The 57,671-nt window shown below is 58.8% G+C and carries 47 protein-coding genes and 1 pseudogene (2 of these 48 running past the window's edge); 20 read left to right on the top strand and 28 right to left on the bottom strand.

The genetic code is table 11. The annotated features are described in order from the left end of the window. The 3 genes in view from GSQ80_RS08655 to GSQ80_RS08645 are tightly spaced (at most 20 nt apart) and all read left to right on the top strand, a layout consistent with a single transcriptional unit that may run on beyond the window. A protein-coding gene (locus GSQ80_RS08655; protein WP_158787232.1) for an asparagine synthase-related protein crosses the window boundary here: on the top strand, positions 1 to 613 show its 3' end. It extends 722 nt beyond the left edge of the window; only the last 613 of its 1,335 coding nucleotides appear in the window; the start codon falls outside the window, past its left edge; the stop codon is at positions 611 to 613. Next, on the top strand, positions 610 to 1,584 hold the full coding sequence (locus GSQ80_RS08650; RefSeq protein WP_216850210.1) for a radical SAM protein: 975 nt from the start codon (positions 610 to 612) through the stop codon (positions 1,582 to 1,584). Before GSQ80_RS08655 ends, GSQ80_RS08650 begins: the two co-directional genes overlap by 4 nt. A 20-nt stretch (positions 1,585 to 1,604) precedes the next feature. Beyond that, a complete protein-coding gene (locus GSQ80_RS08645) occupies positions 1,605 to 3,149 on the top strand; it encodes an NAD(P)/FAD-dependent oxidoreductase (RefSeq protein WP_158787231.1) in 1,545 nt (514 codons plus the stop codon). Here GSQ80_RS08645 and GSQ80_RS08640 read toward each other — a convergent pair. From GSQ80_RS08640 to GSQ80_RS08595, 10 genes are all read right to left on the bottom strand, one after another. Next, positions 3,146 to 4,972, bottom strand: coding sequence for a CRTAC1 family protein (locus tag GSQ80_RS08640; protein ID WP_158787230.1), 1,827 nt, complete (start codon positions 4,970 to 4,972; stop codon positions 3,146 to 3,148). The two genes, GSQ80_RS08645 and GSQ80_RS08640, sit on opposite strands and share 4 nt — an antisense overlap. Positions 4,973 to 4,977: 5 nt before the next feature. Next, on the bottom strand, positions 4,978 to 5,904 hold the full coding sequence (locus GSQ80_RS08635) for a hypothetical protein (RefSeq protein WP_158787229.1): 927 nt from the start codon (positions 5,902 to 5,904) through the stop codon (positions 4,978 to 4,980). After that, entirely contained in the window at positions 5,901 to 7,670 is a 1,770-nt protein-coding gene (locus GSQ80_RS08630; protein WP_216850205.1) for a CRTAC1 family protein, read from the bottom strand. Before GSQ80_RS08630 ends, GSQ80_RS08635 begins: the two co-directional genes overlap by 4 nt. Before the next feature lie 26 nt (positions 7,671 to 7,696). Continuing rightward, a complete protein-coding gene (locus tag GSQ80_RS08625; protein WP_158787227.1) occupies positions 7,697 to 11,098 on the bottom strand; it encodes a CRTAC1 family protein in 3,402 nt (1,133 codons plus the stop codon). 281 nt (positions 11,099 to 11,379) lie between these two features. Further along, positions 11,380 to 12,144, bottom strand: coding sequence for a DUF169 domain-containing protein (locus GSQ80_RS08620; RefSeq protein WP_158787226.1), 765 nt, complete (start codon positions 12,142 to 12,144; stop codon positions 11,380 to 11,382). 41 nt (positions 12,145 to 12,185) lie between these two features. After that, on the bottom strand, positions 12,186 to 12,497 hold the full coding sequence (locus GSQ80_RS08615; protein WP_158787225.1) for a heavy-metal-associated domain-containing protein: 312 nt from the start codon (positions 12,495 to 12,497) through the stop codon (positions 12,186 to 12,188). Between the two features lie 43 nt (positions 12,498 to 12,540). After that, positions 12,541 to 13,599 (bottom strand): ABC transporter substrate-binding protein, encoded by a 1,059-nt coding sequence (locus GSQ80_RS08610; protein ID WP_158787224.1) that lies wholly within the window; start codon positions 13,597 to 13,599, stop codon positions 12,541 to 12,543. After that, positions 13,589 to 14,131: an ABC transporter permease gene (locus tag GSQ80_RS23000; RefSeq protein ID WP_256369885.1), complete on the bottom strand. Its 543-nt coding sequence runs from the start codon at positions 14,129 to 14,131 to the stop codon at positions 13,589 to 13,591. The genes GSQ80_RS08610 and GSQ80_RS23000 overlap by 11 nt, the downstream gene beginning before the upstream one ends. 104 nt (positions 14,132 to 14,235) lie before the next feature. Then, entirely contained in the window at positions 14,236 to 15,123 is an 888-nt protein-coding gene (locus GSQ80_RS08600) for an ABC transporter ATP-binding protein (protein WP_158787223.1), read from the bottom strand. Continuing rightward, entirely contained in the window at positions 15,123 to 15,881 is a 759-nt protein-coding gene (locus tag GSQ80_RS08595) for an ABC transporter permease (RefSeq protein ID WP_216850201.1), read from the bottom strand. The genes GSQ80_RS08600 and GSQ80_RS08595 overlap by 1 nt, the downstream gene beginning before the upstream one ends. A gap of 179 nt (positions 15,882 to 16,060) precedes the next feature. On the opposite strand from GSQ80_RS08595, the gene GSQ80_RS08590 reads away from it, so the two are divergent. The 3 genes from GSQ80_RS08590 to GSQ80_RS08580 all read left to right on the top strand — a co-directional run bounded on the left by GSQ80_RS08590 (position 16,061) and on the right by GSQ80_RS08580 (position 19,676). Next, a complete protein-coding gene (locus GSQ80_RS08590; protein ID WP_158787222.1) occupies positions 16,061 to 17,368 on the top strand; it encodes an NAD(P)/FAD-dependent oxidoreductase in 1,308 nt (435 codons plus the stop codon). A 19-nt stretch (positions 17,369 to 17,387) separates the two neighbouring features. After that, a complete protein-coding gene (locus GSQ80_RS08585; protein WP_158787221.1) occupies positions 17,388 to 18,206 on the top strand; it encodes an alpha/beta fold hydrolase in 819 nt (272 codons plus the stop codon). Positions 18,207 to 18,440: 234 nt separating this feature from the next. Then, positions 18,441 to 19,676 (top strand): cation:proton antiporter, encoded by a 1,236-nt coding sequence (locus GSQ80_RS08580; protein ID WP_158787220.1) that lies wholly within the window; start codon positions 18,441 to 18,443, stop codon positions 19,674 to 19,676. A 310-nt stretch (positions 19,677 to 19,986) separates the two neighbouring features. Here GSQ80_RS08580 and GSQ80_RS08575 read toward each other — a convergent pair whose 3' ends face one another. After that, the gene (locus tag GSQ80_RS08575) at positions 19,987 to 20,727 is read right to left on the bottom strand and encodes a hypothetical protein (RefSeq protein ID WP_158787219.1); all 741 of its coding nucleotides are present in this window, start codon (positions 20,725 to 20,727) and stop codon (positions 19,987 to 19,989) included. A gap of 70 nt (positions 20,728 to 20,797) precedes the next feature. Here GSQ80_RS08575 and GSQ80_RS08570 point away from each other — a divergent pair, with 70 nt between their 5' ends. Then, a complete protein-coding gene (locus tag GSQ80_RS08570; RefSeq protein ID WP_158787218.1) occupies positions 20,798 to 21,508 on the top strand; it encodes an Ig-like domain-containing protein in 711 nt (236 codons plus the stop codon). 347 nt (positions 21,509 to 21,855) lie between these two features. Here the strand turns inward: GSQ80_RS08570 and GSQ80_RS08565 are convergent, their stop codons facing one another. The 5 genes and pseudogenes from GSQ80_RS08565 to GSQ80_RS23860 all read right to left on the bottom strand — a co-directional run. Next, positions 21,856 to 22,686 (bottom strand): DeoR/GlpR family DNA-binding transcription regulator, encoded by an 831-nt coding sequence (locus tag GSQ80_RS08565; RefSeq protein WP_158787217.1) that lies wholly within the window; start codon positions 22,684 to 22,686, stop codon positions 21,856 to 21,858. Between the two features lie 49 nt (positions 22,687 to 22,735). Beyond that, positions 22,736 to 24,946 (bottom strand): hypothetical protein, encoded by a 2,211-nt coding sequence (locus GSQ80_RS08560; protein ID WP_158787216.1) that lies wholly within the window; start codon positions 24,944 to 24,946, stop codon positions 22,736 to 22,738. Between the two features lie 10 nt (positions 24,947 to 24,956). Further along, positions 24,957 to 25,850 carry an alpha/beta hydrolase family protein gene (locus GSQ80_RS08555; RefSeq protein ID WP_158787215.1) on the bottom strand — a complete coding sequence of 298 codons (894 nt, stop codon included), beginning with the start codon at positions 25,848 to 25,850 and terminating at the stop codon, positions 24,957 to 24,959. Positions 25,851 to 25,858: 8 nt separating this feature from the next. Further along, positions 25,859 to 26,869 carry an L-rhamnose/proton symporter RhaT gene (locus GSQ80_RS08550; protein WP_158787214.1) on the bottom strand — a complete coding sequence of 337 codons (1,011 nt, stop codon included), beginning with the start codon at positions 26,867 to 26,869 and terminating at the stop codon, positions 25,859 to 25,861. Between the two features lie 1,272 nt (positions 26,870 to 28,141). Then, positions 28,142 to 30,049 (bottom strand): annotated as a pseudogene (locus GSQ80_RS23860) (TonB-dependent receptor domain-containing protein); the annotation flags it as partial. Between the two features lie 50 nt (positions 30,050 to 30,099). On the opposite strand from GSQ80_RS23860, the gene GSQ80_RS08540 reads away from it, so the two are divergent. The 4 genes from GSQ80_RS08540 to GSQ80_RS08525 are packed head-to-tail and all read left to right on the top strand — an operon-like array spanning position 30,100 to position 34,181. After that, entirely contained in the window at positions 30,100 to 30,387 is a 288-nt protein-coding gene (locus GSQ80_RS08540) for a hypothetical protein (RefSeq protein ID WP_158787212.1), read from the top strand. Next, the gene (locus GSQ80_RS08535) at positions 30,384 to 31,313 is read left to right on the top strand and encodes an ROK family protein (protein ID WP_158787211.1); all 930 of its coding nucleotides are present in this window, start codon (positions 30,384 to 30,386) and stop codon (positions 31,311 to 31,313) included. The genes GSQ80_RS08540 and GSQ80_RS08535 overlap by 4 nt, the downstream gene beginning before the upstream one ends. A gap of 2 nt (positions 31,314 to 31,315) precedes the next feature. After that, positions 31,316 to 33,055 carry a class I mannose-6-phosphate isomerase gene (locus GSQ80_RS08530; RefSeq protein ID WP_158787210.1) on the top strand — a complete coding sequence of 580 codons (1,740 nt, stop codon included), beginning with the start codon at positions 31,316 to 31,318 and terminating at the stop codon, positions 33,053 to 33,055. Then, the gene (locus tag GSQ80_RS08525) at positions 33,042 to 34,181 is read left to right on the top strand and encodes a DUF4185 domain-containing protein (RefSeq protein ID WP_158787209.1); all 1,140 of its coding nucleotides are present in this window, start codon (positions 33,042 to 33,044) and stop codon (positions 34,179 to 34,181) included. The genes GSQ80_RS08530 and GSQ80_RS08525 overlap by 14 nt, the downstream gene beginning before the upstream one ends. A gap of 66 nt (positions 34,182 to 34,247) precedes the next feature. On the opposite strand, the gene GSQ80_RS08520 is transcribed toward GSQ80_RS08525, so the two are convergent. The 4 genes from GSQ80_RS08520 to GSQ80_RS08505 form a co-directional block, all read right to left on the bottom strand. Next, complete coding sequence (locus GSQ80_RS08520; RefSeq protein ID WP_158787208.1) at positions 34,248 to 36,098, bottom strand: gamma-glutamyltransferase family protein; 1,851 nt, start codon at positions 36,096 to 36,098, stop codon at positions 34,248 to 34,250. Between the two features lie 68 nt (positions 36,099 to 36,166). Continuing rightward, on the bottom strand, positions 36,167 to 36,862 hold the full coding sequence (locus GSQ80_RS08515) for a GntR family transcriptional regulator (protein WP_158787207.1): 696 nt from the start codon (positions 36,860 to 36,862) through the stop codon (positions 36,167 to 36,169). A gap of 119 nt (positions 36,863 to 36,981) precedes the next feature. Further along, complete coding sequence (locus tag GSQ80_RS08510) at positions 36,982 to 40,206, bottom strand: TonB-dependent receptor (protein ID WP_158787206.1); 3,225 nt, start codon at positions 40,204 to 40,206, stop codon at positions 36,982 to 36,984. A gap of 344 nt (positions 40,207 to 40,550) precedes the next feature. Next, on the bottom strand, positions 40,551 to 43,079 hold the full coding sequence (locus GSQ80_RS08505; RefSeq protein ID WP_158787205.1) for a glycoside hydrolase family 3 protein: 2,529 nt from the start codon (positions 43,077 to 43,079) through the stop codon (positions 40,551 to 40,553). A gap of 240 nt (positions 43,080 to 43,319) precedes the next feature. On the opposite strand from GSQ80_RS08505, the gene GSQ80_RS08500 reads away from it, so the two are divergent. After that, positions 43,320 to 43,967 (top strand): phosphoribosyltransferase, encoded by a 648-nt coding sequence (locus GSQ80_RS08500; protein ID WP_216850199.1) that lies wholly within the window; start codon positions 43,320 to 43,322, stop codon positions 43,965 to 43,967. A 60-nt stretch (positions 43,968 to 44,027) separates the two neighbouring features. On the opposite strand, the gene GSQ80_RS08495 is transcribed toward GSQ80_RS08500, so the two are convergent. From GSQ80_RS08495 to GSQ80_RS08480, 4 genes are all read right to left on the bottom strand, one after another. After that, positions 44,028 to 44,801, bottom strand: a complete 774-nt coding sequence (locus GSQ80_RS08495; RefSeq protein WP_158787203.1) for a hypothetical protein — start codon at positions 44,799 to 44,801, stop codon at positions 44,028 to 44,030. 105 nt (positions 44,802 to 44,906) lie between these two features. Further along, positions 44,907 to 45,221: a helix-hairpin-helix domain-containing protein gene (locus GSQ80_RS08490; RefSeq protein WP_158787202.1), complete on the bottom strand. Its 315-nt coding sequence runs from the start codon at positions 45,219 to 45,221 to the stop codon at positions 44,907 to 44,909. Between the two features lie 120 nt (positions 45,222 to 45,341). Then, positions 45,342 to 45,584 carry a hypothetical protein gene (locus GSQ80_RS08485; RefSeq protein WP_158787201.1) on the bottom strand — a complete coding sequence of 81 codons (243 nt, stop codon included), beginning with the start codon at positions 45,582 to 45,584 and terminating at the stop codon, positions 45,342 to 45,344. 307 nt (positions 45,585 to 45,891) lie between these two features. Further along, the gene (locus GSQ80_RS08480; RefSeq protein ID WP_158787200.1) at positions 45,892 to 47,430 is read right to left on the bottom strand and encodes a PLP-dependent aminotransferase family protein; all 1,539 of its coding nucleotides are present in this window, start codon (positions 47,428 to 47,430) and stop codon (positions 45,892 to 45,894) included. 199 nt (positions 47,431 to 47,629) lie between these two features. Between GSQ80_RS08480 and GSQ80_RS08475 the strand changes: the two genes are divergently transcribed. From GSQ80_RS08475 to GSQ80_RS08445, 7 genes are all read left to right on the top strand, one after another. Further along, complete coding sequence (locus GSQ80_RS08475) at positions 47,630 to 48,418, top strand: tetratricopeptide repeat protein (RefSeq protein ID WP_158787199.1); 789 nt, start codon at positions 47,630 to 47,632, stop codon at positions 48,416 to 48,418. Positions 48,419 to 48,596: 178 nt separating this feature from the next. Beyond that, complete coding sequence (locus GSQ80_RS08470) at positions 48,597 to 49,412, top strand: gamma-glutamyl-gamma-aminobutyrate hydrolase family protein (protein ID WP_158787198.1); 816 nt, start codon at positions 48,597 to 48,599, stop codon at positions 49,410 to 49,412. A gap of 5 nt (positions 49,413 to 49,417) precedes the next feature. After that, positions 49,418 to 50,035, top strand: coding sequence for a 16S rRNA (guanine(527)-N(7))-methyltransferase RsmG (gene rsmG, locus GSQ80_RS08465; RefSeq protein ID WP_254059525.1), 618 nt, complete (start codon positions 49,418 to 49,420; stop codon positions 50,033 to 50,035). 129 nt (positions 50,036 to 50,164) lie between these two features. Further along, the gene (locus GSQ80_RS08460) at positions 50,165 to 51,073 is read left to right on the top strand and encodes a ParA family protein (protein WP_158787197.1); all 909 of its coding nucleotides are present in this window, start codon (positions 50,165 to 50,167) and stop codon (positions 51,071 to 51,073) included. Positions 51,074 to 51,157: 84 nt separating this feature from the next. Then, entirely contained in the window at positions 51,158 to 52,108 is a 951-nt protein-coding gene (locus GSQ80_RS08455; protein WP_158787196.1) for a ParB/RepB/Spo0J family partition protein, read from the top strand. Between the two features lie 80 nt (positions 52,109 to 52,188). Next, positions 52,189 to 53,562 (top strand): amidohydrolase family protein, encoded by a 1,374-nt coding sequence (locus GSQ80_RS08450; protein WP_158787195.1) that lies wholly within the window; start codon positions 52,189 to 52,191, stop codon positions 53,560 to 53,562. Next, complete coding sequence (locus GSQ80_RS08445) at positions 53,562 to 54,329, top strand: isoprenylcysteine carboxylmethyltransferase family protein (protein ID WP_254059524.1); 768 nt, start codon at positions 53,562 to 53,564, stop codon at positions 54,327 to 54,329. Before GSQ80_RS08450 ends, GSQ80_RS08445 begins: the two co-directional genes overlap by 1 nt. Positions 54,330 to 54,451: 122 nt before the next feature. Here GSQ80_RS08445 and GSQ80_RS08440 read toward each other — a convergent pair whose 3' ends face one another. The 3 genes from GSQ80_RS08440 to GSQ80_RS08430 all read right to left on the bottom strand — a co-directional run bounded on the left by GSQ80_RS08440 (position 54,452) and on the right by GSQ80_RS08430 (position 56,489). Further along, positions 54,452 to 54,748: an HU family DNA-binding protein gene (locus tag GSQ80_RS08440; protein ID WP_158787194.1), complete on the bottom strand. Its 297-nt coding sequence runs from the start codon at positions 54,746 to 54,748 to the stop codon at positions 54,452 to 54,454. A 305-nt stretch (positions 54,749 to 55,053) separates the two neighbouring features. Beyond that, entirely contained in the window at positions 55,054 to 55,785 is a 732-nt protein-coding gene (locus GSQ80_RS08435; RefSeq protein ID WP_158787193.1) for a DUF2461 domain-containing protein, read from the bottom strand. Between the two features lie 56 nt (positions 55,786 to 55,841). Then, on the bottom strand, positions 55,842 to 56,489 hold the full coding sequence (locus GSQ80_RS08430; protein ID WP_158787192.1) for a trimeric intracellular cation channel family protein: 648 nt from the start codon (positions 56,487 to 56,489) through the stop codon (positions 55,842 to 55,844). A gap of 124 nt (positions 56,490 to 56,613) precedes the next feature. Between GSQ80_RS08430 and GSQ80_RS08425 the strand changes: the two genes are divergently transcribed. After that, positions 56,614 to 56,952 (top strand): GIY-YIG nuclease family protein, encoded by a 339-nt coding sequence (locus GSQ80_RS08425; RefSeq protein ID WP_158787191.1) that lies wholly within the window; start codon positions 56,614 to 56,616, stop codon positions 56,950 to 56,952. A 119-nt stretch (positions 56,953 to 57,071) separates the two neighbouring features. On the opposite strand, the gene GSQ80_RS08420 is transcribed toward GSQ80_RS08425, so the two are convergent. Further along, positions 57,072 to 57,671, bottom strand: partial view of a M20/M25/M40 family metallo-hydrolase gene (locus tag GSQ80_RS08420; protein WP_158787190.1) — the final stretch only. It continues 1,182 nt past the right edge of the window; only the last 600 of its 1,782 coding nucleotides appear in the window; its start codon lies beyond the right edge, outside the window; its stop codon occupies positions 57,072 to 57,074.

The raw sequence follows: 57,671 nt of genomic DNA, 5'->3' as shown, positions 1-57,671 counted from the left end.
CGCGAACGCATCTGAGATCGATCATCGCGAAACCATTGGTGTGATCGAGGACTATAAAGCGCTGGATGTTCAATCGGCCAGTATGGCTCTGGCGCTTTGTAAAGGGATACGCGAGCGATACCCGGAATGGCGCTATCTGATCGATGGCGATGGTGGTGACGAGAATCTCAAAGATTATCCAATCGAGGAGAATCCGGAGTTGACCATTCGCAGCGTGGTCAACAACCAGATGCTGTATCAAGAGGGGTGGGGAGTCGGCAAGATCAAGCACTCGCTCACGTATAGCGGCGGTCTTAGCAGATCGTATACACGCACGTATGCGCCCGCCCATCGCTACGGCTTTCGTGGATTTAGTCCCTTCACTCGCCCTGATGTCATTGCGGTCGCGGAGGCAATTCCCTTCATTCAATTGACTGACTATAACGTGGAGCGGCTGTATCAACTTAAGGGAGAGATTGTCTCCCGCGGTGTTGCGACGGTCACGAATATCAGGATGAAGGTTTTCGATAAGAGGCGTTTTCAACATGGTGCGCTTCCTGTGGAGTCGATGCACCAAAGGCTGCCTCTCAAAGAAGCTGACTACCGCAAATATTTTCTGGCTCAATATCTGTGACAACTCTCCGCTCGACGGCTTACCCTCAGACTTCTGCCGAACGTGATCGCTGGATCATCGAGCGCAGGGGACCGCGCGAGCCGGTAGAGACAGATAAGCCCTACGCTTTCCTTGTCGAAGACGAACGCTTCGAGAACGGGGAGATGGGTGGCGTTGCGACGATCTTCCTTACCAACCGTGAATGCCCGTGGCGCTGTGCGATGTGCGATCTTTGGCGCAACACGGTGACGGAAACCGTGCCGCTCGGAGCGATTCCTGCACAGATCATGTATGCCCTCGATCGCCTTCCTAGCACGCGTCAAATCAAGCTGTATAACAGCGGCAGCTTCTTCGATCGGGGCGCCATCCCTCGGGAAGACTATGGGGCGATTGCTTCCGCTATATCGACGTTTGAGCGCGTGATTGTCGAGTGTCATCCTTCTTTGATTGGAGATAGCTACGACCAGTTTCGAAGTCTTTGCATCCCTCCGCTCGAGGTTGCGATGGGACTGGAGACCGCTCATCCCGATGTGCTCGCAAAACTGAATAAGCGAATGACGCTGGACCAGTATGCGGGGGCGGCGCATCGGCTTAAGAGCGACGGCGTGGGCCTGCGTTCTTTCGTGCTTGTTCAACCACCCTTCATGCGAGAAGAAGAGTCGCTGGAATGGGCTTGTACATCCATTGACTTTGCCTTTGACTGCAGTGCGACTGTAGTCAGCTTACTGCCCACGCGTGCGGGCAATGGAGCGGTCGATGCTTTCGCGACGATGGGACTTTTTGCGCCGCCTCATCTTCGCGTCGTTGAAGCTGCTCTCGACTACGGTGTTGCACTCGGAAGAGGACGCGTTTTTGTAGACCTGTGGGATATCGATCGCGTGGCCTGCTGCCGCGATTGTCGACCGGCGCGTCTCGAACGATTGCGCCGAATGAACTTCTCACAAAGAGTGCTTGAGTACGCGCCTTGCGAAACTTGCGGTGGACGATCTTGACCGCGACGTACGACATCGCCGTGGTTGGCTCCGGCTTCGCTGGATCGCTAGTGGCGATGATCGCCAGGAAACTGGGTCATTCCGTCGTTCTGTTAGAAAAGGGCAGGCACCCACGATTCGCGATCGGCGAGTCGTCAACGCCACTTTCGAATCTGCTGCTTGAAACGATCTCCGAACGTTACGATCTCCCACTACTGAAACCGCTTAGCAAATGGGGAACCTGGCAACGAACTTACCCTAACATTGCTTGCGGAGTGAAACGTGGTTTTTCTTTTTTTCACCATGAGCTCGGCTCGCCATTTCGGGCATTCGATGCCGACCGTCAACTGCATGTTGCGGCGAGCCCTAACGACCTTATCGCGGACACCCATTGGTATCGCGCCGAGTTCGACCAGCTACTCGTGCAGCAGGCGCAGTCAGTCGGCGTGGACTACTTTGAGAACGTCGACATTCGCGGGGCCGGAAGCGTCGACGGGGTCTGGCATTTGGAGACAACGCAAGCAGCGCACGAACGAACCTTCCACGTACGCTTTCTCATCGACGCAACAGGGCCGCGAGGATTTCTTCACAAGTTTCTGGGCCTGAGCGAGACGCCGCTGCCGGACTTCCCCCTGACCTCCGCGTTGTACAACCACTTTTCCGGGGTCGGCGAATTAGCGACGTCTCGCTCTCTGCATGCAATGGAGACGCCGTATCCAGTCGATGCATCGGCGGTCCATCATGTTTTCGACGGTGGCTGGATTTGGGTGCTTCGATTTAACAATGGAATAACCAGCGCGGGAGTTGCGGCCACCCATCAAGCCGCAGAACGTCTCTGCTTAGAGCGGAAGGAGAATGCATGGAATGAACTCCTTGATTCCCTTCCGCTGGTGAAGAATCAATTTGCGAACGCTCAAGTTGAGAGGCCTTTCGCGTTTGCACGGCAGCTTTCATTTCGGAGCTCAGCAATCGCAGGATCAAACTGGGCGCTGCTGCCATCTGCCGCGGGTTTCGTGGATCCGATACTCTCCACTGGATTTCCTTTGACGCTGCTCGGGATAAGTCGATTGGGAGCAATCCTTGATCAGCATTGGGGCTCGCCGCAGATGGAGACTAGCCTTCAGGAGTACGCACAACAAACCGATGACGAGCTGCGCGCGACGGCAAGGCTGATCGGCGCCCTTTATCGCAACATGGACGACTTCCCGACATTCCGCTCTCTTTCGGTGCTTTACTTTGCGGCCGCGAGTTATTCGGAAGTCGCGCGGCGACTTAATAAACCCGAGCTGGCAAGTTCATTTCTGCTACAGGACCATCCTGTATTCGGACCGGAATCCCGGCGTCTGCTCACGCTCGCGCAGGGGCCGATGAGTGCAACAGAGAAGAGCCGACTCACGGACAACGTCTACACGCTGATCCGCGACTTCGACGTTGCTGGCCTGGGAAGGCGTCCTGCAAATCATAGCTATCCTGTCGAGGCCGCAGACCTTTTTGCAGCGGCGCCGAAGCTGGGCAGTAGCGCGGGGGAGATAGAGGCGCTGCTGCAAAGAACTGGATTCTATTCCGCAGCACATCAACAGTCCTAATGCGGCAGGGATTGGCTGGTGCCTGAGAAAACGATCGGAACTGCCGAGATTAGGCCTTTGCCCTCGAGGACTTTGATCGATTGATTTGCGGCGATTGCCGGGATCGATTCTCTGCGACCGCTGGGCCAGACGATTTCGATGTCGACAACCTTGCCGGGTTTCGGAGCACCTAAGCCGAACGTGAGCGGCAGTTCGCTTTGCGAGAGATAGCTTGAGCCAGTCTTCACTATTTGAACGAGGCGTTTTCCGTCGGGCAATTTCACGGCGACTTTCGCGCCTATGCCATCGCGGTTTGAGCGTGTGCCGATTGTTTGCACTCGCAGCATGTCGTCGGCGTTGCCGTTGTCGTTGCGCAAAAGCCTGGCAGGCCCATTCGATGTCGTAAGCAATATGTCCAGGTCGCCATCATTGTCGTAGTCCAGATAGGCAGCGCCACGACCCACGACCGGAGTATGGAAAGCAGCGCCGACCTTGTCTGAAACATCCGTGAACTTCCCGTGGCCCGCATTACGAAAGAGGAGCGGCGGCTCGGCGTAATGGAGGCTCGGCTGAAGCTGGCTGATATCGTCCGCAACGTGGCCGTTGAGGGCGAAAATGTCAGGCAAGCCATCAAGATCATAGTCGAAAAAGAATGTACTGAACGTAAGCGAATTGGCTGACGGCGCCGCAATTCCGGAGCCGATAGCCTGGTCGGTGAAAAGGCCTCCGCCGTCGTTGTGGTAGAGCGACATACTTTCATTGGTGAAGTTGCCAATCACCAGACTTTGTTGTCCGTTGAGGTCGTAATCGGCTGCATCTGCGCCCATGCCAGCGCGAGGCTTACCTGCGTCGCTGAACGCTACGCCAGCCGCGAATGCGCTTTCGGTGAAGGTGCCGTTGTGATTATTGCGGTAGAGCTTGTTGGGTTGGGTGTCATTCGTGACCAGGAAGTCAGGCCAACCATCGTCATCATAGTCGAGCAAGACGGCGCCTAGAGATTTGCTAGTGGCATCGAGAAGCCCGGCATTTTTGGTGACGTCCTCAAACACCCCTTGACCTTTATTGCGGTACAGGGTGATGCTCTGCCCCTTGTAGAGTTCTGGCGTGCAATACGATTTGTGTTTGCCGTCTAAGGAGCAGGTCTGATCTGTCGCTGGGGACCACTCGACATAGTGCAATACGAGCAGATCGAGCTTGCCATCCCTGTCATAGTCGAGCCACATGGCGCCCGTCGAGAATCCGAAATTGCTGACGCCTGCTGAAGCGGTCATGTCTTTGAATTTTCCCCGTCCCAGGTTGCGGAAGAGATGGTTGCCGTCAAGCGCGGTGATGTAGATATCGTCGCGGCCGTCATTATCGAAATCGCCTACGGCGCAACCAAGCCCGTAGATCTCTATGTCGAGCCCTGATCCGCGCGTTACATCTGTAAACGTTCCATCATGATTGTTGTGATAGAGCGCGGCAGTCGACCGCTTGGTTCGATGTTCGGGCCAGTCCATGGAATTGACGAAGAAGACGTCCTGCCAGCCATCGCCGTCGTAATCGAGCACGCAGACGCCACTGCCCATTGTCTCGGGAAGGTATTTCTTACCGAACGCTCCACTGTTGTGGATGAAATGAATACCAGCTGCAGCGCTCACGTCGGTGAAGTGAACAGGACCGGCAGGCCGCATTGCAACGGGTTGCGGCGCAAGAGCGGTGGGGGACTGCACTGTTGTGGGTGCTGCCGTTTTGTGTGCCGCGAGATCGGGCGGAGGACTTTGCTTCTGTTCGCAGCCCGCGGTCAAGAGCGAAAAAAAGCAAAGCGCATAAAGATGCAGGTGTCGATTTTGTTTCAAAGGCATATTGTTTAGCCGACCCGGTATTGCAGTGGCGAAGGCTCCTGCGGCGTCCTGATGAAGGCGCTGTCTACTGTCGTTCCACTGTTGAGCGATTTGCGCGAAGTCCACCACGTCTCAATGAGGAGTGCGGCCGGTCCCACGATGAAGAGCGCATACAACGGCGCATAGATGCAGGAGTCTAACCGGAACACCATCTCGACAGCGGCAACGAGGAACGCAACGATCATTTGGCCGCTCCTAGAGCGGACGGTTGTTTTCGGATCGGTGATCATGAAGAAAATAAATAGCTGATACTCGGGCCCGGTGATCGGTGATATCTCCGACACGATGGGGTCTCCGACTATCCAAGCGCGCAAGGATGCGAAGAGTAGGAACGAAAGAACGTAGGTCAGGCAGATATGGAACCGCTTCAGCCGCCAAATAATCACGGAGCCGAGTGACCAGATAACGATCATCGCCCAAAGACTGTTGCCCCACTGGATACTCAACGTTGTAACCGACTCGGCCGCGAGAAACAGCACGACACAGATTCCGAAATTCGATGGATTCCAGATATGGCGATTCTTCACGCGAAGGACATACTTGGACGTAATCGCGATCATCGCGCACAAGGCATAGGGCCAGAACGCGGGCGAACGCAGAAGAATACCGACGCTGATCCCACTGATATAGGCGCTCGCCACGTTCGGCCATTTGCCGACAACGAACTTACCCAGGATCAACTCGGTCGCAATGCTGACACCGATGGCTAGCAGCGTCTTTCTGTAGCTCTCGAGAATGCCGAAGGAAAGATGGCCGATGAGCAGGATCAGGGTGATGAAGATGGGAGGGACGAAACGGTTTTCCAGACTCAACCACGTACGTCGGGGCGAGGCTGATTTCGTTCCCTGCGCATGGGAGGTAGCGTCTGCAACCGTAATTGCTTGCCCGCTCATTTCTGCTCCTCCACGGTGTTCAGCTTGTCCTGAACCACTCCATCCAGCGTCTGAATCTTACCAGAAGGCCAACGAATCGTGACTTTTTCAAGATGAGGATCTTTGCCGAGACCGAAGTGAAGCCTGCGATCATTCTGTGCCGCGAAGCCGCTGCCGCCGGATACTTGCTGCACCTGCTCCTGGCCGGACCACTGGACCGTAACTTGCGCGCCGATCGCGCTGCGGTTGCTCTTCGTTCCTTCGAGGGCAAACTCTATCCAATGGTTTTTGGGGTCGACAGTGTTCTTGTACAGCAGGAGCGGCCCGCGTTGATTTGCAACCACAACATCCAGAGCGCCCCGATTGAAAAGATCGGCCAACGCGACGGCACGGCCGTCGTACGTATCCGTAACACCTACGGCCTGCGCGACGTCGACAAACTTGCCCGCACCATCGTTCAGCCAGACATGCTTCTGCTGATAGCCGGAATGACTTCGTCCATCCACGGCGGGCCAATGATCGGCGTCTCCGATAATGGATGAATTCCCTCCCGCAACCTTAGCGAAGTCGTACCAGTAGCTTCTCTTTCTATCCAGCGAGACATACCCATTGGTGAGATAGAGATCGAGCGTTCCATCGTTATTCAGATCACCGAACTGCGCGCTAAAACTCCATCCTCCCAACTCCACGCCAAGATCACGCGCCATGTTTTCGTATTTAACCCGTTCGCCAGGTTTGTTCTCTTGAGGGACCCAAAGATTGTTTCCTTGAATAAGGACGCCGTCTTCTGAAATGTTGGAGACGTAGACCGAGTACTTACCCTGATTGAAGATGTCCCCAACGGCAACATTCATTCCACTCTTGGGGGCAAAGCCCACGCCACTCTCTGAACCTGATTCGTGGAAGCGCGAACCGTCATTTTGATAGAGTTCGGCCACGCCATAGTCGTTTGCCACGAATAAGTCGGGATGGCCCGTGCCACGCAGATCCGCCGCGGCAGAGGCGAGCGCCCAACGGCGGCTGTTGATACCAACCTTTGCGCTAACCTCCTCGAACCGCCCATTTCCAAGATTATGGAACAAGTATTTGCGGCCACCATTCTTCGCATACTCAAAGCTATCCGGCATGATCCTGGTTGTCTTCAGGTGCCACAGATCAATGTCCTCCGAGTAGTAACCACCTACAAACAGATCGAGGAGGCCGTCGCCATCGTAGTCGAACCAAACAGCCGTGTTGGCGTTGATCCATGGAGGAAGACCCGCTTGCTCGCTCGCGCGGGTGAAGCCGTGTCCGTGATCGTTGTGGAACAACTCTGGCTTGCCCCATTTAATCAAGTAGAGATCTTCGTACCCATCGTTGTCGTAGTCGCCCCACACGGCGCCCATGGAGACACCCGTGCCGGCCTGATTTACGTCGGCGATGCCCATCTCCGGGGCGACATCCTTGAAGGTCCCATCGTGCATGTTGCGATAGAGTCGATTTTTCGATCCGATCGCGCTGTTGGTGACGTAAATGTCGGGCCAGCCGTCCCGATCGAAGTCGACGATCGAGACGGAGGCACCCATGGATGCGACCTCCGGCATGATGGCGTTCAGTTTTGCATCCAGCACAGGTGCCTGGTGAACGAAATCAATTCCGGCTGCATGGGAGATGTCAGTGAAGTAGAAACCGTAGCGTGCAAGCGCTACGTTACTGTCAAGGACGGTCGCCGTCGACCGAGCGCGCTTGACCGCCAATCGCTTGATCGCGAGAGGCGTAATCAGCAATCCCGCGAAAAGGATAGTCACGATACTACGAACTACGGTCGCACGCTTCATCGGCTGGATCTATCTTTCACGTCTTGATTTAACTGCTGCGGCGTGGCTGTTCGCAGCGCATTCTGAAAGTCGCCAGCGGTCACGTAGCGTGTCTGGTAGGTCAGCCAGTCACTGCGATGATGACGGTACACCCAATCGTCCTCGAGGCTTCCCGGTGCGGTGTTGTACTCGCGACGCGTGTGATGTGGGTACGGCAAAACGGATTGCGAGTACATCGAGTTGTAGTCCCCATCCTTAATCCATCCGTCTCCGGCGATCACGAAGTCTCGAACCCAACCGGGCGGGGGGGGCGGTGGTGCAGTGAAGCGAAGCGACATCTCATCTCCGGCGTTCATGATGACGTAGCGATCGTCGGCCGTTGCAAGTAACTCTCGCACGTCGCCAAAGCGGGTGTAGAAGCCCTCCAGATCGCGCCATCTCTGCGAGGTTCCCGACAGGCGGTTGTAGTCGGGCAGTTCTGGCGAGGAACTATTTGCCTGGGAGACAACCGAGAAGCCGCGATAGTGGAGATCAGCAAACTCTGGAGAGAGCCGTTGAATCTTGATCGGCGTAGCCGGTTCACCCGTCGCCCACTCAATGAAGTCCCAAAAGACTTCCAGGTTGGTGCGCAGTCGCAGGCGATGGGGAATGCCGGCAGCGAAGACACCGGTGAGATCGAGGAGACAAATCTTGTTGCGCCCGGCCGGGAAACCAAGGTTCGGTTTCGCTACCCGCCAGCCGCCCTTACCGTCGGGCACTTCGAGACTCAGCCAATGGGGCTTCTCGCCACTGCCCTGTCCGAGAGCGACGTTGACAGACGAATCGGACGGATGCAGCCAGCCCTTCGCAATCAACCAAAGAGGCACATTTAGAGGCATCGATGCAGGCAGTTCTATCTCGACGTAATGATCTCGCGTGACACCCTGGTATTGACCTCGCCCGAAGTTGTCGAGGTAGACGCCATCGACCTTGGCTAAGGTCGCGGTGACATCCTGCCCGTTGTCGTCGGTTGCTCGAACGATTGGTTGAGGCTCACCAACTGCAGTGACCGCAAGCTTCACCGGCGGAACATCGAAGCGTTCGTCCGTAAAGACCTCTGTGCCCACCGGGTGATCGACCGTCATCAGCGCCATGGAATCGTAGTAATACGTCTCCCACAATTCGCCGGTAATGCGGAGATCGTAGAAACCATCCCGTGTCTTTAGCTGATCTCGCCCGATCTTGTACCACTCTTCGGTGGCGGCGATATCGGGTGCACCGAGCGCGTTGATGCGCAAACCGATGGCGGATCCCCAGGGCACGGAGTCTTTTACGAAGCTCATGCGGGTTCCATCCCATGCGAAGAGAAAGGGGCATGAGCCCTTGAGACGCTGCTCCGTGACAATCTGTTGATCCGCACGGAGCGCGAACTCGGCACGCATAGAACCGTTGGGCCAGAGGATGCGCGCGACGTCCACCTGCGTTTGCTCTCCAAGCCCGAAGTGCAATTCGGGGCGCTCAATCGACTGTTTCTGCACAAGCAGGCCGGAACGAATCTCAATCTCGCCCCCAATGCCGAAGGAATTGACTCTTTGGTCGCCAGTGGACTGGCGCGCGCGCGGTCGTATGGTCTGCCAATGATAGTTTTTGGTTCCGTGGTTGCTCGCAACCAAGAGCGTGCCCGCATCGGTTAACCCAATCAGCGAAAGACGCCCGTTCTGGCCCAGGTCGGCGACGTCGAAGATGCGGCCGGGCGGAATTGGCTGTTGCAACACGTCGAAGGAACCGTGCTCATCTTGCAACCAAACAATTGGCGGAGCTGCCTTGGCGTCGGTCAAGTCGACAGGCGCTAGTAGCAGATCGACAGCGCCGTTGTTGTCCAGATCGGCGGCACGCAAACGTGCGTCGCCTGCCAATTGGACATTGGGATTCGGTACGCGCGCTATTTCAGCCGCTGACCAGGAACCGGCACTTCCGGTGGCAGAAATACGAACGACACTTCCATTTGCTTCGACAGCAATCAGATCGAGAACGCCGCTTGAGTCGGCATCCGCAACGGCAATTGCTTTCACTTGCGTAGTGACAGCCGGCTGCTTCGATTCGATAAAGTTGCCGGATCGCTGATTGAGAAAGAGATGGAGATTCCCTGCGCCATCGACGATCGCCGCGTCAGGGTTGCCATCACCATTGAGATCAACCCATGCGAACTGCTGAATACCGGAGATCTCAGCGAAGGGATGCGTGACCGCGAAGGTGCCATCGCCGTTATTTCTTAGCAGGATTGGAATGCCGGAGGCCGTGCCCAGCAATATGTCCAGGTCGCCATCCGCCTCGATGTCGATAGCCCACGCACCGGTGAAGTGTCCGTCGATCACGGATTGCGGAAGTTTCGTCTGACCTGTCACATCGGTGAAATGCGCGGGATCTTCCTGGCGGAAAAAGCGCACGCCTCCTTCGCCTGCAAGCACGAGATCCATCTTGAAGTCGTAGTTAAAGTCGGCCGCCACAATTCCCTCGGGTGAGGGAGGACGTCCAGCGCCCGGAAATGCAAGGCTTGCCCCGGAGCTTAGCAAAACCTCGGATGCGTTCGCTTGTGCCAGGATCGGAGCATCCTTGCCATTCAGGTTGATCGATCCGGCCCAGGTCCAGATACGGCTGTCCTGCACTCCTTTGGTCTGCGCGTTGAAGGTGATCGCGCGGTCTGCCGGAGCAGGCCGGGAGGGTAAGCTGGCTACGCGCAAGAGATGCGTGATGGGTTGAGCACCTTCTCCAGACGGCGGTTTCAACTCGGAGAGATCGTCGCGAAAGCTCGGCAGCCGCATGAGGACGTTGCGCAGAAAAATTGATTTCGTTGCAGCCGACCGCGGCTGGTCGCCATTCGCTGCAGCCTGTAGTTGATCGAGTTGGTGGGTGATCTCCGGCGACCAGCCCTTTGACTGGTCTGAGATTCGCGCAATGCTCGCCTTCAGTGTTGGCACATCCCCTCGCTTAGCGGCAATCCGTGCAAGGTCAAGTTGCGCCGCCAGATTATTTGGAGCAATCGCGAGGATTTGCCCCATCAACTGCTGAAAGCGCTGATCGCTGCCGGCGTCCGCTTGCCTCTCGACCTCGGAAGCTAGTTCGTAGAGTGCGCGCAAGTCCTGGGGATTGGCTTGCACTGCCTGTTGCAGATCGACGATCGCTGCAGCCGAGTTGCCGCGTTCGCTCTCAAGAAGGCCAAGCAGGTAATCGATCGGCTCATTGTCCGGCGCGAGACCGTGGGCGCGGTTCAGGCGTTCTGATGCCGCATCAAAGTTACGCTGACGCAACGCGAGGACGCCCCAGTCCGCCCATACTGCGGGTTCTCCCGGCGCCAGTCGCGCCGCTTCCGCCAGACTGCTGTCGGCACGCACGTCGTCGCCCACCTGTAGCGCGGCCAGCCCTGTATAGAATGCTGACACGAACTGGTTGTACTTCTGCGAGCCCGGTTTCGGTATTGCATTTTTGGAGTGGCATCCCGCCAGGACGCACAGGCTGAGCAGCACGGTGCAACGTAAGATCCGTCCTCGTACACCATGCTTCGAATGCATTGCCGTGAAAGTCCACGGTTGGGGCATGTTGCGGCGAAGATCTCCGAAAAGACTCGTGCCCTGCTGAAATCGTTCGCCAAATGGAGAGGGGTTCGCCATGCCTCTTAGTATCTTAAGCGCTGAATGGAACGCTGACACGGAGTGGGAACATTTCAGGAGGCGGCCATGGCTTTCAATGACTCCTGAATGGTCGGCCGATTCCCCGCATGGATGGCCTGCCTGCGTAATTCGTGAAATTGTGTCAGGACTTGATTGGCGTTGGCAAGCGCCTTGATCCGTTCCGTGTAGGCCTCTAATTTGGAGCCGGGAATCGCAAACAGGGCAACGCCGTCGGTAAGGATGTTGAGATAGGCGCGGGCTCCGCAGCAACCAAGACTCAGCGCGGCTCGCCCGGTATTCATCACCTGCGGCACCACGGCACAGGCTGGTCTGCCCATGGCTGGGGCATTCTGGTTCTCTACCTGTTGGACGGCTTCGCTGAGAATCAGCATCTGATTCGCATTGGCAAACAGCAGCACAACGTCCGGGGGCAACGGCGTGTTGGCGAGGGGTGAATACGTAACGCACTTTGCCTCGGAAGCGAGCACGGGGATTTTCGGCAGATCTTCCTGCGTCACGTAACCCAGATCTCCAAACACTTTCAGGGCGTCCATCAGATCGGTTTGCTGTGCTGGCGTTGGCTGAAGATGATGAGTGTACACGCCGATGGCGCACAGATCGTGATCCTTGGCCGATGTCGCGAACGTCGAAACCGTCGCATCTTCCCAGAATTGACAGCCGGCGGCAACACTCCTTGCAGGGGCCGCTGACCCCTCTGGAGCATCGTCAGAGAAACAGATGGCGACGGGTGATTGCTCAAGATGAAGGGCGTCGATAAGATCCTTTGAGAGTTTGGCGTAGTTGCGTGTGGTGGACATCGTGCGAATCAATTCCTTTCTACGGCTGGAGGGTTGCGGAGTTAGGCTTCGCGTTGGCTTTGAACGATGAAGCCGGTGTCTGCAATAAACCCTCGAATCGAACTTTCTGCGATTTGGTCGGGATAGAAATGGATAACTACCTTTCCTTCCGGATACGTCGATTCGCTCGACAGAATCCCTTTCTGTCTGCGCAGCATGGTATCGAGTCCAACCGCGCAGGTGATACACGTGAAGCCCTTGACCTCGTAAACGACCATCGTTGCCGGTGTGTTTCGTTTGACTTTGAAGACGGCCAACGCACCTGCGCTGACGGGGACACAGAGTTGTAGAAATCTCCTGCGAAACATCGTCATATGCCTCCTTGGGCTAACCTGTGTTCGTTGAGTCGGCTGGATGTTATTTGGCAGTGGCAAGGCCGGGTTCATATTTCCAGGACGTTTGTGATCGCGCGTTGTCGGAAAATCGTATGTCGGTGTATTCGCTGAAGTCGAGTCGCTTATCCAGCACGCCGGTTTCGATCATGAGGTCGCGGACCATATCGAAATCCACCTTTCGCGGTGCGAGCGGACTGTAGACAACGCGATCCATGGGCTTGGTCAACGCCCATTTCAGGAGTGCAGGCTTCTGGTTGTAGTAGAAACGTCCAACAAAATCAGCGGCCTCTTCTCGATGAGGCTTGCTGGTATCAAGCCAGAGACCTGACCGCGCGATGCCGTCTACCAAGACCTGCACCACATCCGGCCGGCGATCGATAAGATCCTGGCGGACGACCAGGATACACGACATATAGTCTGGCCAATAGTCCCGCGCCTGGAAGAGGATGCGGCCGTAGCCTGCCATCTCCGCCTGGGAGGGAAACGGTTCTCCCATGACGAATCCGTCAATGGCATGGACTGCGAGCGCGCCTGATACATCCGGGGGCGCCATCTCCACCATCTTGATTTCGCCTGGCTTGATGCCCCACACTTTCATCGCGCGAAACAACAAGAGGCGCTCATCCGAAAAGCGACTTGGGATGGCGATGGTCTTGCCGCGCATGTCCGCGAAGGTCTTGATGGGACCATTCTTCTGAACCACAACCGCGCTGCCATATCGGTGACCTAAATAGACCACCTTGATGGGAACACCTTGTGCCTTAAGCGCGAGTGCCATGGGCGCGACGATGAACGCGGCCTGCACTCGATTAGAGATCAGTGCCTCTTTGATCTCTGGAAGGGCCTGGAACATTCGTGGCAGAAACTCTTCGCCGGAAAGCGAGTACTTCGAGATATAGTCGGTTACCGGGCAGGTCAACTGGCAAGTCACCGGAAGGTAAGCGACGGTGATCTTGCGTTGATCGAGCGCTCGATAGTCATTGAGAACGGCTGCCCAATTCACATTGAGGTAAGCCTGCAACCCAGAAATCAGAAGCAGCCAGCCAAGTGCGACGAGCGTGACCTTGGTTCTAAGACGCATTGCGGAACCCCCAGCGGACGGATTTTAGCCTTTCGACTGAGCGCATCAAGATATCCAACGTGAGGCCAATGATTCCAACCATCAACATCGCCGCGACCACCAGGTCATAGCGCTTTCCCGAATTGCGCGAGTCGATGACAAGATAACCGAGGCCCGAGTCGACCGCGATCATCTCAGCGGCCACCACCACCAACCAGGCGATTCCTAGCGCGATTCGCAATCCGACGAGGATCTGGGGCAGAGCCGCAGGAAATATGACCCGCATCAGGAGGCGGGGAGTAGACAGCCCAAAGTTGCGGCCAGCGCTGCGCAGATTCGGTGGCACGCTTGATACGCCGCTGATGCAGGCCACCACGATGGGGAAAAAGGATGCGAGGAAGACGAGAAAAATTGCGGGATGGTCGCCGACGCCAAAGAAGATGATGGCGACGGGTATCCACGCGATTGGGCTGATAGGCCTCAGGATTTGCAGGGCTGGATTGACCACCTGGTTTGCAGCAGGATTCCAGCCCAGAAATAGACCTAGAGGAATTCCGACGAGGACGGCCGCGCCGAAACCGAGCGCAACCCGGCGGAGCGAATCGCCGATGTCCGCCCACAGAAGGTGTTTATGGAATAGCTGGACGATGCCCTTTTCTACGCTAAGCGGCGACGGAAAGACCTTGGTGGCCGTCCAGAGAACGGAGAAATGCCATAGCGCCAGCAGGGCTGCTGCTGCGAGGATGGGCCAGAAGAATCTCTCCCAGCTACGGGGTTTCGCCAGAAAAAAAAATCGTCTCGGAGCTGAAGATAGCGCGGAGAACTGATATTGCGGGGATGAGGAATATCGATTGTGAGAATGTCCTGAATGCGGGCCGGGCGCGAACTCAGAACGACAACGCGGTCGGCAAGTTGAACTGCTTCGTCGATATCGTGCGTTACGAACAGAATGGTGCGCCGCTCGGTTTGCCAGATGCGGTGTAATTCGCCACGCATAATCACGCGGGTAACAAAATCCAGCGCACCGAATGGTTCATCGAGATAGAGGATATCGGGATTGACTGCCAACGCGCGCGCCACCTGCAGCCGTTGCTTCATGCCACCGGATAAATCCGATGGATACACGTGTTCGAAGCCCTGCAGGCGAACCGCCTGCACATAGTGCGCGATGCGCTGCCGACGTTCCTCTCGCGTCAATTTTGACAGGCCGAATCCGATGTTGCCTTCCACGGTCAACCAGGGAAAGACGCCGCGCTCCTGAAATACCAGGATGCGTCGAGGATCTGGCCCAGTGACTACTTCTCCGTCAATGGTGACCGTACCGGCTGTTGCGGGAAGAAAGCCGGCCATGACATTGAGCAACGTTGACTTGCCACATCCTGATGGGCCGACGATGCAGACAAACTCACCATCCGACACATCTAGATTGATGTCTTCAAGAACCGGAACGCTCTCGGCATCCTGTCCATACACCATGCCCAGGTGCTGCAGCTTAAGCTTCTGGCCGGTGCCTGCCGGGTTTTTGGCAACTTCTGCGAGAGACATTACTCCTCCGAAGAACTCCAATGGAATGACTTCACGTTCTCCAGCGAGCGCATCGCCAGGTCCAGCAGCAGGCCAATGATCCCGATGATCACCATGCCTGCGACAACCAGGTCGTAACGATTTCCCGCGTTCCTTGCGTCCACAATCAGGAAACCCAGGCCGGAGTTTACGGAGATCATCTCAGCCGCGACCACCACCAGCCACGCAATCCCTAGCGTGATGCGAAGCCCGACCAGCAGTTGCGGGATCACGGCTGGATATAAAACCCGCGTCACAAATTCGCTCGAGCTTAGTCCGAAGTTGCGACCTGCGTTGATATAGATGGAAGGTATGTTTCGGACGGCCGTCATGGCGATGAGAAGCATCGGGAAGAAGCATCCGACGAAGATCAGGAAAATTGCTGCTGAATCACCCACGCCAAACCAGAGGATAGCGATCGGGATCCAGGCCAGCGGGGAGATGGGACGAAAGATTTGGATGAGGGGATAGAACGCCATCTCGCCGCGTTGGAACCAGCCTAGCATCAGCCCCAGCGGGATCCCCAGAAGAGCGGCCAGGGAGAATCCCCAGGTAACTCTGAATAAGGAGGCCACGATGTACTTGAACAGAATGCCATGGCGCAGGAGGTCGACGATGCCGCTGGCAACTGCGATCGGACCAGGCAGAATTTGCGCTGGATGCCGATCGATCGCGACCTGCCAACCAACCAGCAACAAGACAATAAACAGGACCGGACGAAACCTGGCAGGAAGTTTCAAATCCTTTATTCTCCTCGTCGCGGGAAGTTGATCTACCGATTGGCGTTAGCGGGAATGGTAACAGCGCGATGGCGGTACTTGCCTCCATCGATAGGTGGAGAGAAAACTAACCTGTAGGTTGGTTGCGTAGTCTTGTCGGCTTCAGCCAACATGCGCTATACCCTTCCCCGGCGATCTCCTTGATACCAGATAATTTCTCGCAGCTTGATGTGACGGTCGTAGGTGGTGGTCTCGCGGGGATGGCAGCCTCGATCCATCTCGCACGTGAGGGCCTGAGAGTTCTCTGCATTGAGGCCGATCCACAAGAGACCGATCCCGTGGGCGAGTCATTGGATTGGTCTGCACCGGGGTTGTTGGAGGCCTTCGATCTTTCGATGGATCGCCTGATACGGGACGGCATTGCTACTTATAAACGCCACGTGATTCTGAAGTTGCGAAGCGGAGCCCAGCAGGATTACACACCCGGCAAATGGCTTGCTGAGCCACCGTTCAACGTAGAGCTGCGCACGATCCATGTAGACCGCACCCTCCTGAATCGAGCGTTGCTGGAAGTCTTTCTGGCGGCCGGGGTGAAGCTGCTTCGCGACAAAGTGGTGACTGCTAAACAGGATCGGCGGCGAATCATCGCAGTGGAGACTGAGGGTGGCCTCGAGATACAATCGCGCTGGTATATCGACGCGTCCGGCTCTGCTGCAAGTTTGTTTCCACGTCTGTTCGGGCTTCCGGCCTTCGAATACGGACCCCGAAAGATAGCCATGTGGGATTACTTTGCGGTGTCCGAATCGATCGAAGGAACCACTCTAAATGCTGACTGCGAGGGGTCCCACTACATGAGCTGGGTGTGGCAGATTCCTATCAGCCCGAACACCCTCAGCGTGGGCTATGTTGCGACCGGCGCAACGATCAAGCAAAAGCGCAGGAAGGGCATGAAGAGTCCGGAGATTTTCGCCGAACAGTTGCAATCCTATTCGGGACTTCGAAATCTCCTTCAATCACCACACCAGATCTCCCCACGCACAACCTCTTTCGTCTGCAAGGTTCATGCGAAGACCTCAGGCCCCAACTGGCTAGTCATTGGCGAATCGGCGGCAATGGTGGACCCCATGACCTCGAATGGCGTTACTGCGGCACTTCGGCATGCAGAAGAGGCATCCAGGCTGATCGTTCGGTCCCGCAATCGCGAGCAATTGCCATGGCTGTCCAGAACGTTGTACGCGCGGCGGGTAATGGATATGGCGAACTTCTTTAATGATGGCATTGAGAAGGCGATCTACGATTGGCCGATTAGGAATCGGATCGGCCCCCTGGCCGCAGGGGATGTTTACACGATCCCAGCCTGGAGCATCAACAACATCTACTCGCGCGTTCAACCCGACGGAGTGATCACGACCTTTCTATTCACCTTTGTTCTCTCCAGGCTTCGTGCATCCTTGAGTCTCTTTCATTGGTTTTGCAAACGGACACAACCGGCGGGCGCTGCGTCATGACGATAAGCGAGGTGAATCGATGCATCTAGTTCGCTGCGGTTCGGGAGATCCAATCCTTTTCATTCACGGCATGCCCACCAGCAGTTGCCTTTGGAAAGGGATCGTCGAGCGTCTTTGCGGAGAGTTCACCTGCTTCACTGTCGATCTTCCAGGCCTGGGAGAGACCCCGGCCGAGCTCTACAGTCCGGAATATCTGCATAGTTTGGCCAAACAACTGGATCAGATCCGCATAGAAAACAAGATCGACCGGTGGCACGTCGTTGGGCATGACGCAGGCTCGGCAGTGGCTGTCCATTACGCGCATTGCTTCCCGGACCATGTAGATTGCATGGCGCTGCTGTCTCCCGCGTTGTTCCCAGAGCTCAAGCCTTTCTACCTTATCGAGTGGCTTCGTAAACCGATTCTGGGAGAACTCCTCGCTCCAATCATCGGGCTCGTGTTCTGGAGAGTAGCAATGGGACGAGCTGTGGGTGGGGGCGCCGCTGGCCACCAGATGATTTCGGCCTTCCGTAAACCATTCTCCGGTTTCCGAGGATCCTGGCAGTTCATGCGGGTTGTGCGATGGGGCAAACCGTCAACCGTCCTGGCGGACGTTCCGCAGTTCCTCCCAGAACTATCCATGCCTACCCTCATCTTTCACGGTTCCAAGGATGTGACGATTCCGGAGGCCTTTGCCGTCCGTGCCTCAAAACTCATGCCAAACGCCCGCATGATTACAGTGGACTCGGGACACTTTATTCCCATCCATCAGCCGGAATCGATTGCGAAGGGGATTGCGGGATTCTTCGATCATGCCCTGGTGCTGGATCGGGATGTGGCGGCCGTTCGGTTGGCCTGACCTCGCGTTTATCATCGTTCCCTTCGCCGTCCATAGCTATCCTCTATTTGAAATTCCAGCCTCGAGGTGGTCGCGACATGTGCGCAAATCTCGTCGCGCGTCCGTCCAACTTATTCGCGTTTTGTGCCATTCTGCGTCTGCCGGCAATGGAAGAACGTATCTTGTCTACAGGCTCAATCGGTAAAACCGCCGTGCAATCGATTCGTTCGCTCAGTAGGCGTTTGGGAGGTATTTTTGTTCCTGATCCTTTTGCAGATGGCGGTCATCCTGCTCGTGACGCTTGCCTTCGGACGCCTGGCGGTGCGATTCGGCCAGGCGCGTGTCATCGGGGAGATCCTTGGAGGCATCGCCCTCGGTCCGTCAATCTTCGGACATCTCTTCCCTGCACTGGCCTCGCGACTCTTTCCCTCGTCTTCACTTCACTCTCTGGAAATTCTTTCCAACATTGGACTTGTCCTCTACCTATTTCTTGTCGGGCTTGAGCTTGACGTCGAACACCTGCGGCATCAAAAGGCCACAGCTCTCGCGACGAGCCTCACCAGCATTCTCGTGCCGTTCCTAGCGGCGGCAGCCTTAGCCCATCCACTGCGCGTACGCTTTGCTCCAGATGGGATCGGCCGCTTGCCATTTGTACTTTTCCTTGGAATCGCCATGAGCATCACGGCCTTTCCAGTGCTCGCGCGCATCCTGGCGGAACGCAAGCTGAACACAACCCCGTTAGGCACGACGGCTATCCTATGCGCGGCCTTTGATGATGTTGCTGCCTGGTTTCTCCTCGCCATCACGCTCACTCTTATCCATAACAAGGCGGAAGGAGTTCCCCTGTGGGTCCGATTCGCCAGCCTTGCCGCTTATCTGGTGTTCATGTTTGCCGTGGTGCGGCCGCTCACTGCCTGGTTGGCACGCAGGGCGAGGGACAAGGCAATGTCCTACGAGATCTTTGTGCTGGCCCTGGCGAGCCTGTTGCTCTCGTCTGCGCTGACGGATTGGGCCGGTGTGCATCCTCTCTTTGGAGCGTTCATTGCCGGCATCTGCTTTCCCCGTATCCCCTCGTGGCAAAATGCCACTGGTGAGCGAACTGAAATGCTTACCTCCGCACTCCTTCTGCCTCTTTTCTTTGCACTTACCGGTCTCAAGACACGTCTCGATCTTCTCAGCAGCGTGAACACCTGGCTGTGGGCAATCCTGATTCTCGTCGCAGCCATCGGAGGCAAGATCGGAGGAGCGGTATTTGCTGCGCGCTGGTCGGGACAAAATTGGCGAAACTCCCTCGGGCTCGGGGCGCTGCTCAACACGCGCGGCCTCGTGGAGCTGGTGGTGCTAAATATCGCCTACAACGCAGGTGCGTTCTCGCCAACGCTCTTCACCATGCTCGTACTCATGGCCTTGATCACCACTATGTGCACCACGCCGTTGCTCAACTTGTTGAAAATTCGCGGTGTACCAGATGTCATCGAACAAGTTAGCTAATAAGACTTTCCCTTCGGCGCGCGTATTACGAGGCCGTCGCCTTCGTGGATAGCAGGGTCACTCCAAGATTTATACCTTGGTCTCGACGCGTCGCCATATGAATTTACGAACCTAAGGATCTTCCGAGCAGCCCGCTGCGATGGCCTTTTGGTCACATAGCTCTTTGAATCTCCGGCGAGTCTCCACACACACCCGGTCAAGCAGAAGCCACCATAAACACTGAGTTTGGACGCATGCTACTTTCTACATCTGCAATTAGTGCGACTCTTGTGCCAACTTGTTGGGGTGTCTCCTGAAATGGCGACCGGGGTCATCGACCGGTGGAAAGTTCAACCACCACCTGGTATTCAGGCACTAAGCGCACATTTGCTAGATCCAGCGCTAAACCAGACTGGTCGAAGTGCTCTTTCGTGCCTTCTTCGATATAGAACGGATAACTCTTCGGCAACGGTAGGACACTCAGCTCCAGATCACTCCGGGATGTGCGCCAATGCGGCAGCGTCTGTTTGAGACTGATCTTCCATGGCAGGCCGTTCCAGAAGTTGTCATCCAGCAAAGATTTGGCGTTCGACAAGCGCGCTTCATCGCCTTGATAGTCGATGTTCAGCCATACATCCGATATTTGCGCTGAGGTCGGTACGGGCGGCACATCCATCTTCCAAACCGCGGCATTGGCGAATTCACTGATCGCAGGCTTTTCCGGGATGGCATTGGGCCGCCATGCGAGGGTTGGTCCAAGTGTCCACGGAGTGCGCGGCTTCGCGTCCTGGACCTTCGTCACAGATGCATGTAACTCCAGCTCGGGCACGGTTGCGCGATACTGCGCGAATAATCCCGAGCGGCCAGCGGGCGTCAAAGGCTGCCCACCGCTCGGTTGTGCTGCACCAAAGATGCCGATCTGAAACTCGTGATCCTCCGACCGCAAGAACCATTTTGCATCCGAAGAGAAAGCACTGGCGTCGGTTTCAATGAGGGTGGAAGGGTCGTCGCCACGCCAGACATGCTCTGCCTGGCTCTCAGGAAGTACAACCAGATGCACGCCTCCATCCAACGTCACATCCGCCTTGCCACTCGCTCGCAAGCGAAGACCTGCCGCTGAGTGCAATGTTTCAACGCCTACCGTGACCGCCCTGACCCTTGCGCCCTCATTCAAAAAAAATTCCGACACGGCGAGTGTCCAGGTGACCGGAGCGTCGGCAGCAGGCGGAAACGTCTCACTGCTGGTGGATGGACAGTTGATGGCAACCTCCGCGCTCTCTGCAAATGGAGAAGCGAATTTCTCGCTTGGTCGTCTTGGAATGGGAACGCACATACTGTTTGCGAGCTACGGCGGGAGTTCCGTATCAGCGCCCAGTGCATCGCCGAGATTCCAGACGACGGCGTATCAATCGGAGCCGGATTTCACGCTGCAGGCTTTGGCGAGTGTCGCCGCGACCGCTTCAAGAGCGCCCGTGGCTCTCACTGTGGGCGCTGTCGGCGGATGGAGCGGCACGACCACCTTCCGATGCGCCAGTGGATTGCCGCAGGGGTACCAATGCGTCTTCACGCCGGCCTCGGTGTCGGGGGCCGGGCAGACCACGCTTGCCATCGAACGCTCCGAAGCTCCAGCCGGAGCTGCACTGTCGTTGCTGCCGTTCGTTTGGCTTCTTGCCCGTAAACAGCGACGCCAGGCGGTTGTGATCGTGTTGCTGACTACAGGGTTGGTCTTTCTGTCCAGTTGCGCGACAGCGCGACCCGGAGCCTCAACCCGGAACAGCATTGTGACCGTCGAGGCTACGAGTGGATCACTCGTTCACTCGTCCCAATTCAGTTGGCATGCGGACTCGAAGTAATCGAGCTGTAACTGCTCAACTACGACAAAGCAACCAACTCATTCAACTTGCCTCGCGGGCGCCAACGAACTCTGAAGCCGTCCGCGAATTGCCCGAAAAGTCGGGCTTCGCTACTACGGTCAAAGTGTTGAGGACTGGCCGAGTCATTCATCGGGCCATGACGGGGAGTCTGGTGGTCTTTTCCGGTGGAAGTAGGCAACGCGGAAGCTCCCTCGCTCGGGCTAGACCAAACGTTCCGCAGTAGTGCGCGAATACATCTCCGTGCTTGCCTTCGCCGTGAGAGGCCGCATCGGGCTAGCGTTTGAAGGAGAATCTTCCACCACTCGTCGAACAGCTGCAAGCGGTGTCTATACTCGAATGATCTCCACACCCATTTCGCGAAATGGTGCGACCGCCTCATCCGTCGCCTGAGTGTCCGTCACCAGTGCGTGCAGATTCCGCGACTCGCAGATCTTCCAATTCGCGACCTTGCCAAGCTTCGTATGGTCGACCACGGCCACACGACGTCGCGCATGCGCCACCATCATGCGCAGCAGGTCTGCTTCGTCCTGATCAAACGAGGTTGCGCCCCAATCTGGGTCGAGCCCGTCCGCACCAATAAAAAGCGTGTGAATCAGGATGTTGTCCAGGCTGCGCTGCGCGTGAGGACCTACCAACGAAAACCACTCCCCGTGGAGTGTGCCACCGGTTACGAACACCTTAATGTCCTTGCGCTTGGACAGCTCTACTGCCACGTTCGCCGTGCTTGTCACCACCGTCAGGTTGTAATTGAGCGGGAGCGCCCGGACGACCGCCGCCGCCGTAGTACCCGGGGTCACCGCGATTGTCTCGTCCGGCTCAATCAGTGCCGCGGCAGCATAGCCAATCCTTCGCTTCTCATCCGCCTGCCGATCTACCTGCATCACGAACGATCGGTCACGACGAAACGGCTCGTAAAACTGCGGCTGGATGGGCATCGCGCCGCCATGCGTACGATGCAGCAGGCCTTTTCGTTCCAGCGCGTCCAGATCACGACGAATCGTCACCACGGTCACCTGCAATTGCTCGGCGAGCGCATCCACGGAGACGGAGCCCGTCTTATGCATGTCATTTAAGATGACCTGGTAGCGCGCCTCGGCCTTTACGATTGCGGCCGACTCGGGGTTGTCCTTCATCACTCCACTCTTACGCTTCGGCACGCCTTACTCCTTGCTGTTGAAGAGCCTGCTTTTGCAGCATACTGCACGCCTACATCGCGTGGATGCCCTGGTTGTTCACTCGGTACTGCCTGCCTTGATGCTGCAGGCCGTGCAGCTCTGCCTTCGCATCAAACGCCGCGAGCCGCGGCTTTGCACTAACACCATCCATCCGCATCTCTACGCCGAAGATGCTATCGAGTACGAGATCCGTGAATGCGCCTCCCGCAAGACAACACCACTCGTTCATGTAGGGCACATCGTTCGGACACTTGAACGCACCACCCTTCATCGTCGGCCATACATCTTCCACAAAGTGCGCCTGCCCGATGGGGCCCTGGTTGCCGGCTTTGGCTACCTCGCGCAACCAGCCGGCTACTTTCTCCTCGGGCTCTCCGAGCCGGTAGAGCGCCTTGGCCGACATGGGCGGCCAGGAAGCATAAGCACCGATAGCGCTGTGGTCGGGGCGGATGTTCCAGGTGACATCCGAGTCTCCGGCGGAAAGTGCGCGCATCCACTTGCCCGTGGCAAGCTCAGCCCAGAAGAATGCCGCCATTTCCTGCTTCTGCTGTGGACTGAGTGCTGTTCCCATGCTGTCCACAACGGCCAAAAAATCATAGCAGTGCCGCACCTCGTTGAATGTGCCATCGAGCTGCCCGGCACGCCACCATCCCTTGCCGGCCACATACAGCATGCGGTTGATTCTCCCCGCGAGGTCTTCGCTCTTGGCGCGTAATTCCCTGGCGCGGGTTGCATCGCCGCGTCGCTTCAACAGCTCGGCCACAAAGCGCATGTTCGCCACATTGCCGGCGTTCATCCCGGCCACTTCATGCACGTAGGTACTCACGACCTCCAGCAGATTTTCGATGTTGCCGTAGTCCGCAAGACCGCGGTCCGTATGTCGCAGCGTCTCCCAATACAGTGCGTGGTCCGCCAGGTGCGTCAGCACATTCTTTCCTGCGATTGTCTTATCCAACCACGCGAAGTCCCCGGTCGTTCGCAGGTAGTCGCGCGCGCAACCGACGATCGCCGTGTCGTTCACCGCGTACCACGGTCCTACACCGGTTCCAGTGACGTAGTCTGTTGCAAGGTGCTTGTGCATGTCCTCGCGCAGCCACACTTCGACTAGATTCCGCAGCGCCGCCGGATCGAGCAGCGCGAGGCTCAGCCCGGTCAATGATGTGTCCCAGGGGAACGATAGAGTGGGCAACGTGTGGCCGCCCAGTGTCACATAGGTCGGCCCATAGTTTGAGTCCGGTGAATACCGCCGCGCACTCATGAGGTTCTTGATGCCGTTAAAGTACAGTGCCCACAGCGTCTCATCCTCTGTGTGCAGTATGGGCAGGTGGCCCGAGAAATAAGAGTTGCCTGGAGTGAACAGTGCCCGCATCATCTCTGCATAGAAATGCTCATTCTGCCGCTCGACTTCGTCGAATGTTGCGTGCAGCTCATCGTGGAGGCGATTCGCTTTCTCTTCCGTGCCGGCCAACGCATTCACGTAACGAAATATATGGGACTCGCCTGGCTGCAGCCGCACCTTGTACTGCAGTATGTGCCCGCCTGCCAACGAATCCGCGCGCGGCTGCACTCCTTGTGCCGACGCCGCCTGCGAGTTGCGAGCCGCAAACGTGACCCGGCTTCGCTCCGCATCCCACTGCTGCGTGTTGCCGCCTTCGCCCGGACAGCCGGCCATCCAGAAGGTCGTCTTCTTCGTCACCGCCGCACGCATGTCGAAGGACAGCACAAAGCTGCGTACTGTTGTTGTGGTGTTCTTCAGCTCGATGCGCTGTGCGACGGCGCGCTGCTTCACCGGTATGAATGTCCGCGTGCGAAACCGCAGACCCTGGTATGTCTGTTCGCGGTCCACTCGCTGGGGTAGCCATCTGTACTTGACGCGATTTTGTGGGGCGATCGCCAGCAACTGCCCATCGACTGAAACCTCGCACGACGTCAGCAGGCCCGGGCTCCACGTTACATCCGGTACGCCACAACATGCGAACGGGGGAAACGTGATGCCTGTCACTCCCGAAACTGACTTCGAGACCTGCCCGTATCCCCACTCGTTTGCGAACACCGGCATCTGGAACAGGTCGGTGAATCCGAACTCCATCTCCACGCTCGCCAGATCCTCCGGCGTTGGCAGCGACGGTGGCACGGCCTTGACCGCCGCAAGCGCCGGAGACGCGAGCATCGCCGCGCCCGCACCTCCAAGCTTCAAAAACGTGCGGCGTTGCATAGCGGTCGAATCAAAAAAGCGACTCATGCCAGTCCTCTCAGCGAACAGCGGTTGAAGGTTTCTCAGTGGTACCAGGCGCACTCGCCGGCTCCACATGCATCTGCTTCGACAAAACTTCCAGCATCGTTGGTAAAGCCGCGTCCCAAAACGGCCACGTGTGCGCTCCGGGAAGCTCGTGGTACTCATAGGCAAACCCGTGCGAGGAGAGTTCCTCGACTACACGCCGGTTCGAGGACAGCAGCGGATCGCTCGCGCCGCACTCGAGAAAGAAGTACGGCTGCTGCGTGTGGTCAGCCGTGCCGATCAACGTGTCCACGTCGTTCTGCGTGCGTGTGGTGCTTCCCACTGCTCCAAACGCCTCATCCGTACTCGGCTTCAATTGCGGCATCACGCTCTCAATCCCCGACGGCCCTGCGAAGGCTCCGCTGATGCTCGCGGCAAACGCAAACGCTCCCGGATGCCGCAGACTGATCAGCATCGCACCATAGCCCCCCATCGAGATCCCCGCAACCGCGCGCTCGTGTGGAGACGCGATCGTTCTATAGTGAGCATCCACTTCCGCGATCAGGTCTTGAAGGACGTAATCTGCATAGCGATCCTTCGCGCGTGTCGCCGAGTTCACATACCAGGAGTTCCCGCCGCGCGGCGTGACCACGATCAGTTTGTAGGCAGAAGCATCCTCAACCAGGTGCGTCAGCGAAACGAAGTTCGTCTCGTCGCCCTGCCAACCGTGCAGCAGGTAGAGCACCGGGTAGCGCTCCTGTGATCCCGAATATCCCGCAGGCAATACGACCTCATACGGCATGTCCCGCGCGAGCGCTGTGCTGAAAAAGCTTTTCGACTCCGCCGTATCAACGGCCATGCCTTTGTCCTGCGCGGCTAGAGGCAGCGCAAGCAGGCAAGCGACCATCGCGATCGTCGGCACTCTCATCCCATCCCTCACGAGGTCGCTCGCGACAGCACAACCACCGCGCACACCAGGATCAGCACTGCCAAGCCCTGGACCCGAAGTGCACGCGATCCTGCGTTGCGCCACTCTCCTGTCCAAACACCCAACACGCTGGCCACGATCACGATCAGCGACATGAACAGCGGCCACCCGACGACCGGGCCGAGGTCCCCCAGAAATGCCGTCGCGATTCCATACAACACGCTGCTTCCAAACCACAGCACCGCCATCGCCATCGCCAGCAGCACATTTCTGCCCGAGTTCGCAGCCTTATAGTTCTCGGAGGTCCTTTGCTTGCGCAGGAGATAGGCGCAGTACAACAGGTTCGGAATCGCACCGCCCGCCAGCAGGGGTACCCAGATCGCATCTGTCCACCACAGCGCATTCGCATGGTGCGACGCCGCTGCGGCCGACAACGGTGTTCCGAAAGAGAAACCTACATTCATCATCGACGCGCAAATACCGCTGGCAATGGCCATCAGCAGGCCCACCCCAAAATGCGCCGTTCTGGCCTCGGCATGCTGGCTGCGGTCCCGCATTCTTCCTGCCACCGCGCTCACCGTGACGCCCAGCAGCACCAGCGCAATTCCTGCCAGCGAAACAAGTCCGCCACGCGTCAGCAGTTGATCCCTATGCTGCCCCACCAGTGGGATCAAGCTGCCCACCGCGGCCGAAATCCCCAGCACGATGGAAAAAGTTAGCGCGATGCCGATCTTATCGAGCGCGAGCCCGAAGAGGACCTGTGCCACACCCCACGCTGCTCCGCACAGCGCAACGGTGAGCGCAACGCCGCCTGCACCGGCAAGGATCCCTTCAAGCGCCGGGATCGTGGCCAACGCGAGCGCGCTCGGCAGGAGCAGTAGGGCGAAGACGCTCCACACTAGCCATGTATTCTCCCACGCCCAGGCACGAACAAACTTCATCGGCAGCGAGAAGCTCGCATTCATGATGCCCGCCAGAATCAGCAGACACATGCCACCCACAATGTTGTGCATCGGCATCCTTTCTCGGACGGATGCGGGCCGCTTGCATGAGACGAGCAGCCCGCTTTGCCATTAGAACAACAACTTCAAGGAGAACTGCGCCTGCCGAGCGGTTCCATTGCCAATCTGCCCGTTGCCCGTCTGGTTCGCGACCGTGGAGGATGTTATCCCGAAGTTCGAATTGGGCGTGCACGTTGCGGTCTGCCCAGCAGCGCCGTACGTCAGTACGGAGCAGAGGCCGCCGTCCGGATTCGCGTAGTTCGGGTGGTTGATGATGTTGAACAGGTCGGTGCGGAACTGCAGCGCGACCTTGTGGGTCAGGGCGAAGCTCTTCATCGCCGAGAAGTCCCACTGGAAGAATCCGGGTCCACGCAACCAATTACGGCCCACGTCGCCGAGATTCTGTCCCGGCGTACCGTCGTAGCCTGTCGGCACTGAAAACGCCGCGGCGTTATAAGACCCACCGGGGTTCAGCCACGTGATGTGCGACAGATAGGGATTCTGTCCCGGCACGTAGTTGGGCCGCACCGGGTTTCCAAAGATGCCACTGATCAGCGTGATGTCTTCGGACAAACCGCCGCGCGCCTGGAAGATGCTGGAAAGCTGCCACCCGCCGCCTACGATCCGTTCCAACGTCGGGCGGTCATGCAGGTCGGAGAAGTCGTACACCGCGCTTGCCGTAAAGTTGTTGCGTACGTCGATGTCGCCGCTCGATCGGTCGAATAGCGGGTTATATGGATTGGCGAAGCCCTGGAAGACGTTCACCATGTCGTCGATCTCGTGCGACCAGGTGTAGTTCAGTTCGGTGTTGAGGTGGTGGTAGTTGCGCCGCAACTGTACCTGTAGTGACTGATAATTTGACCCCAACACGTCGCCCAGATAATTCTCATCCGCAAAGCCACTATGCGGACGGGTGCCAATGTTCGGGTTTGCGTTTTGCGGATTCTCATTGACCGCCGCGAAATTCACGCCGGCCTGCTGATGGTTCACGCGGTTCGCGCTGTAGTTGACCACCATCAGAAACTGACCGGGCAACTGTTGTTCGACGCCAACCAGCCAGTTCAGCGCGTTCGGGTCCTTGGGATGCTGCGGGAAAGAGTACACCGTCTGCGTGCCCACGGGCAGCGCTGGGTTTGGCTCAGGGAAGGTGATGTTCTCCTGGAACAGGTTCACGCTATAGGTCGCATAGGTCGGGTCGTTCGAGGACAGGTCGAAGCTCAGCCACATGGGCAGGTAGAACATGCCGCCGTACGCATGAATGACCGTCTTGCCAGTGCCGAACGGGTCGTACGCGATGCCGACGCGCGGAGCGAAATCAGCCCGCGGCGCCGAGTACGGAGGCAGCGTTCCGGACAGAATCGTCTGCGTCGCAATGTCGAAGTTCGGCATATGATTGTGCGCTTCGTTCCACATCGTGTTGTAGTCGTAGCGCAGGCCAAGGTTCAGCACCAGCTTGCGCGTCACATGCCAGTTGTCCTGCACGTAAAAGTCGTACTCGCTGTTGTGCAGGCCGAGTGATCCTGCGAATCCGTTCTTCTGCAGCACAAACGGCACGTTGTCTTCCAGGTTGCTCACGCTCGCGAACTGATAAGACTGCAAGGGAGACAGCGCCTCGACCTGCCGATTGACACGAATCTGCGTACCGAACTTCAGTTCGTTCGTATGGAACGTCTTCGTTACATTGTCGAAGAGCTCATACGTACTGTAGGCGTTGGTCTGATTGAAGGTATTCGCTCCCGGTAATGAGCCGAGATCCGTAAAGAAGCCCGCGATGATGTAGTACGGCTGCACTGTGTCCGACGCTGTGGTGGAGTAAAAGCGCGTGTAACCGAGACTCGCCTGGTTCAACAGCGACGAGTTGAAGACATGCGTCTCATCCAGCTTGACCAACTGCGTGCGCAGGCTCTGCGGCGAGGTTTGCCCCAGGTTCGGACCGTAGGTGTCCTTCGTGGTTGAGTCGTTGATGTTGTAGCGGAGCATCCACCGGTCTGAGCCGGACATATCCCAGTCCAGACGTGCCGAACCCGTGTCTTCGTCCAGGATCGAGGGCAGCGCCGTCGGCGAAACCACGAACTGCGCTCCGCCCGCGTCCGTTTCGGATGCCAGGGGCTGATAGACACAGGAAGCAGGCGTCGGAATCACATCGCAGCCCGCGGGCAGCGGCGCAAGCTGCGCAAGAACAGGCTGCATCGAAGGCACAAACTGCGTTCGCACATAGGCGCTCAGCGTGTGGTTCAGAGGGTTCAGCGTAGTCACATGCTGCCGCGAGCCTTCGTAGTTCGCAAAGAAGAAAAGCTTGTTGTGAAAAATGGGGCCCGAAAGGTTTCCACCGAACTGGTTCAACTGCAGCGGCTCTTTGGCTCCCGTATCAAAGTAATCGCGGGCGTCCAGCGCGTCGTTGCGGAAGAACTCAAACGCCGTCCCATGAAACTGATTCGTTCCACCCTTGGTGATGATGTTCATCTGCGGCCCCAACGAGTGCCCCGTCTCCGCCGAGTACCCGTTGTTCGCAAAGTCGATCTCCTGGATGCTGTCGATGCTCGACCGCGTGATGTGCGGCTGCTCCTGACCTTCCGTATTCAAAAAGCCCGTGATGTCGCCGCGCACTGCGCTCTGGCCGTCCACCGTAATGTTCAGACCGCTGAAGATATTTTCCAGACCATTGACGCTGCCCTGAAACTCCGGCGTTGAGCCAACCGACCCAGGCGAAATTTCAAGAAACGCGTCCACGTCACGCCCGTTCACTGGCAGGTTCTCTACCTGCTTCGAGTTGAACGTCTCACCGCTCACCGCCGACTCGCTGTTTACGCTGGTTGCAGTTCCCGTCACGGTCACCGTCTCCGTCGCGCCCGAGGCGGCAAGCTTCAGCGTCACATGCACAGCCGCGCCGACGTTGAGCACCACGTCGTTGCTGGTGGTGGTCCCAAATCCTGCGGCCGTCGCCGTCACGGTGTATGTCCCAGACGGCAGGTCAGACGCGCTAAATATACCGACGCCATTGCTCTTGAGCGTGACCGTGGCTCCCGTGCCAGTGTTGGTCACCGTGACGCTCGCTCCTGGAAGAAGCGCTCCAGAGCTGTCGACGGTTGTGCCGGTCAGGGTTCCCGAATCAAACTGCGCGACTGCCGAGCCCACACTCAACCCAAGCAGGCAAAGAATCCCGAGAAGAAAAAGGAGAGGCTTCTTGCGTTCTCTCATGAAAACAGACCTGTTCATTGCGTAACCTCCGCGAGTTTGGAAAGAACCAAATGGCCTACCGTTTACCCGCGGGCAATCCTATGGAAAACGAGGTTCCTTCGTCAAGCACAAAGTTTCTTTTACCATCTAAACGAACAAAAGATCGTTACTTTAAGCCTTGGCCGTACCACGCCATTGCCGATGGATTAATCAGCATAAATTACACACATAATAAGAGTTACCGCGCCAGCAATGTAATTAATTTGGTGAAGCCGGAACTAGAGGATTCATCTACAAAAGAACATTGTGCTGGACAAGCGAACGCCCGTCTCTTTATAGTTCATCCGGAGCACTCATGACTCTTCTCGGCCTCGATCTCGGCGGTTCTCACGCATCCTGCACCCTCATCCAGGGACAAACCGTCCTGGCGACAGAGCATCTTGCCTTTGCCGACAGCACCCGCTTCGCTGCCGTCGAGCCGGAGATTGCCGCTGCTCTTCAGGGCCTCGCACAGTCCTCCCCGGAACCCGTTACCGGTCTCGGCGTCGGCTTCGCTGGCCTGGTCGACTCTCGCCGCAACTGCGTGACCTCAACCAACGGCAAGTACGAAGACGCTCCCGCCTTTGATTTCGATGCCTGGGGCCGTCGCAGGCTCGGTATCCCCGTTCGGCTTGAAAACGATGCGCGTCTCGCACTGCGCGGAGAGATGTACGCCGGGGCGGCCCGAGGCGTCGCAGATGTCGTCATGTTCACGCTCGGCACCGGTATCGGAGGCGTCGCTGCCATTGAAGGCAAGCCGCTGCTCGGCGCCCACAGCCAGGCCGGCGTTCTTGCAGGCCATGTGCAAGTTCGGGCGAACGGGCGACGCTGCACCTGTGGTGGCCGTGGTTGTGCGGAATCCGAAGCTGCCGGGTGGTCGCTGCCGCTGGTTTGCCGCGAATGGCCCGGCTTCGAGCGCAGCAGCCTTGCCAGCGCCCCACTCGACTTCAAGACCCTTTTCGCAGCCGCCGCCGCGAACGATACGGTCGCCACCGAAGTCCTCGACCACTGCCTTACGGTCTGGGGCATGATGACGGTCGCTGCCGTCCATTCCTTCGACCCCGACCTAATCGTCTTCGGCGGCGGCGTTATGCGTGCGGCGGACCGCATTCTGCCGTTTCTGCAGAAGTACGTCGACGAGAGTACCTGGACGCCTTGGGGCAAAGCCAGGATCGTGCGCGCGCAGCTGGACGACCATGCCGCCGCCCTGGGTGTCCCTACACTCTTCGCGGAAGGAGCACGCTAGCTATGTACGACAGGGCTCCATTCATCGCAGCAGGCGAGCGCGAAGAATGTCTCGCCGGCTGGTCCGCGATCACCTCCGTTCTACGTGAAGCGGCGGGGCCCATCTGCATCGAATGCTATCCGGGTGTACTCCTCGACGAGGTGCAACACGCGCTCGCTGAGTACATGCCCGAGTGGCGAGTCATCCTCGCCGGTGACGCTCTACTGCCGGAAGCCGTACTCGAGGCCCGCTTCGCGGAGCTCCTCACCGACGACCCCGTCTTTGGGCGGATGAGTCAAACCGCGCTCGTTGACTTCTTCGATCCGGAAGCTCTCTCACGTCTGCGTAGCGAGGCCGTCACCCATCGCAAAACCATCGTGCTCGGTACCGGGGCAACGCTCATCCTGCCCGAGCCCTCCACGCTTGTCTACGCCGACATGGCACGCTGGGAGCTACAGCGCAGACAGCGCGAAAATCTTATTCCGAACCTAGGGCTTCTCAACTACACGGAGCGGCCTGCGCTGAAGTACAAGCACGCCTTCTTCCTGGACTGGCGCGCCGCCGACCGCACGAAGACTGCCCTGCTTCCGCGCATTGATTTCCTGCTCGATACCAACAAGCCCGGCGCACCCAATATGGTGTCAGGCGACGCCTTCCGCCACGGCCTCCGCAAAGCAGCCTCGCAACCGTTTCGTGTCGTCCCGTTCTTCGATCCAGGTCCGTGGGGCGGCCACTGGATGGAGCGCATCCTTAATCTTCCCGACGACGGTGCACCCAACCACGCGTGGTGCTTCGACTGTGTTCCTGAAGAAAACAGTCTTCTGCTCGGTTTCGGCAATTGCCGCGTCGAGATCCCAGCACTCGATCTCGTCCTTCAGCATCCGCGCGAATTGCTGGGCGACGATATCTTCGCTCGCTTTGGAGCCGAGTTTCCTATCCGCTTCGACTTCCTCGACACCGTCGGGGGCAGCAACCTATCACTCCAGGTGCATCCGCTCACCGCGTACATCCGCGAACACTTTGGTACGACCTATACGCAAGATGAAAGCTATTACATGCTTGACGCGCTTCCCGGAGCGCACGTCTACCTCGGCCTCAAAGACGGCGTCGACCCTCAACGGATGATCGCAGACCTCGAGCGCGCCGATAACGGCGATTTCGATTTTCCCGCCTCCGAGTACGTCAATCAATTCCCTGCGCGTAAGCATGACCACTTCCTGATCCCTGCTGGCACCATACATTGCAGCGGCGCTGATTCCATGGTGCTCGAAATCAGCGCCACACCCTACATCTTCACCTTCAAGCTCTGGGACTGGGGACGCGTCGGGCTCGATGGCACACCACGGCCCATCCATCTTGAACATGGCGTGCGCAACATCCAGTGGGATCGCACGACGGAATGGGTGTGCAACAACCTGGTCAATCAGTTTGTGCCCCTGTCTTCCGGCGAAGGCTGGCGTGAAGAGCGCACCGGGTTGCATGAGCTCGAGTTCATAGAAACCCGCCGCCATTGGTTCACTGGCACTGTCCCGCATGAAACCGCGGGCACTGTGCACGTCCTCAATCTCGTCGAAGGCGAAGAAGCCGTCGTCGAAAGCCCGCACCATGCCTTCGAGCCCTTCATCATCCACTATGCTGAGACCTTCATCGTTCCCGCTGCAGTCGGGCCGTATACCATTCGTCCTCATGGGCCATCCGTCGGCAAAGAGTGTGCCACGATGCTCGCCTACGTCCGGAAAGAGATGCCTCATGATGCTTCCTAAGCGCCCATCCATGCGCCTGCTTCTCACTGTGTTCGCTGCGCTCTTCTTTGCAGCGCATGCGCACGGGTCGTCGGCGCCGTGCAACGCGACCTTTGCGCCCGAGACCGGCAAAACCTTCGGCTGGCAAGGTGCGGACGCTGCCTACTCCATCCCTCTCCCTGACGGGCGCGACGTCTGGATCTTCGGCGACACACTTTACGGCACCCACCGCGTTGTAGACGGCAACAATCCCCTCATGGTCCACAACTCCCTTGGCATTTCCACCTGCGGCGGCGGTCACTGGAAGCTCCGCTACAGTCTCCGCCATGATGCCAAGGGGAATCCGCTCAGCTTCTTTTCACCCGCGGACCCCGCACACTGGTACTGGGCGCTCGACGGCTTTTACGCCAACGGCGATTTGTGGGTTACCTTGCTTTGCATACGCCACGCCACCACGTCTGCACAGGCGGGCGTGGACTTTGAAACGTGTGGCTCTGATCTCGCACAGATTTCCGGACTCGACCGCGATCCTGAGCATTGGCAGGTGACCATTCATCCCCTGGTGCCGGATGGCGTCAAAGCCTACCCCTCCGCCACCACCGTAGTGCACGACGGTTATGCATATCTGTTCGCGAGCTATGAGAGCGGCACACGCCCACTGCTGGTTACGCGCATCCCGCTCACCGGCCTCAACGATCCCGCTGCGCACCTCGAATACCTGGGCGACGATGACGCCTGGCACCCTGGCTTCGACCCCGCCCATGCCAAACAAATCATGTCGCAAGGGAGCTCCGAACTCTCCATCCGCTATCACCCAGAGCTGAAGGAATGGCTCGCAGTTTCCTTCGACCCCGCCGCCTTTTCTGACCGGATTATCCTGCGAACAGCGCCCAACCTCACGGGCCCTTGGAGCGACCCGCACGACGCTGCCACGCTCTACCGTGTTCCTGAAATGCAAGCAGGGCCCAAGCATGACAAAAACATCTTTTGCTACGCCGGCAAGGAGCACCCCGAGTTCGAGGTTCCCGGCGACATCGTCTTTACCTACGTGTGCAATACGTTTTCGCCACCAGAGCTGACGAGTCGTCCTGACATCTACTTACCTCAAGTCATCCACAAGCCGATGATGCCGACTGCTTCGCATTAGGTCGGTGGCGAACGGGATCGTCATTCGACGATCCGTGTTACGGTTGCGGAAACTTGTTGCCGCACGCTAATAGGCCAGCGCCACACCATCCGCGCGCATCTCGCTTGCGGCGGCATATACCCGCTCCCCATTGGGTTTGCGCAACTCCACGCACTCATACCGACCGAATCCGCCATCGCTCTTGCCCATCGGCCATCCCATGGCAATCAGCGCCTTCCGTGTCTCTTCAGGAACCCCCGCCTCCAGCCGCAGAATGCCCCTCGGCCCCAAACCTGCCGGATCTTCGCCCATGCTCTGCGACGACCCCTCGTGATGCCAACGGGGACTATCTCCCGCCGCCTGCACATCCAGGCCATAGTCCACGCGATTCAGCATGATCTGCGTTTGCCCCTGCGGTTGCATATCGCCGCCCATCACGCCGAACGCAAGCCACGGCGCGCCGTCCTTCACCGCGAACCCAGGAATAATCGTCTGGAACGGTCGCTTGCCGGGCGCATAAATGTTTGGATGCCCATCCTTCAGCGAGAACAATTCGCCGCGATCCTGGAACATGAAACCCAGCCCGTCGGCTACCAGGCCCGATCCCATTCCCCGAAAATTCGATTGGATCATTGACACCATCATGCCGTCTTTATCCGCCATGCTGAAGTACGTCGTATCCCCATGGCTAGGCGCCTGTCCCGGATACACAGGCTCGAGGATCTTATCCATGCGGATCAACTTCGCCCGTTCCTTCGCGTACTCCATCGAGTTCAACCACTCCACCGGCACCTTCGAAAAATGTGGATCCGCGTAGTACCGCGCGCGGTCTTCATACGCCAGCCGCTTGGCCTCGATCTGCACATGCAGCGCCTGCGCACTCTGGAAACCCATCCCGCGCACATCGAACTGCGAGATCATATTCAGCATCTGCAACGTCGCCAGCCCCTGCGTATTCGCCCCCATCGCATACACATCCACTCCGCGATAGTTCGTCACCAGCGGCTTCACCCACTCCGCATGTTGCTCGCGCAGGTCCTCCACAGACAGCCATCCACCAATCCGCTTGAAGTAGGCATCAATCGTCTGCGCAATCGGGCCGTCATAGAACGCGTCGCGCCCACCCTCAGCGATGATCCGATACGTTTTCGCCAGATCCGGATTTCGAAACACGTCATACTCGTTTATCGGCTTCCCCATCACCTGGTAGGTATGCACCGCGTTCGCCGTCTCTTCCACGCCCGACCCCGCTCGCACGAACGCTGCCATATTCCGCTTGATGTAGTACCCGATAATCTGCGGCACCGGAGCCCCGTTCTCGCAATAATGAATGGCCGGCTCGAACAACTCTGCCCACTTCAACTTTCCGTATCGCTGATGCAGCGTCCACCACGCGTCTAGAGCTCCCGGCGTCGACACGGCAATCGCGCCGAGCGGAGGAATCACTCCATTCTTCGCCCTCGCTCTCACCATCTCCAGCGTCAGCGACTTCGGCGACCGGCCCGACCCCGCCAGCCCCATCACGGCCCCCGCCTTCGGATCCCAGAGCAGCGCATAGCAGTCGCCGCCCAGCCCCGAGCTCGTCGGTTCCACCAGCCCCAGCACGGCGTTCGCAGCCACCGCTGCGTCGACCGCCGACCCACCCTTCTTCAGCATCTCGATCGCCGCCTGCGTCGCCAACGGATGCGCTGTGCCCGCCGCGCCCGAACATCCCAGCGCCGGCGACCGCGTCGTAAAGCTCGCGCCTGCTGGCCGATCCCCCGCATGCACATCCGGCCGATCGAACTTGTCTTCACCCGCCGCCTGAAACTTCGGCAGCTCGTTGGCCGCGGCGCTGGCTTGCTCTATTCCTGTACTCTCCGGCGTCTCACTCTTCATCAATGCCGACGAACCCGCCGCAGCCAACGGAAGTGTTGCAAGAAAAGTACGACGAAGCATAACAATCTCCTTCAATTCGGCATGATGCTTTTCGATCGAATAACCTGCATCGGCGGTGTTTTCGACTCTTACGCCCGAGCCTCTACTAAATCATCTTCTGCTTCGTCCCCAGCCAGCTCCGCGTCAGGCGCCAACGATCGCAGCAGCGTATCGCGGACAAACAGAATATGGTCATGCATCTCGCGCTTCGCCAATTCAATGTCTCCGTCCCGCAGCGCCATGTAAATCTTCTGGTGACTCGACGGTGCGGTCGTAGCCGAAAGATAGAACGTCGCCATCCGGCACAGCAGACTCTTCTGTTGAATGTTGTCCAGGATCCTGCCAAATTCGGGGTTTCCCGTGGACCTTGCGATCAGCCCATGAAAGTGGATGTCTTCCTCGATATGGCTCAGTTTATCGCCTGCCTCGAGATTGGCTCGCGTCCGTTCGATACTTGCTGCCATCTGTTCCAGCAGCTCCGGCGTTATGCTGGCGGTACTCACCGCATGCACCTCCAGCAGCGCGCGCACGTCGTACAAGTCGTGAACCTCCTTGGCCGAGAACTTGCGTACATAAGCGCCTCGCCGCGCTTCGATATTGATCAGGCCTTCACTTTCCAGCCGCATCAGCGCCTCTCGCACCGGCGACTTGCTGATGCCGAGCGCACTGGATAAATACTCCTCCGTGAGCTTTGATCCTTCAGGAAATGATCCATTGAGCAGCTGTCGTTTGACGCTTTGGTAAGCCTGCTCGGTGAGGTTTGGGTTTTTCGTGAGTTTCAACATATCTAAGGTCCACGCGGATTCTACCTGACACGCATGTCTCTTCGCCTCAAAGCAGTCTAATAAGAAAAGAAAAATGCGCCGCGTGGGCCAACCGGCTCTCCCACGAGGCGCACTCCCTTCTAGAAAACGAACTTTGCGCTGAGTTGAAGCTGCCGCGAAGACCCACCATCGCTGGTGGCAAAGCGCGTGGCTGTGATCTGGCCAAACGTTGCGGATTGCACATTATTCGACGGCTGACCGAAGTTGGGATGATTGAGAATGTCGAACGCATCCACACGCAGAATGAAGGAAAGGCTCTTGAACAATCTCGTCTCTTTCTCCCCTGAAAGATCAAGGTCCGCAAATCCCGGCCCTGTGCCGCGGTTGCGCTGCATATTGCCGAGCCCCGTGTAGGCGGTCGGCGCCGTTGCGCCCGTTGCGTTCGCCTGCGTTCCCACAATCTGGTACACGCATGCCGATGTCGCATTGGTCAGGTCGCACACCGCACCGCCGTACGCCAAGCCTCCAGGATTTGCGAAGTAGCTGACATTGGCCGATCCAATAATCTGCTGCTTGTGTCGCGTGATCGGCTTCAGCAGGTTCGGGCGGATCAGGCCGCTGTTGCCGTTATACCCGTCGCTGCTCGCGACGATGTTCACGGGATTGCCCGTCTGGTACTGGAAGATGCTCGTCAGCCGGTAACCCGACACCCACCGATTGCGCTTGAACGGCAGCGCATAGATCGCGTTCGCCGCAAAGTGATTCCGCACGTCGAAGTCCGAAAGCCCATAGTTCTGAGAAGGATTGTTGCTGTCCGGCAGCACAGCTCCCCCCTGCGAGCCGAGCGAGTTGATGTCCATCGACTTCGTCCACTCATAGTTCATATCGAACTGCAGCCCATTCGACATAGTCTTCGACAGTGTCACCCACATCGCGTTGTAGTTCGAGTAGCCAATACTGTTGTCCTCCGCAATGTTCGAGGCAATCGATGCTCCCGGAGCGATCGGGCTGTCGGCCGCGAGATTCAGATAAGGCCGCGGGCTCGGTGCATTCGTCGGCCCGTTCGCCTGGTTGGGATCGGTCCGAATCAGCAGGTGATGACCCGTCGAGCCGTAGTAGCCGATGCTCGCCACCATGCTCCACGGCATGGCCTGCTGCACGTTGAAGTTGAAGTCCTCCACGTACGCATTGCGGAAGTTCGGGTTCACCCATCCGAGCGCGAATCCGGAAGCAGCCTTCGCCGAAGCATATAGATTATTCATCGGAATCGGCGCCGCACTGTTGCTGTAGGAAACCGCCGTAGTGAACGGAGGATTGCCCGTCAGGATGCTGACCGTGCCGGCCACCGGTTGATCGACCAGCATGCCATACGCCCCGCGCAACACCGTCTTGTTGTTATTGAAGAGGTCGTAGGCGAAACCCACGCGCGGCTCCAGATTGTAGTTCTGCTTGTAGGCTCCATCCGCGGGAACCCCATTCGTCCCAGCCTGCGTCAGCGTGACGTTCGAGGGATTGAAGATCGAGATCCGGTTCTCGCCTTCCACCGGCGTTCCGTTCCACTCGAATCGCAGTCCACCCTCAAGCGTCAAACCCGGCAAAATCCGGTAGTTGTCCTGAATAAATCCCGCCGCCGCATCCGCATAGATGCGGTAGTCGATGATGTTCGGCTGAATGCTGAACACCGGCGTCACATCGGTCGCGAGATTTACGCTCGACAGCGTCATGGTGCCGATGTTGCCCGCGAAGCTGTAGTAAAGATAGCGCCGGAACTCGCCACCCCACTTGATCGTGTGCTTGCCCTTCAGCATCGTCACCGTATCCGACAACACACCGGTGGTGGTATTGCGGCCCTGCGGGAATCCCGACGGCCCGCCCACCGTGAAGCCCACATCCGTGATCGTCGTCTGCGGAATACCTACATTGCCAGTTAGCCCGTCAACGAGCCCTATGCTTGCCGGATCGATTAAGTTCGCCGGGTGAAACGCAATCGAGATTCGGTTGAAACCCAGTCGCGCTTCATTCGTCACGTTCGAATTGAAGATATGGACGTACTGCAGCGTCCCGATCTGTCGATGCGCAGCCCGGTGGTCCCCCCAACCTGGCAGTGTGTCGCCCTGTAGCGCTGGTTCGGTGCGCACGTCTTTTTGGAACGCATAAAACCCGTGCAGCGAATCATTCTGCCCCAACTGCTGCAGGACGTCCCCGGTGTACTGGTCGATCTGCACCGGACCCGGAGTGAACGACACATAGTTTGACCCGCTGTTCGGCAGCGGAATCAGCGCAGCAAACGCCGCGGCAATTGGGGCAACCGCAGCATTCGCCGCATACGCCGCCTGCTGTGCGGGACTGAACACCGGGCTGTTCTGCAAAATTCCCTGGTGCTGACGTAGACCCTCGTAGCTAAAGAAGAAGAACGTATGCCCCTTCCACACCGGTCCGCCTACGGATCCGCCAAAGTTGTTGCGCTGCAGCGGAGCCTTGGCGCCCGTGTCCCCTACCAGCGGAAGCCCCGTGCTCGTGTTGTAGCTGCGGTTGAAGTAGTTGCGAGCGTCCAGCGCATCATTTCTGAAGTAGTCGAACAGCTCGCCATGGAAATGGTCCGTGCCCGATCGCGTCGCCACCGTCACAATCGAGCCATCGCTGCGGCCATACTCGGCACTGAAGGTTTGGTTGTTGATCCTGAACTCGGAGGTCGTGTCGATTGAGGGCTGGAAGGTGATTTGGTTTTGGCTGATGTCATTCAGGTTGATGCCGTTGATCTGGAAGTTGACAGAGTCTTCGCGATTGCCCGCCGTGATGAACGAGTTCGCGCCCAAGCCGCGGCTCGGCGCCGTTAAACTCCCGGCCGTGTCCGCCACCACGCCCCCTGGCGTCAACACCGTGAGATCGAGAAAGTGACGCCCATTGAGCGGCAACTCCTGTACCGTATTCCGGCCAATCACCTGACCGACCGTGATCGTGCTGGACTCAATCTGCGCTACAGCGCTGCTCTCGACTTGCACCGTTTCACCAGCCGAAACAACCGCCAACTTCGGATCGACCGTGAGACTTTGCGCGACCTGCAGCGTAATCTTTTCGATCGTATCTGCACTGAATCCCGCCGCCGTCACCCGCACCTTGTAGTCCCCAGGCTGCAGTGAAGCGACCACGTAGGCGCCCGCACTATCCGTCATCACCGTCCGTTCCAACCCCGTCGCCAGCGAATGCACAACCACCTGGGCATGCGCGACGGCAGCGCCTGTCGGATCGGTCACGGTCCCCGACAGCGTCGCCGTCGATTGTGCCCATGCCCCTGTAGCAAATAATGCCAGGAACACCAGCGTCAGAATGAAACTGCGTTTAGGTGAATATTTGAGAATAGTCATGTAGCCTCCGAAGTTTAAGTAAGGAGAAAAGGGACCATACACGAGGGCGGTGGCCCCTTTATGCACTAGCTGGGTGGTGAATAGAAAAGATATATCACATATCAGGAACGGTTACACCCTGAAAATAAACAGGGTCCGCTCTCCGCGATGGGTGTTGCGCAAGAGTTGTCCTGATGGACGGCGGCGCGGGTAGGCCGCGACGGGAATCATTTCCGGCTGCAATTTCCAGCGCGCTGTGATTCTCCAGCAGACAGACGAATAGGCAGGCACCAGCATAACCACTGGGTCTGCGCGCAGCAGCATCTTGTGCATCGGCAAACGATGCGGCCAGAAGGGGGGGTCGTCTAAGGGGCTACGGTGAAGTCGGCGACCTCGGGGGTTTGGGCGCTGTTGCCGCCCGCGTAGGCCTTGAACGCGCCGGGATCGATCTTCCAGTTGTGGTCCTCGACGCTGTAATAGGAGAGGTCGCGCGGAGTGAGCTTGAACTGCACGCGCTGGGTGGCGCCAGCTGCAAGGCTTACACGCTCGAAGCCCTTCAACTCTTTGGCGGGGCGCCTGACCTTGGCAGAGGGGTCGCCGACATAAAGCTGCACGACGTCAGAGCCGGCGCGCTTGCCGGTGTTGGTTACGTCAACCGAGACGGTGACAGTAGTAGCCTCACCCTTACCTTCGACGGCTACCTTAATGTGGCCATAGCGGAAAGTCGTATACGTGAGACCGAAGCCGAAGGGGAAGAGCGGCTGCTGCTCGGGCGTGAGCTGCTCGCTGGTGTAGTAGCGATAGCCGTTGAAGAGGCCTTCGCTGTAGTTGACGGTGATGATGTCCTCGGGCTTGGCAGGCATTGCGGCCGGGTAGTAGGTGTTGTGGACAGGGTCAGTCGCCCACGAGCGATCGAAGCTGAAGGGCAGCCGGCCTTCTGGCGCACGATCCCCGAAGAGGACTTCGGCGAGAGCCGTGCCGCCGGCCTGGCCGGGATAGTAGTTGTGGAGGACGGCAGGGACGCCATTGATCCACGACATCGCGTCGACGGCGCCACCAGCGGTGATGACGACGATAGTGTGCTTGTTGACAGCAGAGACCGCGCGGATCAGCGCGTCCTGTCCCCAGGGAAGCTCGAAGGTGCGATCAAAGCCTTCGCTTTCTGTTGAGCCGTTGAAGCCTACGCTCAGAACAACCGCATCGGCAGATGCCGCGATCTTGAGCGTAGCGGGGTCGATGAGATCGTGCTCGCTGCGAATGCCAAAGGCGATGCTCTGGCCGGCGGAGAACGGGTGATAGATGAGGGTGAAGTGGATGGGCTGGCCGGCATGCAGGGTCAGCGTGCCAGTCTTGGGAGCGTGACCTTCGCGAAGCGGCTGATCGAGTAGGGGTTTGCCGTCGACTTGCAATTCAAAGCGATCTTGTCCAGGCGCGGCAGCGACAAACAGATGCGAACCGTCTTCCTTCGGTGTGTAGACGCCGGTGTAGCGGACGGTCTGCGGAGTCTTGGCGGGCGGCCTGAACATCTCGCCGGTCCAGCTAGCGATGCGATGAGGCGAGCTCACGACGGGCGTTCCGGTGGTGTCTGCCCCTTCGAAGATTTCTTCCTTCAGTTGTGTGAACTCAGTGTGGAAGAAGATGTCCTGGATGGACGGGATGCCGCGCGCGTAGAGAACATTCACTTTGCCGGCGAGAGAGTTGCTGAGGCCATTGAGAATGCTAACGGCCTGGAAAGGCTCGACGGTTGAGCTGCCACCTCCGCCCGAGACAGCGGGCGATGCGTCAGGACCGATGACGGCGATGGTGTGAATGCGCGCTGCATTGAGCGGAAGAAGGTCGCCTTCGTTCTTCAGCAGCGTGAGGCTTTCGCGCGCGCCTTCGAGCGAAACCTGCGCACCGTGCTGATTGTCCTGCGAAATCGTGGCGTCTAGCTGATCACGATCGAGGAAGCCGAACATGAGGGTGACGCGGAGCAGGCGGCGAACCTTGTCGTCGAGTGTGGCTTCCGAGACGGCGCCGCTCTTGAGTGCCGCGCTGATGGTGTCGGCGGTCATGAACTTCGCGTAGGGCATCTCGAGGTCGAGCCCGCCGTTGGCTGCGGCCACACCGTCGTACGTGGCATCCCAGTCGGACATGAGGAGGCCATTGAAGCCCCAATCTTTTTTGAGGATGTCGATGTTGAGCACCTTGTTCTGTGTGGAGTGCTCGCCGTTGACAAGGTTGTAGCTGTCCATGACGGCGCAGACGTGGGCCTGCTGGACGGCGGCCTGGAAGGCCGGGAGGTAGAGCTCGTGGAGCGTACGCTCGTCGACGACGCTGTTAATGTTGTGGCGATCGTACTCGGAATTATTGGCAGCGTAGTGCTTGACGGTGGCGCACACACCTTGGCTCTGCACGCCGTCAATGTAGCCGACGTCCATGTGCGCGGCGAGGTACGGATCTTCGCCGAAGTACTCAAAGTTGCGGCCGTTCATGGGAGCGCGGTAGATGTTGACGCCGGGGGCGAGCAGGAAGTGAACGCCACGGGCGCGCGCGTCCTGGCCGAGGGCGACGCCTTCACGTTCGGCGAGCTTAGGATCCCACGTCGCGGCAAGCGCAACGCCCGCCGGATAAGCTGTTGTCGGTCCCCAGGTGCGGACGCCTAACGGGCCGTCGGACATTTTGAGTTGGGGCAGGCCAATGCTGGGCGCTGGGAAAGTGTAGAAGTTTTCGGTGCCACCGATGAGCTGAATCTTCTCGGCAGTGGTCAGCTTTCCCAGCATCGCGTCAATGCGCTGCTCGATCGCCGGAGAGTCGGGGACGGGGCCTTTGGGGATGGGGGCCTGCGCGAAGCTGATGGGGGCGAGCGAGAGGGCGAGGACGGCGGCGGAGCACAGCGAGAGCCTACGGGTCATGGGACAACTTTCCAGAGGTGATACGAAGTTGGCGACGAGGAGATGCTCTCGCCGGGATCGATGAAAAGCCTACATCAAGGTCGAAGATTTTGCGCGAGAGGCGGCGGCTAGCTTTCGGCCGCTAAGCGAAAGGCCCGCAGGGGAGCAGTATGGCTGAGGCCGAAGCTTTGGGTATCAGAGTAGGCTGGAGCTGACGCATAGGATGGCGCGCGGGGGCCGCCGATGATCTTTGAGGATCGCGTGGACGCTGGGCGACAGTTGGCGAAGCGGTTGGAGAGCTTCGCGCAACGAGCGGATGTGGTGGTCCTGGGAGTGCCGCGCGGTGGGGTGGTGGTTGCGTCTGAAGTGGCAACGGCGCTTGGGGCTCCGCTGGATGTGTTTCTTTCACGGAAGCTGGGCGTGCCGGGGCAGACAGAGCTGGCGTTTGGGGCTGTGTCGGCAAGAGGTGGACGCTATCTGGATGAATACATTTTGCGCACCGCCGCTATTTCGGCGGAACAGGTGGAGTGGATCACGGCAGAGGTGCGGAAGGAGCTGGATCGGCGAGCCTGTGTGTACCGCGGAGACCGGCCGCCACTGGATGTTTCAGGTAAAACCGTAATTCTTATCGACGACGGCGTGGCGACGGGAGCGAGTGTGTATGCGGCGATCCAGGCGCTGCGGCAGATGCAGCCGGCGCGGCTGGTGCTGGCCGTGCCCGTAGCGCCCGCATCGACGTGGGAGTGGCTGCGGACGGTGGTGGATGAGATTGTCTGCTTGGATCTGCCGGAACCATTTGCGGCGGTGGGAGGTTTCTATCGAAACTTCACCCAGGTGGAAGACGCGGAGGTGGTTGGGCTGCTCGAGCGCGCGGTGACGATCGAGAAGAACGGCCGGTCGGGTTGCTAGGGCAACGCGATCGGCCGTGTCTGGTTTCGTGAGGCTCGAGATTTCTGATTCACACTTCAGCTACTTCGCGGCCTGACGGGCACCGGCTGCCTTGGCATCGGCCTCGGTCATAAACTTGCCGTTCTTGGTGGTGCCGTACTCCTTGTCACCGGAGCCGTGATAGACCTTGGTGTTGAGGTTAACCCAGACAAGTCCCTTGGACTTCGCGGAAGCGATGTCGCTCGAAGTCGCCGGGGTGGGCGCGGCGGCTTTAGGTGCAGCTGCCTTGGCAGCCGGAATTGCTGCAGGAGTGCCTTTGGAGTAGGGCGCCATCGCCGCGGGGGCTGCGCTCTTGGACGCCATCGTCGGTGCCGGCGCGGGAGCCGGTTTCATCGCCGTCATGGGGGCCGGCGCAGGGGCAGGTTTCATCGCCGTCATAGGCGCGGGCGCGGCGGCGGCGTCTGCCTTGGCCGCGGCTTTCTTCTGTGCCTTAGTTTCTGCGGCGGTGGTGGTTGTCTTGGTGGTCGTGCTCGTCGCCGTGGTTGGCGTCGCTGATTTGGCAGCCGGAATTGCTACAGGTTTGCCCTTGGAATAAGGCGCCATCGCCGGGGGTGGGGCGCTCTTGCTCGCCTTCATCGGTGCCGGTGTAGGGGCGGGCTTCGCTGTAGTGGTTGATGTCGCCGCCGCTGCCTTGGCCGCCTTGGCGGCAGCCTTCTTCTGCGCCTTCGTTTCCGCAGGGGTGGACGTGGTGGCGGGCGTCGTAGTGGTGGTCTGCGCCTTCAGTGGTTGTGCGAAGGCGAGGCTGGCCGAGAGTAGTGAGCCCAGCGTGATGATCTTGATGAGGTTGGTCTTCATGGTGAGGGAGCTCCTTAGAATTTTTTTGACGGGCGAGCGGAAGCTAGGAGACTTCCGCTCGCAAGGATAGCCGAACAATACGTTCGGCGAGGAGTAACCGTGCGACTACTTACCCTGGCCTGCGATCACGAGCTTGCTGATCTTGTTGTAGGTGGCGGCCGGAACGATGCCCTTGGTCTTGAGTTGAGTCTTATTGGCGTACGGACGGCCGGCGATGATCTTTGAGGCATACGTATCGCCAACACCAGGAAGTGCCTTGAGCTCAGCAGCGGAAGCGGTGTTGAGGTCTACCAGTCCCATGGAGGCAGCAGCAGAAGGAGGGGTCCCTGACTTAGATTGCTGGGTGACAGCGGGCAGGGCAGCGAACAACGCGGAAGAGGCGAGGATGAGGAGCGTGGAGGTGAGGCGATTGAACTTCATGCGTGTCTCCGAAGATGAATTGCGGGCAGGCGGGCTCTTGCGAATCCGGTAATAGAGGTTGGGTACAAACACCGAATGACTCTGCGAAAAGGCGGCATCCGTACGGGAGAGCGGCGCGGGTTAGCTCTTCTTGCCGAAGAAGCTGGTGGCTTCGCCGATCAGGCTGCCAATGCCACCTGAGCTGGCGGGCTGACCTGCCGCTGCTGCTTCGGGGGCTGCGCAGCCGATGGCCGAGCTAAGCATTCCCTGGAATTCCGCCGGAACGCAGGACATAACGTGCGCCAGAACGACCTGTTCGACTTCGACAGCCTTATCGGGGCTGAGACCGGTTTTCTGTACCAACAAATCAGTGATAGCACTCATAGCAGTTCTCCTTTACTGGCCTTCGGTTGATCCTGCGGTTAGAGCGGAATGGAGGCACGAACACTGCCTCCACCAGATGTGGGAGATGTCTGTACGCGTTGGGACGGTTGTTACGGGACGGTCTCGGAGGAGCAGGCCAGCCTGGTAGAGCGAACGACGAACCCTCCTGCGCGTGCCCGTTGTGGGGCTGACGACTAACGGCTCGGTAGAGAATCCTTACAACTCTTCGTGCTCTAAGGACAGGAAGATAGCCCCTTCGGCCCTTCGCTGCGAGAAGCACTAGTATTCTCCACCCGAACGCGATCCGTCAAACCAAATTCCGGCTAAAAGTGGAGGGTGGAGGCGGTAGGCGCTCGGCCTTGATATGGTCAAATATGCTGGCCAGCTTGAGGACGCCGCGATGAATTTCCTTCTCGTGCACCGCGGCAAAGCCGATTTGAAGCGCCTCGGAAGTGGTGGCCGAGTGACAGTAGCGGCTCAGAGGGACGACGTCGATGTCGACCAACGCCGCGCGCTGCGCAACCATCTCGGCAGTAATGCCCTGGTTGATCAGGCTGGTGCGGAGACGCCCGATGGTCTGCATGCCGGCTTCGATCGTGGCGATCTCGAGATACTCGGCAAGATGTTGTGGCGCAGACTCGCGGAGGATGTTGTAACGCTCTTGATAGATCTTGCGCATGCGGCGCAGATGCCGGCCAAGGTGTCCCTGCTCGATAAAATCGCACAGCACTGCCTGGTCGAGAAGCGATTGATGGCGCGTGGTCATCGCCTTGGTGTAGGCAAACACGTCGATGAGATTGCGCGGAACCACGAGGTAGCCTAGCCGCAGCGAAGGGAACATTACCTTGTTGAAGCTGCCGCAGAAGATGACCTTGCCGGCGTGATCGAGGCCCTGCATGGCTGGAATTGGGCGGCCGGAGAAGCGGAACTCGCTGTCGTAGTCGTCCTCGAAGATAGACGTGCCATACTTCTTAGCCCAGGCGAGAAGTTGCAGGCGACGCTGCAGACTCATCGTCATGCCGACGGGATATTGGTGGCCGGGCGTGACGTAGACAAAGCGGCAGCCGCGAACATCGGCTTCCTTCGGTGCCGCTCCTTCAGCGTCCAGCCGCATGGAGACAATGCGTGCGCCGATTGCGGCGAAGACAGCGTACGCGCCCTGGTAGCCGGGGTCTTCGACCAGCGCCTTGTCGCCGGGATTGAGCAGCAGGCGCGCCGCGAGATCGAGGCCCTCCTGCACGCCGGAGACGACGATGACCTGCTCGGGCGCGCACTGAATGCCGCGCGAGCTATGCGCGTAATCGGCGATCGCCTCGCGCAACGGACGATACCCCTGGGCTTCGCAACCAAGCAGGTCGCGCGTAGTCGCGGAGCGTAGACGCCGGCCGGAAAGCTGCGCCCACAACGTAGTGGGAAAGAGGTCGAGCGCGGGAAGGTTCGTGCGGAACGCGCTGTTCTCCGGCCTCACCTGCAGCGTGAACGGACGCACCCGCGTGGCGAACGCGGAAAGATGCGGTCCGGGTGGCGTGGTCGCGCCGAGATCTTCGTCGGCGATCTGTTGCGCAGGGGCTAGATGCTCAGGCAGGATCTGCGAGACATAGGTGCCCGAGCCGCGGCGGCCTTCAAGATAGCCCTCGGCCTGCAGCTCATCGAGTGCGGCGAGGATCGTGCCGCGCGAAAGCTGGTACTGGCGAGCAAACTCGCGGCTGGCAGGCAGCTTGGACCCCGGCATGATGCGGCTGTTGAGAATCTCGGTGCGCAGGGCGTTGCGCAGCCAGTGGAAGGAGGGCATACCTTCGGGACGCGGGGGAAGGACGAGTTCAAAGCTTGAGGCACGGCGTCTCATGCGTCCTCCTGCACTCGGCTTGGTTTGACCGCAAAATAGGTCTAGACAAGGGGTTAGATTCAAAGTGGTCTGGTGGATTTTGCGGAAGTGGGCCTATCCAGCCGAACCAATCGGGATCATGCTAGTCCGATGATCCCGTCCGGGTCTAGTGCGCGCGTTGAGATGACAGCGTTGAACGTCAGCAAAATGGGAGGTACGTATGAAGTTGACTACGATGAGCTTGGTTGGTTGCACAGGAGTGGTCGGTCTGGTCTTCGCGTGCGGCGCGATGGCGCAGACCCACAACGCGTTGAACTTCGGACACGTGGATCAGCAGTCGCCCTCGTCGAACGCTGAGCCTACCGTGGTGACGCCGGAGTTGCTGGCAGACATGATGGTGGTGCATGGGCACTACGCAGAGGCAATTGAGGCGTATCGGAAGATTCAACCGCAAAACGCCCAGATCTATAACAAGATCGGCATCGCCTATCAGCGCATGGCCAAAGACGAGGACGCGATTGCCAACTATGGCCAGGCGACCAAGTTGGACCGCAAGTTTGCCGCACCCTACAACAATCTGGGAACCGTCTACTTCCACGAGAACGACAACAAAAGGGCGCAGCAGCTATATAAGAAGTCGATCAAACTGGACGCAGCGACTGCACCGTTCTGGAGCAACCTGGGCGCGGTGTACATGGCAGAACGCCAGTACAGCAACGGCGCCGAGGCCTACGAGAAGGCGTTCTTACTGGATCCAGATATCTTCGAGGAGATCGCTCTCAACGGCATAACGCAGACGGAATCGCCACAAGAACTGGCCAAGATTTATCTGACCTTTGCGGAGATCTATGCGCACGCGGGAATGAAGGTGCAAGCAATCCTGTACCTGCATAAGGCGATCAATGAAGGGTTCAACGACCGGAAGCAGCTGCAGCAGGATCAGCAGCTCGCCACGCTGCACGGTAATCCTGAATTTGACACGCTGTTGACCGGCGCGCCAAAACAGTAGCGAGACTCGTTGAGACAAGCATTTGCCCTGTGCGCGGCGCTCGAGCTGCGTACAGGGCATTTTTGCATTTTGGGTAACTAGTTGGTTAACAGGCGGGAGAGCGGTGGCGGGAAATCTTTTAGGAGCGTCGAGTTATGGGGTGGCTTGAGTCTTGTACCCTGTTTCTAGGGGACGATTTATGACGCCACGCATTGCGATTCCGGTGCCGACCTCAACCGATGTGCCCTATAACCAGCGCTCGTGGCCAAGCTATGCGCGGGCAGTGACGCTTTCAGGTGGAGAGCCCGTGGCGATTCCGCTTGACCTGCCGATTACGATGCTGCGGGAGTTGATCTCCAGCTGCGAAGGGGTATTGCTGCCCGGAAGTCCGGCTGATGTCGACCCGGCGCTCTACGGAGCAGATCGGTATCCGTCGACGGCAGCTGCCGACCCAGCTCGGGAGACCGTCGACTACCTCCTGCTGGATGACGCGGAGAAGCATGGAAAGCCGGTACTGGGGATTTGCTTTGGGGTGCAATCGCTGAATGTATGGCGCGGGGGGTCGCTGATTCAGGACCTGACGCCGCTGCCAGTGAATCACAGCGCGGGGAGCAAGGTAGCGATCGCGCACACCGCTCTGGTGGCGAGAGACAGCCTGTTGGCGTCGTTACTTACGGAGGACGAAGCGCCAGAGGTGGATGGCTTCCTGCGGCTGCCCATCAATACCAGTCATCACCAGTCGGTGGCGGCCCCCGGAGCCGGACTGCGGATTGTGGCGCGTTCCCCGGAGGATGGCGTGATCGAGGCGGTCGAAATGGACGCCGACGACTCGGTGTTCCACGTGGAACATCTAGCGGCAAAACAGTTCGTGCTGGGCGTCCAATGGCATCCCGAGCGGAGTTTCGAGATCAGCGCGGCTAGCCGAGCACTATTCGCGCGGCTAGTGGAAGAGGCGCGGCGTGTGGAAGCGGCGGGGGTAGATGTAGCCCACACAACGGAAAGCGCGGCACAGTAGCTGCCGTGGCGACTCTTTCAGAGAGCAGAATCGCGGAGTTGGTCGGACCATACCTGGAAGAGGCTGCGGTACCGGCGGGCATGTATGGCCAGCTTTCGGTATACCTGGACCTGCTGGTGAAGTGGAATGCGCGGACCAACCTCACGGCGATTCGGGAACCCGAGGAGATGGTGCGACGGCACTTTGGCGAGAGTCTGTTTGCCGGGGTGCAGGTCGGCGGGCGTGTGGCGCAGGATGCAAGCCTGCTGGACTTCGGTTCCGGTGCCGGATTTCCGGGGCTGCCCATCCAGTTATTGTTGCCGGGATTGCGGGTGACGCTAGCGGAGTCTCAGGGGAAGAAGGCGTCGTTTCTACGGGAGGCGGTCCGGACGCTCGGGCTGACCACAGAAGTGTGGGCAGGACGCGTAGAAGCAATGCCGGAAGTCGCCGGGATGCCGAGGCGGTTTGATGTGGTGACGCTGCGGGCCGTCGACAACATGGAACAGGCGATGGCGGAAGCTCGGCGGCGAGTAAAGCCAGGCGGCTGGCTGGTGGCGTTGACTACGGACGCGACGAATGGCGAAGAGAGCATCCGGCTACCCGGGGATGGACCCGGCTGGGTTAGGATGCACCGGACCGAGTAGCGGGCGACTAACGCACAGGTTCCTCATGCGTTGCACAGCATTTCAACCAGATGTTCCACGTGGAACACCAGTTGGAGTGTTCCACGTGGAACATTGGGCGGCCCGTTCTGCTAGGCTGAGGTTCGTCCCATGTCTGAACAGAACGAAGCACCGAACCCGCCCTCCCCGCAGACCCCTACGCACCGCAGTAAGGTCATCGCCATCGTCAACCAAAAGGGTGGCGTCGGCAAAACCACGACCGCGATCAACCTGGCGGCAGCCGTTGCGCTCGAAGGCGTGCCAGTATTGCTGCTCGATGTCGATCCGCAGGCCAATACTACCGGAGGGCTGGGCTTCTCCCGCGATGAGGAGCGCCTCTCCGTGTATGACCTGTTGCTGGGAAATGCCACCGCCAGCGAGGTGATTGTGCCGACGGACGTGCCAAAGCTGTCGCTGATCCCCGGCACAAAGAACATGATTGGCGCGAATGTGGAGCTAGTGGGCGTGGAGCGCCGAGAGCATCGGTTGCGCGAGGCCCTGGAGCCGGCCCGGAACGACTATCCCTTTATCTTCCTGGATTGCCCGCCAGCGCTGGATCTGCTTACCCTAAACTCCCTGGTCGCGGCCGACACCCTGCTGGTGCCGATGCAGGCTGAGTATTTCGCGCTGGAGGGCATCTCCGAGCTGATGGCGACGCTGGACCGCGTATCGGCCAGCTTCAACCCTGAGCTTTCGATTGAGGGCGTGCTTCTGACGATGTTTGACGACCGCACCAACCTTTCGCAGCAGGTCCGGGATAATCTCCAGAACTTCTTCGAAGACAAGCTGTTCAAGACGACCATTCCGCGCAATATCCGGCTCGCGGAGGCTCCCAGCCACGGTAAGCCGGTCGCGCTGTACGATCCGCGGTCGCGCGGCGCCGAGGCCTATCGGAACCTGGCGCTGGAGCTGCTGGACCGGAACGGCATGAAGCCTGCCAAAAAGCAGGGACCGAAGCCGAACTTCGCCGTCCTCGAAAGCATTGGCGAGTCGAAGGGAATTTGGCCGTTTCGCAAGTAGCGGTTTTCGCTTCAGACCGGCTGCACAGCGGCACGGCTTGGACCAAACGAGTTTATTTTTGACAGGCGGGGATCGGATAAGACAATGGCGAATCAACTTGATCAACACGGTAAGGCGCAAACGAGCAAGCCGCGGGCGCTGGGTAAAGGCCTGGAGTCGCTGCTGCCTTCCAGGCAGGCTGCATCAGCGCCAATCCCGGTTGCCCCGGCAGCGGTGGAGTCGACCGGCAAGCCGCTGGAGATCGACGTCGAGTTGATTGACCGCAACCCGTTCCAGACCCGCACGAACTTCGATGAAGCCAAGCTGGCAGAGTTGGCGATCTCGATTACTGCGTCGGGCGTGGTGCAGCCAATCGTTGTGCGGCACGGGGTAAACCATCGGCAGGATGGGCGCTACACGCTGATTACGGGCGAGCGTCGGCTGCTGGCCAGCAAGAAGGCTGGCAAGACGACCATCCCTGCGATTGTGCGCGAGGTATCGAATCTGCAGTCGATGGAAATGACGATCGTCGAAAACCTGCAGCGCGCGGATCTGAACCCGATGGAACAGGCGCATGCCTATGTGCGGCTGAGCCGGGACTTCCATATGACCCAGGAGCAGATGGCAGAGCGCACCGGCAAGGATCGGGCAAGCGTCTCTAACTTCCTTCGTTTGTTGAAGTTACCAGAATCAGTGCAGCGCCACGTGGAGCTCGGCGAGCTGAGCTTCGGGCATGCGCGGGCACTGCTTGCGCTCGAATCGCCCGAGGCTATCCTCGCCGCCGCTCAGAAGGTGCTGGCGCTCCATCTGTCCGTGCGGGCGACCGAGAACTATGTGCAGGGGCTGTTGAACCCGGAATCGAAAGCCAAGCCAGCGAAGCCCGCGGAGGTGGTAGATCCGAACGTCCGCGAGGCGCAGGATACACTGCGTCGCCGCCTGGGCCTCAAGGTCACGATCGAGGACAAGAAGGGTAAGGGTCGCGTGATCATCGAGTACTCCGGCGTAGAAGACTTTGACGCGATCCTGACGGCGCTGGGCGATACGCCAGGCGTATAGGTTTGCGCTGACCGCGATTTGAGCTTCGGCTCGGGGCCGTGTACATCCACTTCCAATCACAGAGGTTCATGATGCGCCGCATGCTTCTCCCGCTCGCTATGTTTGGCCTTGCTGCTGCCACGGCCTTCGCTCAACCGACCTATCAGCCGACCACTGGACGCACGCTGCTGCGCGCTGGACGCGTACTTGATGTCCATACCGGCAAGGAAGCCGCGGACGAGACCGTCATCATCACCGGCGATAAGATCGTGGGAATTGCGGCGACCAGTGCGACACCGGCAGGGCCAGGCGATCGCGTCGTCGATCTGACGGCGTACACGTTATTGCCCGGCCTTATCGACGTGCACACGCACCTCACGATGGCGACGAACTTCGATCCATACTTTGAGCTAACGATGACGCCAGCGAAGGAAGCGATTCTTGGCGTTGAGAACGCGAAGACCACGCTCGAGGCTGGCTTCACGACGGTGCGTAATGTGGGGGCGAACGGCTTCACCGACGTGGCACTCCGCGACGAGATCAATGCAGGACACATTCCCGGACCACACATGATGGTGTCCGGGCCGGCGCTGGGAATTACGGGCGGGCACATGGATGAGAACCTGCTGCCCGAGCAATATCACGTGCAAGGCGAGGGCGTAGCGGACGGGATTCCGGCGGTGCAGCATATGGTCCGGAACAACATCAAGTACGGCGCGGACCTGATCAAGATTGGCGCGTCGGGCGGTGTATTGTCGAAGGGCGATGACCCTCAGGCATCGCAGTACACGTTGGAGGAGATGCAGGCGATCGTGGCAGACGCGCATCGCCTCGGCCGCAAAGTGGCCGCGCACGCGCATGGAGCGCAGGCGATCCTGTGGGCGTCAGAGGCTGGCGTCGATTCCATCGAGCACGGCAGCTATATGGACGACGCCGACATTACCATGATGCTGAAGCATGGCACCTACTTTGTGCCGACCGCGTACCTAATCGACTGGGTACAGCAATATGGCAACCTCCCGCCGTTCTACGCGCAGAAGATGAAGGACGTGAGCGCGGTGGAGAAGAAGAACGCGATCCGCGCCATCAAGGCGGGCGTTAAGGTGGCCTGCGGAACGGATGCAGCGGTCTATCCGCATGGGTTGAATGCGCATGAGCTAGACGTGTACGTGAACCAGTTTGGGATGACGCCGCTGGCCGCGCTGCAAACGGCAACGCTGAACGCCGCAGACCTGATGGGATGGACCGACAAGGTCGGATCGCTCGAGCCGGGCAAGTGGGCGGACGTCATCGCAGTGAAGGGCGACCCGCTTGCAGATGTGAAGATCCTGCAGCACGTGCCCTTCGTAATGAAGGCAGGCGTGATCTACAAGGATGAATCCCAACCGGCGGCTGTCGACAAACTGATCGCAGGAGCTGCAGCCGCATCGATTGCGTCGCCCATGGAATCCAACATGATGGAGAACAGTTTCTGATGCAGGCTACACGTTTTGAGTATCGTTTCCGCTTCGCGATTCACGCGCTCATTTACATTCTTGGCTTCACAGCGCCGTGGCTGTTCATGCATTCGCTGGCGGGTGTACCAGGGTTCACGACGAGCTCGACGTGGCTGGTCCTGTCCACGGCGCTGACCAAGCAGGGATGGCTGGCGTTTGATGCGGCGACGATTACGCTGCTCGTGGTCGCCCTGCTGCTGACGGGCCTTGGCGCGTGGCTGCGGGTGTGGGGATCGGCCTACGTGGGGTCAAGCATCGTGAAATCGCCGACCATGCACGGCGAGACGATGCTGGCGGATGGCCCCTATCGTCGCACGCGCAATCCGCTCTACCTGGGCACGCTGCTGCACATGCTGGGGGTGACGATTCTCATGCCACCAAGCGGCGCGGTGTTCGCGGTAGTGCTGCTGTGGATCTTCCAGGTGCGGCTGGCGCTGGCAGAAGAGCCGTTCCTCACCGCGCAGTTTGGGCAAGCGTATCTCGACTACAAAAAGGCCGTGCCGCGCTTTTTGCCTGCGACGAAACCACAAATCGCGTCGGCAGGAGTACGACCGCATTGGGTGCAGGCGCTGTTGGGCGAGATTTATTTTGTCGCAGTGTTCCTGGTGCTGGCAGTGTTTGGATGGAGCTTCAACGCGCAGCCGCTGCGGCAGGGGCTGATTATTTCGGTGGGACTGGCGCTGGTGGTGCGAGCATTTCTGCCGCGCGCCACGCAGGATGCGCCGGCTGTCGCTCAGGTTCGCTAAGAACGTCAAAAGGGCCGGAGAGCCGACGCAATGCGCGTCGATTCTCCGGCCCTTCTCACTAGCCTCCACAAGACCCAAAAACTAAACCCGAAGTATTAGGGCACTCGTTAGCGAGACGCTCGTTACTTCTTGGGCGGAGCGATCGTGTCCTTGGCAACCTTGGCCACGCGGAACTTCACAACGGTCTTGGCCTTGATCTTGATGGCCTCGCCGGTCTGCGGATTGCGACCGATGCGAGCCTTGCGCTCAGCCTTGACGAGCTTGCCGATGCCGGGGATCGTGAACTCGCCCGACTTCTTGGTCTCCTTCACAGCGGTCTCGGCCAGGAGCTCGAGGAATGCTGCGGTCTGCTTGTTGGTGAGCTCGAGCTTCTCCGCGAGGAGGCGGACCAGCTGTGTCTTTGTAATTCCCTTTGCCATATTGTTTCTCCTTCGTTCAAGTAAATAAGAAATAGATAAAGCGGATTGAGTGTGAGCCTTGGCTCATCTCCCGACCTGCCTCTGACGGCCTCCCGTTCCGTCTTCCACCGGACTTAGCCGGAAGCTTTTACGAGGTGGCAATCGCCAGTGTTCATGCGGGTGCGGAGAACCGCGCCGATGTTCACCTTCAACCTTCTTGAACGCTTTGTCAACGTCAAATCACCCATTTCCACAGATATTTGATGGTTGTTTCCGAATTTGATCCCTTAAGAGCGCATATTCACAGGTTTTTCGTTTGATTGTGCTCAGAAGAAACGCTTCGAGGTGCTCATCGATGCTCGACTCGCAGCGTCCTCGTCGCGGTACAGAATCGCGTCGTTGAGCGTGTCGACCATCGGAGTCATCAAGCGGAATCTGCGCACGATCTCGCGAGTGAGTGTAGGTTCGAGCGCGGCCTCTCCAGGCAGCCACGCACGCACGCCCCAGCTCTTGGCGCGGACCAGTTCGTCGGCTGGATCATCGCGGTCAAAGCCTTTGGGCATGCGAGTGAGCGCTTCACTCTCGCTGAGCTCGATGCCGGCACCACGTGACTTCAGCAGCTTCTTGAGCGTGGCGCGATAGCTTTCATGGTGCGCACTCATCCACCGGCGAAGAGCCAGGAGCTGCTCGCGCTCAGGCATGTAGACGCCGGCGGCGATCATCACCTGTTGCGGGCTGATCTGCAGGTAGAAGCCGCCACCGGAGGTCTTCTCCATGCCACGGCGCGACCACCATGCAGAGAGGTGCGTCTTGTAGGGCTGCTTGTTCGGGCTGAAACGAATGTCGCGATAGATCCGCATAGCGACCTTGTGGGGTGGGCGCACGTGCTCGGGCGCGAAGTCGATCATGCTGGCGTTGATCTCCTCGATCAGCGCCAGCATTGGGGCCTTCAGGGCGCGCTCGTACGTGGAGCGGCGCGCTTCGAACCACTCGCGGTCGTTGTTGCGCGCGAGCCCGCGGAGAAACTTCATGGCTTCGGGAGTGAACTGGGTCGGCATGCCTCTTCGATGTTACGGCTAGCCTGCGAGGCTCACAAAGAAGCGTGGTGACGGCTTCATGAAGGATTCGCAGGAACAGCCCCCGGCAAATTCCAATGGAAATGCACGGCCAGCATGCGAAGCACAAAGCAGGAGACAATCCCCAAACTGCTGGCGATGGCAGGAGGAACTTTCAGCCGGAGGCAGATCACGGTAACGGCCGCACCGAGCAAGGCCGCAGTGGCATAGATATCGCCGCGAAGCACCATGGGCACACGGCTGATCAATACGTCGCGGATCGCTCCGCCCCCCACACCGGTAATCCCGCCCAGCATGATGCAGAGCAGTGGAGTCAGACCAAACTGGACTGCCTTGGCTGCACCGGCGACAGCAAAAAAGCTCAGACCCGCAGCGTCCAGCAGCGTAATCAACGAAGAGTTTTCAAAATGAGTGGCGGAATGCACAAGGAAAACACTGGCTCCTGCCACCAGGGCGATGGAGAAATAGCGCCAGTCCCGCATGGAGCTCGGCGGAGCATCCCCAAGAAGAACGTCGCGAATAATCCCGCCCCCGGTCGCCGTGACGATCGCAATCACCAGCACGCCCAAAAGGTCCAGCCTGGCATTGACGGCCACGGAAGCCCCTTCGGCAGCAAACAATCCCGTGCCCACCAGGTCAATGGCTAGCAGCAGCGTTGTGGATCGCGGGTGGGGGATCAACTTCATGCCAGCTACTATAACGCGGACTTCCATCCTTGGACGAAGTCCCAGCTTTGTCATCTCGACCGAAGCGAAGCGTAGTGGAGAGATCACTGCATTCCGAACGCTGTAGCGATCATACTTCGAGACTATGGAAACATTTGCCTACGTTTACATCCTCAGTGGCAATTCGAAGTGCCTGTATATCGGGCTCACGACCAAGCTTGAAAAGAGAATCTCCGAGCACAAAGATCATGTGTTTCCCGAAAGCTTCAGTGCACGATATAACATCAAGCGCCTGGTTTACTTCGAACGATATAGCGATATCCAAGTCGCGATCGCTCGCGAAAAACAATTGAAGCGATGGTCCCGGATTAAGAAGGTTGCCCTGATTGTCGGGAGTAATCCCGCGTGGCGCGACCTCAGCGCGGAGTGGGGAACGCCTGTGGAACCGTTCTCTGGTGAACTTCATAAGCCTGAGGCGTTTTAGCGGAATGCAGGGATCTCTCCATTGCGCTGCGCTTCGGTCGAGATGACAGCCTTGGATGGATCCCAAAGAACAGCGGCGAAGACCGAAGTCTTCGCCGCTGGTTGGGTGCCAGATGAGGCTTACTCGACGGCGTTCGGATAGATGCCCTTGAGCGGGGCATTCATCTTCTGATCGAGCTCGGGATGAGGATACGGCTTGCGCGGCATCATCGCGTCGCGCTGGCTGGTGTTCCACAGGAAGATCGCTTCGACGACGGCCGCCTGTTCAAGATCGCCCTGGTGGAGGCGATCGACAGTGTCCATGTCGGAGTGATGCGTGCGCGTCTCGTAGTCCATCGGATCCTGGATGTACTGGAAGCCGGGCAGCCCGACCGCATCGAACGACAGGTGATCGGTGCCGCCGGTGTTGCGATTCGTGATCGTCGTAACCCCTAGATCCGCGAGCGGCGCGATCCACTGAGCGAAGATCGGCGCGATAGCGAAGTTGCCCTGCGTATACACACCACGCACCTTGCCGGTGCCGTTATCGAGGTTGTAGTAAGCGTCAAGCTTGTCCCACTCAGGCGTGGGGTTGAACGCGCCATGATGCCCCATGAAGCTGGGGATGCCGGCGGGATCAGGCGTAGCCGGCGGAGCGAAGCTGCCGAAGTGCTGCTTCACATAGCCCTGCGAGCCGAAGAGGCCTTCCTCCTCACCGCTCCAAAGCGCGATGCGAATAGT

Origin of the sequence: Granulicella sp. L46, assembly GCF_009765785.1 — a bacterium.
Lineage (GTDB): Bacteria > Acidobacteriota > Terriglobia > Terriglobales > Acidobacteriaceae > Granulicella.
This window is presented reverse-complemented; position numbering and strand designations above follow the sequence as displayed.

Excerpts from the sequence above, each read along its gene's own strand:
- GSQ80_RS08640 (WP_158787230.1), bottom strand. The coding sequence starts at position 4,972 with ATGCCTTTGAAACAAAATCGACACCTGCATCTTTATGCGCTTTGCTTT.
- GSQ80_RS08635 (WP_158787229.1), bottom strand. The coding sequence starts at position 5,904 with ATGAGCGGGCAAGCAATTACGGTTGCAGACGCTACCTCCCATGCGCAG.
- GSQ80_RS08620 (WP_158787226.1), bottom strand. The coding sequence starts at position 12,144 with ATGTCCACCACACGCAACTACGCCAAACTCTCAAAGGATCTTATCGAC.
- GSQ80_RS08615 (WP_158787225.1), bottom strand. The coding sequence starts at position 12,497 with ATGACGATGTTTCGCAGGAGATTTCTACAACTCTGTGTCCCCGTCAGC.
- GSQ80_RS08610 (WP_158787224.1), bottom strand. The coding sequence starts at position 13,599 with ATGCGTCTTAGAACCAAGGTCACGCTCGTCGCACTTGGCTGGCTGCTT.
- GSQ80_RS08600 (WP_158787223.1), bottom strand. The coding sequence starts at position 15,123 with ATGTCTCTCGCAGAAGTTGCCAAAAACCCGGCAGGCACCGGCCAGAAG.
- GSQ80_RS08585 (WP_158787221.1), top strand. The coding sequence starts at position 17,388 with ATGCATCTAGTTCGCTGCGGTTCGGGAGATCCAATCCTTTTCATTCAC.
- GSQ80_RS08560 (WP_158787216.1), bottom strand. The coding sequence starts at position 24,946 with ATGAGTCGCTTTTTTGATTCGACCGCTATGCAACGCCGCACGTTTTTG.
- GSQ80_RS08555 (WP_158787215.1), bottom strand. The coding sequence starts at position 25,850 with ATGAGAGTGCCGACGATCGCGATGGTCGCTTGCCTGCTTGCGCTGCCT.
- GSQ80_RS08550 (WP_158787214.1), bottom strand. The coding sequence starts at position 26,869 with ATGCCGATGCACAACATTGTGGGTGGCATGTGTCTGCTGATTCTGGCG.
- GSQ80_RS08540 (WP_158787212.1), top strand. The coding sequence starts at position 30,100 with ATGGCCTACCGTTTACCCGCGGGCAATCCTATGGAAAACGAGGTTCCT.
- GSQ80_RS08535 (WP_158787211.1), top strand. The coding sequence starts at position 30,384 with ATGACTCTTCTCGGCCTCGATCTCGGCGGTTCTCACGCATCCTGCACC.
- GSQ80_RS08530 (WP_158787210.1), top strand. The coding sequence starts at position 31,316 with ATGTACGACAGGGCTCCATTCATCGCAGCAGGCGAGCGCGAAGAATGT.
- GSQ80_RS08525 (WP_158787209.1), top strand. The coding sequence starts at position 33,042 with ATGATGCTTCCTAAGCGCCCATCCATGCGCCTGCTTCTCACTGTGTTC.
- GSQ80_RS08520 (WP_158787208.1), bottom strand. The coding sequence starts at position 36,098 with ATGCTTCGTCGTACTTTTCTTGCAACACTTCCGTTGGCTGCGGCGGGT.
- GSQ80_RS08515 (WP_158787207.1), bottom strand. The coding sequence starts at position 36,862 with ATGTTGAAACTCACGAAAAACCCAAACCTCACCGAGCAGGCTTACCAA.
- GSQ80_RS08510 (WP_158787206.1), bottom strand. The coding sequence starts at position 40,206 with ATGACTATTCTCAAATATTCACCTAAACGCAGTTTCATTCTGACGCTG.
- GSQ80_RS08505 (WP_158787205.1), bottom strand. The coding sequence starts at position 43,079 with ATGACCCGTAGGCTCTCGCTGTGCTCCGCCGCCGTCCTCGCCCTCTCG.
- GSQ80_RS08495 (WP_158787203.1), bottom strand. The coding sequence starts at position 44,801 with ATGAAGACCAACCTCATCAAGATCATCACGCTGGGCTCACTACTCTCG.
- GSQ80_RS08490 (WP_158787202.1), bottom strand. The coding sequence starts at position 45,221 with ATGAAGTTCAATCGCCTCACCTCCACGCTCCTCATCCTCGCCTCTTCC.
- GSQ80_RS08485 (WP_158787201.1), bottom strand. The coding sequence starts at position 45,584 with ATGAGTGCTATCACTGATTTGTTGGTACAGAAAACCGGTCTCAGCCCC.
- GSQ80_RS08480 (WP_158787200.1), bottom strand. The coding sequence starts at position 47,430 with ATGAGACGCCGTGCCTCAAGCTTTGAACTCGTCCTTCCCCCGCGTCCC.
- GSQ80_RS08475 (WP_158787199.1), top strand. The coding sequence starts at position 47,630 with ATGAAGTTGACTACGATGAGCTTGGTTGGTTGCACAGGAGTGGTCGGT.
- GSQ80_RS08470 (WP_158787198.1), top strand. The coding sequence starts at position 48,597 with ATGACGCCACGCATTGCGATTCCGGTGCCGACCTCAACCGATGTGCCC.
- GSQ80_RS08460 (WP_158787197.1), top strand. The coding sequence starts at position 50,165 with ATGTCTGAACAGAACGAAGCACCGAACCCGCCCTCCCCGCAGACCCCT.
- GSQ80_RS08455 (WP_158787196.1), top strand. The coding sequence starts at position 51,158 with ATGGCGAATCAACTTGATCAACACGGTAAGGCGCAAACGAGCAAGCCG.
- GSQ80_RS08450 (WP_158787195.1), top strand. The coding sequence starts at position 52,189 with ATGCTTCTCCCGCTCGCTATGTTTGGCCTTGCTGCTGCCACGGCCTTC.
- GSQ80_RS08445 (WP_254059524.1), top strand. The coding sequence starts at position 53,562 with ATGCAGGCTACACGTTTTGAGTATCGTTTCCGCTTCGCGATTCACGCG.
- GSQ80_RS08440 (WP_158787194.1), bottom strand. The coding sequence starts at position 54,748 with ATGGCAAAGGGAATTACAAAGACACAGCTGGTCCGCCTCCTCGCGGAG.
- GSQ80_RS08435 (WP_158787193.1), bottom strand. The coding sequence starts at position 55,785 with ATGCCGACCCAGTTCACTCCCGAAGCCATGAAGTTTCTCCGCGGGCTC.
- GSQ80_RS08430 (WP_158787192.1), bottom strand. The coding sequence starts at position 56,489 with ATGAAGTTGATCCCCCACCCGCGATCCACAACGCTGCTGCTAGCCATT.
- GSQ80_RS08425 (WP_158787191.1), top strand. The coding sequence starts at position 56,614 with ATGGAAACATTTGCCTACGTTTACATCCTCAGTGGCAATTCGAAGTGC.